The 57,671-nt window shown below is 56.7% G+C and carries 48 protein-coding genes (2 of these 48 cut by a window edge); 28 read left to right on the top strand and 20 right to left on the bottom strand.

The window, feature by feature from the left end; translation table 11 throughout:
* The 6 genes from DW56_RS20005 to ugpQ all read left to right on the top strand — a co-directional run.
* Positions 1–200: the 3' portion of a type II toxin-antitoxin system death-on-curing family toxin gene (locus tag DW56_RS20005; protein WP_024552069.1), read on the top strand. Its footprint begins 169 nt before the window's first position; only the last 200 of its 369 coding nucleotides appear in the window; its start codon lies beyond the left edge, outside the window; the stop codon is at positions 198–200.
* A gap of 175 nt (positions 201–375) precedes the next feature.
* Positions 376–1,695: a sn-glycerol-3-phosphate ABC transporter substrate-binding protein UgpB gene (gene ugpB, locus DW56_RS20000; RefSeq protein ID WP_024552068.1), complete on the top strand. Its 1,320-nt coding sequence runs from the start codon at positions 376–378 to the stop codon at positions 1,693–1,695.
* Positions 1,696–1,965: 270 nt separating this feature from the next.
* Positions 1,966–2,853: a sn-glycerol-3-phosphate ABC transporter permease UgpA gene (ugpA, locus tag DW56_RS19995; protein WP_024552067.1), complete on the top strand. Its 888-nt coding sequence runs from the start codon at positions 1,966–1,968 to the stop codon at positions 2,851–2,853.
* Positions 2,850–3,695, top strand: a complete 846-nt coding sequence (gene ugpE, locus DW56_RS19990) for a sn-glycerol-3-phosphate ABC transporter permease UgpE (RefSeq protein ID WP_024552066.1) — start codon at positions 2,850–2,852, stop codon at positions 3,693–3,695. Before ugpA ends, ugpE begins: the two co-directional genes overlap by 4 nt.
* Before the next feature lies 1 nt (position 3,696).
* Positions 3,697–4,770, top strand: coding sequence for a sn-glycerol-3-phosphate import ATP-binding protein UgpC (locus DW56_RS19985; RefSeq protein ID WP_024552065.1), 1,074 nt, complete (start codon positions 3,697–3,699; stop codon positions 4,768–4,770).
* Positions 4,767–5,507, top strand: coding sequence for a glycerophosphodiester phosphodiesterase (ugpQ, locus tag DW56_RS19980; protein ID WP_024552064.1), 741 nt, complete (start codon positions 4,767–4,769; stop codon positions 5,505–5,507). Before DW56_RS19985 ends, ugpQ begins: the two co-directional genes overlap by 4 nt.
* Here ugpQ and DW56_RS19975 read toward each other — a convergent pair.
* Positions 5,504–5,992 carry a DUF2756 family protein gene (locus tag DW56_RS19975; protein WP_024552063.1) on the bottom strand — a complete coding sequence of 163 codons (489 nt, stop codon included), beginning with the start codon at positions 5,990–5,992 and terminating at the stop codon, positions 5,504–5,506. The genes ugpQ and DW56_RS19975 overlap by 4 nt on opposite strands.
* 131 nt (positions 5,993–6,123) lie before the next feature.
* On the opposite strand from DW56_RS19975, the gene ggt reads away from it, so the two are divergent.
* Positions 6,124–7,878: a gamma-glutamyltransferase gene (gene ggt, locus DW56_RS19970; protein WP_024552062.1), complete on the top strand. Its 1,755-nt coding sequence runs from the start codon at positions 6,124–6,126 to the stop codon at positions 7,876–7,878.
* Between the two features lie 53 nt (positions 7,879–7,931).
* Here ggt and DW56_RS19965 read toward each other — a convergent pair whose 3' ends face one another.
* Positions 7,932–8,552, bottom strand: coding sequence for a trimeric intracellular cation channel family protein (locus tag DW56_RS19965; protein ID WP_024552061.1), 621 nt, complete (start codon positions 8,550–8,552; stop codon positions 7,932–7,934).
* 418 nt (positions 8,553–8,970) lie between these two features.
* Between DW56_RS19965 and DW56_RS19960 the strand changes: the two genes are divergently transcribed.
* Positions 8,971–9,357 carry a hypothetical protein gene (locus DW56_RS19960; protein WP_024552060.1) on the top strand — a complete coding sequence of 129 codons (387 nt, stop codon included), beginning with the start codon at positions 8,971–8,973 and terminating at the stop codon, positions 9,355–9,357.
* A gap of 26 nt (positions 9,358–9,383) precedes the next feature.
* Here the strand turns inward: DW56_RS19960 and DW56_RS19955 are convergent, their stop codons facing one another.
* The 5 genes from DW56_RS19955 to DW56_RS19935 form a co-directional block, all read right to left on the bottom strand.
* Positions 9,384–10,187, bottom strand: a complete 804-nt coding sequence (locus DW56_RS19955; protein ID WP_024552059.1) for a MetQ/NlpA family ABC transporter substrate-binding protein — start codon at positions 10,185–10,187, stop codon at positions 9,384–9,386.
* A 23-nt stretch (positions 10,188–10,210) separates the two neighbouring features.
* Positions 10,211–10,879 (bottom strand): methionine ABC transporter permease, encoded by a 669-nt coding sequence (locus DW56_RS19950; protein WP_024552058.1) that lies wholly within the window; start codon positions 10,877–10,879, stop codon positions 10,211–10,213.
* A complete protein-coding gene (locus DW56_RS19945; RefSeq protein WP_024552057.1) occupies positions 10,872–11,894 on the bottom strand; it encodes a methionine ABC transporter ATP-binding protein in 1,023 nt (340 codons plus the stop codon). Before DW56_RS19945 ends, DW56_RS19950 begins: the two co-directional genes overlap by 8 nt.
* Before the next feature lie 257 nt (positions 11,895–12,151).
* Positions 12,152–12,652: an N-acetyltransferase gene (gene yhhY / locus DW56_RS19940; RefSeq protein WP_024552056.1), complete on the bottom strand. Its 501-nt coding sequence runs from the start codon at positions 12,650–12,652 to the stop codon at positions 12,152–12,154.
* A 245-nt stretch (positions 12,653–12,897) separates the two neighbouring features.
* Positions 12,898–13,416 (bottom strand): bactofilin family protein, encoded by a 519-nt coding sequence (locus tag DW56_RS19935; RefSeq protein WP_161808558.1) that lies wholly within the window; start codon positions 13,414–13,416, stop codon positions 12,898–12,900.
* A 409-nt stretch (positions 13,417–13,825) separates the two neighbouring features.
* On the opposite strand from DW56_RS19935, the gene DW56_RS19930 reads away from it, so the two are divergent.
* The 5 genes from DW56_RS19930 (at position 13,826) to gntU (ending at position 18,812) form a co-directional block, all read left to right on the top strand.
* Positions 13,826–14,866, top strand: a complete 1,041-nt coding sequence (locus DW56_RS19930) for an oxidoreductase (protein ID WP_024552054.1) — start codon at positions 13,826–13,828, stop codon at positions 14,864–14,866.
* 118 nt (positions 14,867–14,984) lie between these two features.
* The gene (locus tag DW56_RS19925; protein WP_024552053.1) at positions 14,985–15,680 is read left to right on the top strand and encodes a pirin family protein; all 696 of its coding nucleotides are present in this window, start codon (positions 14,985–14,987) and stop codon (positions 15,678–15,680) included.
* Positions 15,681–15,780: 100 nt separating this feature from the next.
* Positions 15,781–16,776: a gluconate operon transcriptional repressor GntR gene (gntR, locus tag DW56_RS19920; protein ID WP_024552052.1), complete on the top strand. Its 996-nt coding sequence runs from the start codon at positions 15,781–15,783 to the stop codon at positions 16,774–16,776.
* 155 nt (positions 16,777–16,931) lie between these two features.
* Entirely contained in the window at positions 16,932–17,456 is a 525-nt protein-coding gene (gntK, locus tag DW56_RS19915) for a gluconokinase (protein WP_024552051.1), read from the top strand.
* Between the two features lie 15 nt (positions 17,457–17,471).
* Positions 17,472–18,812, top strand: coding sequence for a gluconate transporter (gntU, locus tag DW56_RS19910; protein ID WP_035890375.1), 1,341 nt, complete (start codon positions 17,472–17,474; stop codon positions 18,810–18,812).
* Between the two features lie 31 nt (positions 18,813–18,843).
* Here the strand turns inward: gntU and yhgN are convergent, their stop codons facing one another.
* Positions 18,844–19,437, bottom strand: a complete 594-nt coding sequence (gene yhgN / locus DW56_RS19905; RefSeq protein ID WP_024552049.1) for an NAAT family transporter YhgN — start codon at positions 19,435–19,437, stop codon at positions 18,844–18,846.
* A 177-nt stretch (positions 19,438–19,614) separates the two neighbouring features.
* On the opposite strand from yhgN, the gene asd reads away from it, so the two are divergent.
* The 6 genes from asd (at position 19,615) to glgP (ending at position 30,454) form a co-directional block, all read left to right on the top strand.
* The gene (gene asd, locus DW56_RS19900) at positions 19,615–20,721 is read left to right on the top strand and encodes an aspartate-semialdehyde dehydrogenase (protein WP_024552048.1); all 1,107 of its coding nucleotides are present in this window, start codon (positions 19,615–19,617) and stop codon (positions 20,719–20,721) included.
* A 266-nt stretch (positions 20,722–20,987) separates the two neighbouring features.
* On the top strand, positions 20,988–23,180 hold the full coding sequence (gene glgB, locus DW56_RS19895) for a 1,4-alpha-glucan branching enzyme (protein WP_024552047.1): 2,193 nt from the start codon (positions 20,988–20,990) through the stop codon (positions 23,178–23,180).
* Positions 23,177–25,159, top strand: coding sequence for a glycogen debranching protein GlgX (gene glgX / locus DW56_RS19890; RefSeq protein WP_024552046.1), 1,983 nt, complete (start codon positions 23,177–23,179; stop codon positions 25,157–25,159). The genes glgB and glgX overlap by 4 nt, the downstream gene beginning before the upstream one ends.
* A gap of 14 nt (positions 25,160–25,173) precedes the next feature.
* Positions 25,174–26,457, top strand: a complete 1,284-nt coding sequence (glgC, locus tag DW56_RS19885) for a glucose-1-phosphate adenylyltransferase (protein WP_024552045.1) — start codon at positions 25,174–25,176, stop codon at positions 26,455–26,457.
* 96 nt (positions 26,458–26,553) lie between these two features.
* On the top strand, positions 26,554–27,987 hold the full coding sequence (gene glgA / locus DW56_RS19880) for a glycogen synthase GlgA (protein ID WP_024552044.1): 1,434 nt from the start codon (positions 26,554–26,556) through the stop codon (positions 27,985–27,987).
* 19 nt (positions 27,988–28,006) lie between these two features.
* Complete coding sequence (gene glgP / locus DW56_RS19875) at positions 28,007–30,454, top strand: glycogen phosphorylase (RefSeq protein ID WP_024552043.1); 2,448 nt, start codon at positions 28,007–28,009, stop codon at positions 30,452–30,454.
* A gap of 55 nt (positions 30,455–30,509) precedes the next feature.
* On the opposite strand, the gene DW56_RS19870 is transcribed toward glgP, so the two are convergent.
* Together DW56_RS19870 and glpD are read right to left on the bottom strand one after the other, a co-directional pair.
* A complete protein-coding gene (locus tag DW56_RS19870; RefSeq protein WP_412093692.1) occupies positions 30,510–32,030 on the bottom strand; it encodes a sensor domain-containing diguanylate cyclase in 1,521 nt (506 codons plus the stop codon).
* Positions 32,031–32,203: 173 nt separating this feature from the next.
* Positions 32,204–33,718 carry a glycerol-3-phosphate dehydrogenase gene (gene glpD / locus DW56_RS19865; RefSeq protein WP_029590218.1) on the bottom strand — a complete coding sequence of 505 codons (1,515 nt, stop codon included), beginning with the start codon at positions 33,716–33,718 and terminating at the stop codon, positions 32,204–32,206.
* A gap of 187 nt (positions 33,719–33,905) precedes the next feature.
* On the opposite strand from glpD, the gene glpE reads away from it, so the two are divergent.
* From glpE to DW56_RS19850, 3 genes are all read left to right on the top strand, one after another.
* Positions 33,906–34,235, top strand: coding sequence for a thiosulfate sulfurtransferase GlpE (glpE, locus tag DW56_RS19860; RefSeq protein ID WP_024554008.1), 330 nt, complete (start codon positions 33,906–33,908; stop codon positions 34,233–34,235).
* Positions 34,236–34,299: 64 nt separating this feature from the next.
* Entirely contained in the window at positions 34,300–35,127 is an 828-nt protein-coding gene (gene glpG, locus DW56_RS19855) for a rhomboid family intramembrane serine protease GlpG (protein ID WP_024554009.1), read from the top strand.
* Between the two features lie 26 nt (positions 35,128–35,153).
* A complete protein-coding gene (locus DW56_RS19850) occupies positions 35,154–35,912 on the top strand; it encodes a DeoR/GlpR family transcriptional regulator (RefSeq protein ID WP_024554010.1) in 759 nt (252 codons plus the stop codon).
* An 81-nt stretch (positions 35,913–35,993) separates the two neighbouring features.
* Here DW56_RS19850 and malT read toward each other — a convergent pair whose 3' ends face one another.
* A complete protein-coding gene (gene malT / locus DW56_RS19845) occupies positions 35,994–38,699 on the bottom strand; it encodes an HTH-type transcriptional regulator MalT (protein WP_024554011.1) in 2,706 nt (901 codons plus the stop codon).
* Positions 38,700–39,373: 674 nt separating this feature from the next.
* Here malT and malP point away from each other — a divergent pair.
* The gene (gene malP / locus DW56_RS19835) at positions 39,374–41,776 is read left to right on the top strand and encodes a maltodextrin phosphorylase (RefSeq protein ID WP_024554013.1); all 2,403 of its coding nucleotides are present in this window, start codon (positions 39,374–39,376) and stop codon (positions 41,774–41,776) included.
* Positions 41,777–41,785: 9 nt separating this feature from the next.
* Positions 41,786–43,903: a 4-alpha-glucanotransferase gene (gene malQ, locus DW56_RS19830; protein ID WP_024554014.1), complete on the top strand. Its 2,118-nt coding sequence runs from the start codon at positions 41,786–41,788 to the stop codon at positions 43,901–43,903.
* 214 nt (positions 43,904–44,117) lie between these two features.
* Here malQ and nfuA read toward each other — a convergent pair whose 3' ends face one another.
* Both nfuA and gntX read right to left on the bottom strand, forming a co-directional pair.
* Positions 44,118–44,693 carry a Fe-S biogenesis protein NfuA gene (nfuA, locus tag DW56_RS19825; RefSeq protein WP_024554015.1) on the bottom strand — a complete coding sequence of 192 codons (576 nt, stop codon included), beginning with the start codon at positions 44,691–44,693 and terminating at the stop codon, positions 44,118–44,120.
* A 58-nt stretch (positions 44,694–44,751) separates the two neighbouring features.
* Positions 44,752–45,432 (bottom strand): DNA utilization protein GntX, encoded by a 681-nt coding sequence (gntX, locus tag DW56_RS19820; RefSeq protein ID WP_024554016.1) that lies wholly within the window; start codon positions 45,430–45,432, stop codon positions 44,752–44,754.
* A gap of 39 nt (positions 45,433–45,471) precedes the next feature.
* Between gntX and bioH the strand changes: the two genes are divergently transcribed.
* Both bioH and DW56_RS19810 read left to right on the top strand, forming a co-directional pair.
* Positions 45,472–46,245 (top strand): pimeloyl-ACP methyl ester esterase BioH, encoded by a 774-nt coding sequence (bioH, locus tag DW56_RS19815; RefSeq protein WP_024554017.1) that lies wholly within the window; start codon positions 45,472–45,474, stop codon positions 46,243–46,245.
* Positions 46,246–46,413: 168 nt separating this feature from the next.
* Positions 46,414–46,683 (top strand): YdgH/BhsA/McbA-like domain containing protein, encoded by a 270-nt coding sequence (locus DW56_RS19810; RefSeq protein WP_024554018.1) that lies wholly within the window; start codon positions 46,414–46,416, stop codon positions 46,681–46,683.
* A gap of 42 nt (positions 46,684–46,725) precedes the next feature.
* Here DW56_RS19810 and feoC read toward each other — a convergent pair whose 3' ends face one another.
* The 5 genes from feoC to greB all read right to left on the bottom strand — a co-directional run bounded on the left by feoC (position 46,726) and on the right by greB (position 52,981).
* Entirely contained in the window at positions 46,726–46,962 is a 237-nt protein-coding gene (feoC, locus tag DW56_RS19805; RefSeq protein ID WP_024554019.1) for a [Fe-S]-dependent transcriptional repressor FeoC, read from the bottom strand.
* 9 nt (positions 46,963–46,971) lie between these two features.
* Complete coding sequence (feoB, locus tag DW56_RS19800; RefSeq protein WP_024554020.1) at positions 46,972–49,290, bottom strand: Fe(2+) transporter permease subunit FeoB; 2,319 nt, start codon at positions 49,288–49,290, stop codon at positions 46,972–46,974.
* 29 nt (positions 49,291–49,319) lie between these two features.
* Positions 49,320–49,541 (bottom strand): ferrous iron transporter A, encoded by a 222-nt coding sequence (gene feoA, locus DW56_RS19795; protein WP_024554021.1) that lies wholly within the window; start codon positions 49,539–49,541, stop codon positions 49,320–49,322.
* 526 nt (positions 49,542–50,067) lie between these two features.
* Entirely contained in the window at positions 50,068–52,392 is a 2,325-nt protein-coding gene (locus DW56_RS19790; RefSeq protein ID WP_024554022.1) for a Tex family protein, read from the bottom strand.
* A 115-nt stretch (positions 52,393–52,507) separates the two neighbouring features.
* Complete coding sequence (greB, locus tag DW56_RS19785; protein WP_024554023.1) at positions 52,508–52,981, bottom strand: transcription elongation factor GreB; 474 nt, start codon at positions 52,979–52,981, stop codon at positions 52,508–52,510.
* A gap of 430 nt (positions 52,982–53,411) precedes the next feature.
* On the opposite strand from greB, the gene ompR reads away from it, so the two are divergent.
* Both ompR and envZ read left to right on the top strand, forming a co-directional pair.
* Complete coding sequence (gene ompR, locus DW56_RS19780) at positions 53,412–54,131, top strand: osmolarity response regulator transcription factor OmpR (protein ID WP_001157751.1); 720 nt, start codon at positions 53,412–53,414, stop codon at positions 54,129–54,131.
* Positions 54,128–55,489, top strand: coding sequence for a two-component system sensor histidine kinase EnvZ (gene envZ / locus DW56_RS19775; protein WP_024554024.1), 1,362 nt, complete (start codon positions 54,128–54,130; stop codon positions 55,487–55,489). The genes ompR and envZ overlap by 4 nt, the downstream gene beginning before the upstream one ends.
* Positions 55,490–55,572: 83 nt before the next feature.
* Here the strand turns inward: envZ and pckA are convergent, their stop codons facing one another.
* Positions 55,573–57,192 (bottom strand): phosphoenolpyruvate carboxykinase (ATP), encoded by a 1,620-nt coding sequence (gene pckA, locus DW56_RS19770; protein ID WP_024554025.1) that lies wholly within the window; start codon positions 57,190–57,192, stop codon positions 55,573–55,575.
* A gap of 413 nt (positions 57,193–57,605) precedes the next feature.
* A protein-coding gene (gene hslO / locus DW56_RS19765; RefSeq protein ID WP_029697386.1) for an Hsp33 family molecular chaperone HslO crosses the window boundary here: on the bottom strand, positions 57,606–57,671 show its 3' portion. Its footprint extends 813 nt past the window's final position; only the last 66 of its 879 coding nucleotides appear in the window; the start codon falls outside the window, past its right edge — the gene reads right to left on this strand; it ends in the stop codon at positions 57,606–57,608.

Here is a 57,671-nt window from a genome sequence, read left to right as displayed (position 1 = left end):
CTGCGATGCATCTGCTCGCTATTTCACGTGGCCATATCTTCAACGACGGCAATAAGCGTACGGCGCTGTTCATTACGTTGCTTTTTCTTAAGCGTAACGGCATAACGCTTCCCGCTAACCCCGCTTATGTTCAGATGACGGTTGACGCGGCCGCCGGACTTTTATCTCTTGAGGAAATTGCTCAACGCCTGCGCGGGTAGTCTTATTCCCGCCATATTACCTTCACGTTTCCATCATCCCGCCGCGTCCTTGTTGTCATTATTCTGTAAATAAAAAGTTATTTTTCTGTCATACGCGCATGTCATGTTACCTCGCGAGCATAAAGCGCGTGATTTCGCGCATCTCAAAAGACGCATAATCAGAGAGATAACAGACATGACAGCTTCGTTACGACGTACAGCAATTTGTGTGGCTCTGGGATGGGCGCTGAGCGGCCCGGCAATGGCCGCAACCACCATTCCATTCTGGCATTCCATGGAAGGCGAACTGGGTAAAGAAGTGGATTCGCTGGCGCAGCGTTTCAACCAGGCGCACCCGGAATACAAAATCGCGCCGGTTTACAAAGGCAACTATGAGCAGAGCCTGGCGGCGGGCATTGCGGCTTTCCGCACCGGCAACGCCCCGGCGATTTTACAGGTTTATGAGGTGGGCACCGCCACCATGATGGCGTCCAAAGCCATTAAGCCTGTGTACGAAGTCTTTAACGATGCTGGCATTAAGTTTGATGAAAGCCAGTTTGTGCCGACCGTAGCCGGTTATTACACCGACGCGAAAAGCGGGCACTTGCTTTCTCAGCCGTTCAACAGCTCCACTCCGGTGCTCTATTACAACAAAGACGCCTTTAAAAAAGCGGGCTTAGACCCGGAGCAACCGCCAAAAACCTGGCAGGATCTCGCCGCCTATACCGCGAAGCTGAAAGCGGCAGGCATGAAGTGCGGCTACGCCAGCGGCTGGCAGGGCTGGATCCAGATTGAAAACTTCAGCGCCTGGCATGGTCTGCCGGTCGCCACCAAAAACAACGGCTTTGACGGCGCTGACGCGGTGCTGGAGTTCAACAAGCCGGAGCAGGTGAAGCATATCGCCATGCTGGAAGCGCTGAACAAAAAAGGCGATTTCAGCTACTTCGGGCGCAAAGACGAGTCTACCGAAAAGTTCTATAACGGCGATTGCGCGATCACCACCGCCTCTTCCGGTTCGCTTGCCGATATCCGCCACTACGCCAAATTCAACTACGGCGTGGGCATGATGCCTTACGACGCCGAAGTGAAAGGCGCGCCGCAGAACGCCATTATCGGCGGTGCGAGCCTGTGGGTAATGCAGGGCAAAGACAAAGAGATGTACAAGGGCGTGGCGGAGTTCCTGAACTTCCTCGCACAGCCGGAAATCGCCGCCGAATGGCACCAGAAAACCGGCTACCTGCCCATCACTACGGCTGCTTACGACCTGACGCGCGAGCAGGGCTTCTATGACAAGAACCCGGGCGCGGATATCGCCACTCGCCAGATGCTGAACAAGCCGCCTCTGCCGTTCACTAAAGGGCTGCGCCTTGGCAACATGCCGCAGATCCGCACCATTGTTGACGAAGAGCTGGAGAGCGTGTGGACCGGTAAGAAAACGCCACAGCAGGCGCTGGATTCCGCCGTCGAGCGCGGCAACCAGCTGCTGCGCCGCTTCGAGCAGTCAACGAAATCCTGATAACGCGTCCCCTTCATCCTACCCTCTTCCCGCCGGGGGAGAGGGAACCGGCTGGCTTTAGCGTTATGAAAGCTCTGCGGAAATGAAAAAACCGCCGCTTAATAAAGATAAACGGTTTTCTTCCTCGCTCCGTCGGGAGAGGGCCGGGACGAGGGGATCAAGCGCAGGCGCGTCGTTGAATAAAGCGCGCCTGGCGGGTAGCGCCTTTTCCTTTTCATTTAAATCGCCGGGCGGCCTGTCCGCCGCCCGCTGCTGTTAACGAGTCACGCTATGTCTTCATCCCGTCCGGTGTTTCGCTCAGGCTGGCTGCCCTATGTGCTGCTGGCGCCGCAGCTTATCATCACCGTCATCTTTTTTATCTGGCCTGCCGGCGAGGCGCTCTGGTACTCCGTGCAGAGCGTTGATCCGTTCGGTCTGTCCAGCCAGTTTGTCGGGCTGGCGAATTTTACCCAGCTGTTCCATGACAGCTATTACCTGGATTCTTTCTGGACGACGATTAAATTCAGCACGCTGGTGACCGTCAGCGGCCTGCTGGTGTCGCTCTTTTTCGCCGCGCTGGTGGATTACGTAGTGCGCGGCAGCCGCTTCTACCAGACGCTGATGCTGCTGCCTTATGCCGTGGCGCCCGCCATCGCCGCCGTGCTGTGGATCTTCCTGTTTAACCCTGGGCGCGGGTTGATTACCCATGTGCTGGAGCATTTCGGTTATTACTGGAACCACGCGCAAAACAGCGGCCAGGCGATGTTTCTGGTGGTCTTTGCTTCGGTCTGGAAGCAAATCAGCTACAACTTCCTCTTTTTCTTCGCTGCGCTGCAATCTATCCCACGCTCGCTGGTGGAGGCCGCCGCCATTGACGGCGCAGGCCCTGTTCGCCGCTTCTTTAAGCTGGCGCTGCCGCTGATTGCGCCGGTGAGTTTTTTCCTGCTGGTGGTTAACCTCGTTTACGCCTTCTTTGACACCTTCCCGGTTATCGACGCCGCCACGGCGGGCGGGCCGGTGCAGGCGACCACCACGCTTATCTACAAAATTTATCGCGAAGGCTTCGCCGGGCTGGATCTCTCCGCTTCCGCCGCGCAGTCCGTCGTGCTGATGCTGCTGGTTATCGTGCTGACGGTTGTGCAGTTTCGCTATGTGGAAAAAAAGGTGCGCTACCAATGATTGAGAACCGTCGCGGGCTGGACATCTTTTGTCATGTGATGCTGATTATCGGCATCACCATCATCCTCTTCCCGCTCTACGTCGCCTTTGTGGCGGCCACGCTTGATAACCAGGCGGTGTTCGCCACGCCCATGACGCTGATCCCGGGCGGCCATCTGTGGGAGAACATGAGCAATATCTGGCGCAACGGCGTGGGCGCCAACAGCGCGCCCTTCTGGCTGATGCTGCTTAACAGCTTCATCATGGCCTTCAGCATTACGGTGGGCAAAATCGCGGTTTCTATTCTCTCCGCCTTCGCCATCGTCTGGTTCCGCTTTCCGTTGCGCAATCTTTTCTTCTGGATGATTTTCATCACCCTGATGCTGCCGGTAGAGGTGCGTATTTTCCCCACGGTCGAGGTGATTGCGAACCTGAAAATGCTCGACAGCTACACCGGGCTGACGCTGCCGCTGATGGCCTCGGCCACCGCCACCTTTCTGTTCCGTCAGTTCTTTATGACGCTGCCGGACGAACTGCTGGAAGCGGCGCGCATTGACGGCGCCTCGCCGATGCGCTTTTTCCGCGACATCGTGCTGCCGCTGTCAAAAACCAATCTGGCGGCGCTCTTCGTCATCACCTTTATCTACGGCTGGAACCAGTACCTCTGGCCGTTGCTTATCGTCAGCGACCCGGAGCTTGGCACCGCGGTGGCGGGCATTAAGGGGATGATTTCCCTTGGCGAGGGAAGCACCCAGTGGAACCAGGTGATGGCGGCGATGTTGCTGACCCTGATCCCGCCGGTGGTGATTGTTTTGGCAATGCAGCGCGCCTTTGTTCGCGGGCTGGTGGATAGCGAGAAATAAGATGGCAGGATTAAAACTACAGGCCGTGACCAAAAGCTGGGACAACGGCAAAACGCAGGTAATCCAGCCGCTGACGGTAGACGTGGCGGATGGCGAATTTATCGTGATGGTCGGCCCTTCCGGCTGCGGAAAATCGACGCTGTTGCGCATGGTGGCGGGGCTTGAGCGCGTCACCAGCGGTGATATCTGGATCGATCGCCAGCGCGTGACGGAGATGGAGCCGAAAGCGCGCGGCATTGCGATGGTGTTTCAAAACTATGCGCTCTATCCGCACATGAATGTGGAAGAGAACATGGCCTGGGGGCTAAAAATTCGCGGCATGGGTAAAAGCCACATCGCCGAGCGGGTAAAAGAGGCGGCGCGCATTCTGGAGCTTGACGGGTTGCTCAAACGCCGTCCGCGCGAGCTTTCCGGCGGCCAGCGCCAGCGCGTGGCGATGGGCCGCGCCATTGTGCGCGACCCGGCGGTGTTCCTGTTCGACGAGCCGCTTTCCAACCTCGACGCCAAACTGCGTGTACAGATGCGCCTTGAGTTGCAACAGCTGCATCGCCGCCTGAAAACCACCAGCCTGTACGTTACTCACGATCAGGTAGAAGCGATGACGCTCGCCCAGCGCGTGATGGTGATGAACAAAGGGGTGGCGGAGCAAATCGGCACGCCGGTAGAGGTTTACGAAAAGCCCGCCAGCCGCTTTGTGGCAAGCTTCATCGGCTCGCCAGCCATGAACCTGCTGGAAGGGCGGGTGAATGACGGCGGCACGCATTTTGACCTGAACGACGGCATGTCGCTGCCGCTCGGGCATCTGCATAAAACGCTCGCCGGACGTAAAGTGACGCTGGGTATCCGCCCGGAACATATTGCGCTAAGCTCACAAACCGCAGGCGGCGTGCCTTTGCCGCTCGATACGCTTGAGATGCTCGGCGCAGATAATCTGGCGCACGGGCGCTGGGGAGCGCAAAACGTGGTGGTGCGCCTGGCGCATCAGGAGCGCCCGCAGCCAGGCAGCACGCTGTGGCTGCGCCTGCCAGAGAATCATCTGCACTTTTTTGACGGTGAAACAGGACAACGACTATGAGCAACTGGCCTTACCCGAAAATCGTCGCCCATCGCGGCGGCGGCAAGCTGGCGCCGGAAAATACGCTGGCGGCGATGGATGTCGGGGCGCGCTTAGGTCACACCATGATTGAGTTCGACGCCAAACTCTCAGCCGACGGACATATCTTCCTGCTGCATGACGACACGCTTGAGCGCACCAGCAATGGCTGGGGCGTGGCGGGAAAATTAACCTGGGATGAACTGTTAAGGGTGGATGCGGGCGGCTGGTACAGCGGCGAGTTTAAAGGCGAGAGGCTGCCGCTGCTTTCCGAAGTGGCGCAGCGTTGCCGCCAGCACGCGATGATGGCGAATATTGAAATCAAGCCGACAACCGGCGTCGATGCCCGGACAGGAAAAGCAGTAGCGCTGGCTGCCCGCGAGCTGTGGCAGGGCATGACCGCGCCGCTGCTCTCTTCTTTTTCCATTGCCGCGCTGGAAGCGGCGCAGCAGGCGGCGCCTGAACTGCCTCGCGGTTTGCTGCTTGATGCCTGGCGCGATGACTGGCGCGCGCTGGCGGCAAGGCTCGACTGCGTCTCGCTGCATCTTAACCATAAGCTGCTGGACGAAGCGCGGGTGGCGCAGATTAAGTCCGCCGGGCTGCGCATTCTGGTCTATACCGTGAATGCGCCGGAGCGCGCCGCGCTGCTGCTTAGCTGGGGCGTAGACTGCATCTGCACCGACCGGATTGATGTTATCGGGCCGAACTTTGGCGCTTAAGGCCCGATAGTTTTCAGCGGCACGTTAGGCTGCGGCGTTATACCCGTGCTGTTAGTGTTCAGCGTGCCGTTATTTTCCTGCAACATATCGCCATTGCTTCTTTGCGGCAGCATATGGCTTTCCTGCGTCACTGTTGCGCTGTTGTTCAGCATTCTTTGCTCGCCGCCGCTGCTCAACATGCTGCCGCCGGTATTCGGCAAGACCTGTTGCGTTTGCGGGTTCAACTCGCCCGGCTGCGACTGCCGCATGCGCTGCGTGTTGTTGTTGATCTGCGCTTCAAGATGCTGTTGTTGCAGGCGGCTTTGCGATTGCACCTGTTGATTGAGCATGCTTTGCCGCTGGTTTTGATTTATCTGCATCTGCGTTTGCAGCCGCTGCTGGGCCGGGATCTGATAGCCTGGCAGGTTCGGGTTATTGGTGACATTCAGGGGCTGCGCCAGCGCGCAGCAGGGCAGCAAAGCCGCCATCAGCAATGTTCGTTTCATTCTCACTTCCTCCGTTTCGGGGGCATTCTTTTAGTGTATCTCCTTTATCGCACCACGATGATTTTTTAAGCATTGTGAACCAGGCTTAAGCGGGGGCTGGCCCCGTTCTGAGCAGGAGAGCAGCAATGACGATGAGGTGGAACATGGCACGCTGGGCCGTTATCCCGGCGCTGGTGGCAGGGTTATGTTTACCGGTGACGGCCGCGCCGCCGCCCACGGCGGCCCCTGCGCCGGTTTCCTACGGCGTTGAGCAGGATATTTTTCACCCGGTTCGCGCCCAGCACGGCATGGTGGCGTCCGTGGACGCGACTGCCACGCAAGTGGGGGTGGATATCCTGAAGCAGGGCGGCAATGCGGTGGATGCCGCCGTAGCGGTGGGCTTCGCGCTGGCGGTCACTCACCCGCAGGCGGGTAACCTGGGCGGCGGCGGTTTTATGATGCTGCGCACCAAAGAGGGCAAGGTCACCGCCATCGATTTCCGGGAAATGGCGCCTGCCAGAGCGACGCGGGATATGTTCCTTGACGAGCAGGGCAACGCCGACAGCAACAAATCGCTGACCTCGCATCTGGCGACCGGGACGCCGGGAAGCGTGGCGGGTTTCTCCATGGCGCTGGAAAAGTACGGCACCATGCCGCTTAACAAGGTGATCCAGCCTGCCATCCGGCTCGCGCGGGACGGGATAACCATCAACGAGGCGCTGGCGTCAGACCTGAAAACCTACGGCGCCGATATTCTGCCGCAACATGAAAACAGCAAAGCAATTTTCTGGAAGCCCGACGGCACGCCGCTGCAACAGGGTGAGAAGCTGGTGCAGACCAATCTGGCGAAAAGCCTGGAGATGATTGCCGAAACCGGCCCTGATGCTTTCTATAAAGGCCCGATTGCCGATCAGATAGCGCAGGAGATGGCGAACAACGGCGGGTTAATCACCAAAGAGGATCTGGCGAACTACAAAGCGGTTGAGCGTACGCCCATCAGCGGCGATTACCGCGGCTACCAAATCTTCTCTATGCCGCCGCCCTCGTCAGGCGGGATCCACATCGTGCAGATCCTCAATATTCTTGAAAACTTTGACCTGCATAAATACGGTTTCGGCAGCGCCGACAGCATGCAGCTGATGGCGGAAGCAGAAAAATACGCTTATGCCGATCGTTCGGAGTACCTTGGCGACCCTGACTTCGTGAAAGTGCCGTGGGAAGCGCTGACCAGTAAGGATTACGCAAAGTCGCTGGCCCAGCAGATAGACATCAATAAGGCGAAGCCGTCGAAGGAAATCAAGCCGGGCAATATCTCGCCTTATGAAAGCAACCAGACCACGCATTTCTCGGTTGTGGATAAAGACGGCAACGCGGTCGCGGTCACTTACACGCTTAACACCGATTTCGGCAGCGGCATTGTGGCGGGCAACACCGGCATTCTGCTGAATAACGAAATGGACGATTTCTCCGCCAAGCCGGGCGTACCGAACGTTTACGGGCTGGTGGGGGGCGATGCTAACGCCGTGGGGCCGAAGAAGCGTCCGCTTTCGTCTATGTCGCCGACCATCGTGGTGAAAGAGGGTAAAACCTGGCTTGTGACCGGAAGCCCGGGCGGCAGCCGCATTATCACCACCGTTTTGCAGATGATAGTCAACACGGTGGATTACGGGATGAACGTGGCGGAAGCGACCAGCGCGCCGCGTTTCCATCACCAGTGGCTGCCGGATGAGCTGTGGCTTGAGAAAGGGTTTAGCCCGGACACGCAGAGGCTGTTAAAAGAGAAAGGGCAGAACGTGGCGGTGAAAGAGGTCATGGGCAGCACCCAGAGCATTATGGTCGGCCCGGACGGCATGCTTTATGGCGCTTCGGATCCGCGCACGCTGGATGACCTGACCGCAGGGTATTAAGCCATGCCTGCATAGCGGACAAACGGGTAGCGGGGATAACGCTACCCGTTTTCTTAGCCGTGCGGGTTTTCCCGGTAGTGAAACGCAGGCAGCCCGAGCCTGAAACGCAGCGCCAGCAGCCGCGCCGTAAAGCCAAAAAGCAGCGTCGCCATCACCACCGCGTCGTGGCTGGCTACCACGTGTTGCAGCGCCAGGTAAAGCACGGCGGAAGCAAAAGAGACGCTGGCGTAAATCTCTTTTTGAAAGACCAGCGGTATGCGCTTGCAGAACAGGTCGCGAAGCACGCCGCCAAAAACGCCGGTAATAACGGCCGAAACCGACGCGATAACCGGGCTGTGTCCCATATCCAGCGCCACCTGCGCGCCGATTATCGAAAACACCACCAGGCCCAGCGCATCCAGCAGCAGAAACAGGCGGCGCAAATAGGGCATAACGGGAGCGACAAAGGTAGTAAGCACCGCCGCCGTGGAGACAATAATGAGATACTCCGGATGCGCCACCCAGCCCAGTGGATAATGGCCCAGCAGGATATCTCTGATAGAGCCGCCGCCAATCGCCGTTACCGCCGCGATGATAATAACGCCAAAGGTATCCATGCGGCGACGGCCAGCCGCCAGCGCGCCTGTCATGGCTTCGGCGGTAATGCCGATAAGATAAAGTACATGCAATAACATCGTTTCCTCCCGTCAGGCGCGCAGAGTAACGAGTTGTGATGAAGCTCACGACTGAGAATTTCTTAAGTGAAGCGAGAAGGATTAGTTTTTCCCGGGGTATTTTAAATTTTAATCGTTACTAAACATTATCTTAGATAAATTGACTTCTGTTTTATCTATTACTTATTTCTATCACTAAACGCCGGGTTCCTGCCCGTTTTGCTGTTAAACCAAGGGCGATATAGCGGGATCGCGTTGGCGTAACTTATACCGTTTTACCCTTTTGATAGTTTTACGCTATTAAAACAGGCAAATTTTCAGAATATGATCCGGATCATTGAAAAGGCGGCCCGGGGTTCTGACAGCCTTTATCTATTATAGAAACAACTGTATTTTAGAAAAATTATATAAATAACTTATTGTATTTACGCATTCTAAAATGAAACTGATAGCAATTTATCTTAGCGCGATAGCGGCGTCGGGCACCGCATTGCTGCTTTACAATTTGCATGCGCTCAACCCGGCGGAAAAACTCTCTGACCTGGCTTTATGCGAGGCGGAGGGACAGGCATATTTTATTAATCGCGATCCGCAGGCTTACCGGCATATTTTGCAGGAAATTGAAAAACGCAAGCGTGAACAGTTATTTACCATTAACACTCGCTCCTGCGGCCTGTTCGGGCTTGCCAGCGCGGTTAATAAACAGCAAAGCCGCACGCAGCAAATTGAACTGGCGTTAAATGGCATGCGGGAGTTGGCAAACGCCCTGAGTAAACAGCAGCAGAAGAGAGCAAATCAGGCCTACTATGGCGTAACCAACAAATAAAAAAGGAGCCGAGGCTCCCTTATTTTTTAGTTATTTACCGGAATAACCGCGCCTTTGTATTTGGTGCGGATCCAGTCCTGAATTTCTTTGGAATGCAGCACGTTCACCAGCGCGACGATATCTTTTTTCTTCTCGTCGCCGCGATGAACGGTAATGATGTTGGCGTACGGGTTATTTTCACCGCTTTCCACCGCAATCGGATCTTTTACCGGATCAAGACCCGCGTCGATGGCGTAGTTGGCGTTAATCACCACCGCGTCGCCTTCATCATTGGCGTACATTTGCGGCAGCAGCGAGCCTTCCACGTTCGGGAGGAATTGCAGTTTTTTCGGGTTTTCCACCACGTCGCTGATGCGCGCCGCCACTTTATCCACGCCCGGCTTCAGTTTAATGACGCCCTCTTTTTCAAAGATAGAGAGAATACGGCCTTCTTCCGCCACGGCGTCACGCATAATCACTTTGCCGCCCTGGGGCAGATCTTTCAGCGATTTGTATTTTTTTGAATAAATACCGATCGGCTCAATATGGATGGCGCCTGCGCTGACGAAATCATAGGTTTTATCGTCGGCGTGATCTTTAAGCACGCTGTTCAGGTACGGGATATGCTGGAAATAGTTGGCGTCGATATCATGGCTCGCCAGCGCGGTATTCGGCAGGATGTAATCCTGGAAAGGACGAATTTCGAGATCGATGCCCTGTTTTGCCAGAATAGGTTTGGCCTGCTCCAGAATTTCCGCATGCGGAACGTTAGACGCGCCGACGGTTAAGGTATCAGCCCAGGCGGAGAAACTTAATGTGGCGGCGGCAATCAGTGTCAGAACTTTTTTCATGGGATTTATTCTCTGTTGTGTGTTTAGCGTTTGTCTAAATACTTCGTCAGCGCGTCGCCTGCGAACTGAATAATAAAGACGATGACGAGGATAGTTACTGTTGCCACCAGAGTGACATCGTTGTGGTTACGCTGGAATCCTTCCAGATAAGCCAGGTTGCCTAAACCGCCTGCGCCAATGACCCCGGCCATCGCGCTGTAGCTCACCAGCGCGATAAGCGTAACGGTAATACCGGAGACCAGCGCCGGCGACGATTCAGGAATTAACACCCGGAAAATCAGCGTGCTCAGACGGGCGCCCATAGAGCGCGTGGCTTCAATAACGCCTTTGTCCACTTCACGCAGGGCGATTTCGACCAGGCGCGCATAGAAGGGCGCCGCGCCGACAATCAACGCCGGCAGCGCGGCATTCGCGCCTAAAATGGTGCCAATGATCGTTTTGGTAAACGGTATCAGCAGCACAATCAAAATAATAAAAGGAATAGAACGGAAGACGTTTACCACAATGGAAATAACGCTGTAGAGGGTGCGGTTCTGGAATAAACTGCCTTTCGCCGTTAAAAATAACGCTAGCCCCAGAATCAATCCGAGAATAAACGTCGCGATACCCGACAGCGCCGTCATATAAAGCGTTTCCTGCGTGGCCGCAAACAGCTGCTCCCATTTGAGATGGGGAAAAAATGAATCAGCCACGTTGAATTACCTCACTCTGAATTTCATGCTGGCGTAAGTCGTTGAGAATATTTTCAAGCTGCTCCTGGGTGGCGTTGACATGCAGCCAGAGCTGGCCGAACACGCCCTGGGCGGTTTGCGTCATCCGCCCGTGGAGAATATTAAACGGCACGCCGTAGCGCAGCGTCAGCTCGCCGACGACCGGCTGGTGCGTGCTGGTGCCAACAAAGGTGAGCTTAATAATGGTGCCGCTCAGGTTATCGGCCAGCTCCGGCTGGAAGGCGTCATCGTCGTCATGCTGGCTGATCTGGCGAACAAACTGCCGCGTGATTTCTTTTTGCGGATGGGTAAAGACCTGTAGCACGTCGCCTTCTTCCACCACTTTTCCGTTTTCCATCACTGCCACGCGGTCGCAAATTTTTCGCACCACATGCATTTCATGGGTGATAAGCACGATGGTCAGGTTGAAGCGCGTATTAATGTCTTTCAGCAGATCGAGAATTTGATCGGTGGTTTGCGGGTCGAGCGCTGACGTCGCTTCGTCGCACAGCAGGACATCGGGATTATTGGCCAGCGCCCGCGCAATGCCCACGCGCTGCTTCTGGCCGCCGCTCAGACGGGAGGGATAGGCGTTTTCACGGCCTTTCAGACCGACCAGCTCCACCAGTTCCGCCACGCGCTTTTTAATATCCGCTTTGGGCACGCCGGCAATCTGCATGGAAAAAGCGATGTTTTCGCTGACGGTTCTCGACCACAGCAGGTTGAAGTGCTGGAACACCATGCTGATTTTCAGGCGCGCGCGGCGCAGCGCTTCGCCTTTGGCTGCTGAAATATCGTGATCGGCGATGACCACGCTGCCGGAAGTCGGTTTCTCAAGGCCGTTGAGCAGGCGTATCAGCGTGCTTTTCCCCGCGCCGCTGTAGCCGATAATGCCGTAAATCTGACCGCGCGCGATGGTAAGGTTCACGTCGTCAACGGCGGTCAGGCTCTCTTTTCCCGTCTGAAAAATTTTGGATATGTTTTTTAGAACAATCATTAACTTTATTTATCCTGCAAACTGTCATGCACGCTGAAAGGGCAAAGAGGGCGGATGAAGTTTTTTGCCTGGGGTGTTTTTCAGACAAATATATAGAGAGGGTTTATAGCTTTAAAATGACCAAAAAATATTTCATATGAATTTTGGCTATATGAAAAACAGTCAGGGCATAACGCGGCAGAATAAAAAAGGAAACGAGCGCGACGCCTGGAACAAACGGCGCCGCGCAGGAGGAGAGCGGAAGATAAAAGGGGCTTTTAGCGCGCTTTCATTCGCGCCATAAAAAAGGCATCAATATACTCGCCGTTGCGCAGCGCATACTGCTTGCCAGTGCCTTCGGTTTCAAAACCAAACTTGCGGTAGACCGCCAGCGCCGGCGCGTTATCGACAAATACCGTGAGTTCAATGCGCTCGATGCGCAGCCAGTTGTCGCAGAGGTTCACCATCTCCGCCATCAGCGCAGAAGCGACGCCGCGGTTGCGGTACGCCGGATGCACGCTCATGCCGAACGTAGCTACATGACTGCGGCGCGGGTTTTGCTCCACGGTAAGCGCAAGGTGGCCCGCCACGACATCATCAATGCAGCCCACCAGCTGACGCCGCCCCGCAGGCGGCTGGCTCATGCGCGCCTGCCACATTTCAAAAGACGGATGAGGAATTTGCAGCGTATCGTGGTAGACCTCCGCCATGGCGTTGAGCTGGCGCAGAGATTCGGTATCCCGGGCTTCGGCGTGACGGACAACCACGTGTAATGACATGCTGTTTTCTCCCTCGGTTAAATGTACTTTCACCTTCCGCCGTTTCGCTTATGGGGTCAACTGCCATTTTTTGCTAAAAATCGCTGGACACATGCGAATGATAATGATTATTATTGTCATGCGTTCAGGGCGTTCCCCAACGGAGTCACCTGAAAGCACGACATTGCTCACATTGCTTCCAGTATTTCTTAGCCAGCCGGGTGCTGGCTTTTTTTTTGCCTGAGCGCCACGGGGTGGGTTAACGCTCAGGCCTGCTTTTTGCCCTTTGCAGGCTGCGGGCCGACCATCGCTTCGCTTTCCGCCGCGTCGGGTTGTTCTACAGAAAAATCAATAATATTGGTCAGCGTTTCAGCCGGGAGCTGGTGTTCAGCCTGGCCGACCAGCGCGCCGCCTTTTTTAACGGCAAGCGTGGCGTAAGTGATGGCGCCGTGAATCTTTCCGTGTTCGTAGATATCAATGGAATCGGACCAGCATTCGCCCTTGACGGTGCCATCGACAATCAGTTCCCTGCTCGTAATATTCCCTTCCACCAGCCCGCTGCGCATAATTTTAATGATGCCGTCGCGGGAATCGATATTGCCGCGTACCGTGCCGTAAATATATACCTGCCCGGCGGCAGTAATATTGCCCTCAAAGTGCACGTCGGCGGCGACCAGGGTGTTGTTCTGTTTTTCTTCGCGCAGCGGCTCTTTTTCAACCGGGTGCGGCGTTTTCACGATTGTATTTTGCGGCGCCTCTGCCGTCGTTTTCATTTTTCCAAACATGGTAAAAACCTGCTGTTGTAAAGGATGAAGCATAAAAGCCAGTAAGGTCACGCCGGCGAGCGGCAGCGCCCAGTTCAGGAGGTGACAGAACCAGGCCGCGAGCGCGAGCGACCAGAAGCAGATTCCTGCATTTAAAAAGAGAAAACGCCGATCCATGGTGGCTTGCCGCGGCTCCGTTGCCCGTCTGTAAAAAGAGACATGCCCGGACTTTCCGGGGCGCGCATACTACCACGCGCCCTTAATGCTTCAGGCCTAAACGAATTCCTGATTTAAGGCCTTCGCAGGCATTTCCTAATGGAATCAACGAACCAGGAATAGTGAGGTTTTTGCATTCGGAAAAGCGCGCTGACTGGCGGATGTCGGCCCTGGGGGTTAAGGTAAGTTGAGTGTCTGCAATAAGGAAAAGAGTATGACCCTCAACTGCGCTTTTATTGGCTTTGGCAAAAGCACTACCCGCTATCACCTGCCTTATGTGCTTATCCGCAAAGATAAATTTCACGTGGCCCATATTTTTCGCCGCCATGAAAAACCGGAACTGGAACAACAGCCGCAGTATCAGCACATTCACTTCACCAGCAACCTTGACGACGTGCTGGGCGATGAATCGGTGAAGCTGGTGATTGTCTGCACCCACGCGGACAGCCACTTTGACTACGCGAAGCGCGCGCTGGAGGCGGGCAAAAATGTGCTGGTGGAAAAACCTTTCACGCCGACGCTTGCCGAGGCGCGGGAGCTGTTCGAGCTGGCGCGAAGCAAAGGGCTGACCGTAACCCCTTACCAGAACCGCCGCTTCGACTCCTGCTTCCTCACCACGAAAAAAGTGATCGAGAGCGGCAAGCTCGGGCAGATTGTCGAAATCGAAAGCCACTTCGACTACTACCGCCCGACGGCGGAAACCAAACCGGGCCTGCCTCAGGACGGCATGTTTTATGGCCTTGGCGTCCACACCATGGACCAGATAATTTCGCTGTTTGGCCGCCCGGACCATGTCAGCTATGACATCCGCAGCCTGCGTAATAAAGCCAATCCGGATGATACTTTTGAAGCGCAGCTGTTTTACGGCGACCTGAAAGCCATCGTTAAAACCAGCCATTTCGTCAAAATTGATTACCCGAAGTTTATCGTGCACGGCACCCAGGGCTCTTTCCTGCGTTATGGCATCGACCAGCAGGAGACCAGCCTGAAAGCGGGCGTGATGCCGGGCGAAGCCGGTTTTGCCGCTAACGAAGGCGAAGGGGTGCTTGAGTATGTAAATGGTGCGGGCGAAACCGTGCGCGAACAGGTGCAGGCCGAGCCAGGCGACTATGGCCGCGTCTATGATTCCCTCTATGAAACGCTGGTAAACGGCGCGCCAAATTACGTCAGAGAATCTGAAGTGATGACCAACCTTGAAATCCTTGAACGCGGTTTCGAGCAGGCATCACCCTCGACCGTAACCCTTGCCAGATAAGGCTTTCTGGCTCCTCTGTACTTGTTCATATTTTTTGAACAGAGGAGTCAATTTTCACCCTCTATGATCGATGCCGTTTCCGGTCCACACTTAGCGCATCTGATGAGGAGGGCACAACATGATCTACTTACGTAACGCAAATGAACGCGGTCACGCTAACCACGGTTGGCTGGACTCCTGGCACACTTTTTCTTTCGCCAATTACTACGATCCGAACTTTATGGGCTTCTCCGCGCTGCGGGTGATTAACGATGACGTGGTGGCGCCTGGCCAGGGCTTCGGCACCCACCCGCACAAGGACATGGAGATCCTGACCTATGTGCTGGAAGGGGCGGTAGAGCACGAAGACAGCATGGGCAACAAAGAGCAGGTGCCGGCAGGCGAGTTTCAAATCATGAGCGCCGGGACCGGGGTACGTCACTCCGAGTACAACCCGAGCAGCACCGAGCGTCTGCGTTTGTACCAGATTTGGATCATCCCTGAAAAAACCGGTATTGAGCCGCGCTACGAACAGCGCCGCTTCGATGCCGCCCAGGGCCGCCAGCTGGTGCTTTCCCCGGATGCCCGCGACGGCTCGCTGAAAGTCTACCAGGATATGGAGCTTTCCCGCTGGGCGATGGCGAAAGATGAGCAGGCGGATTACTCGATTGCCGCCGGGCGCCGCGTCTGGATCCAGGTAGTGAAAGGCGAAGTGACGGTCAACGGCACCAAAGCGACCACCAGCGACGGCCTCGCTATCTGGGATGAGCAAACGCTCTCTCTGCATGCCGACAGCGAAAGCGAAATTCTGCTCTTCGATCTGCCGCCGGTTTAATAACTTAACGCACTTCTCAACCTTCCCTGAAACTGGGGAAGGTTGAGCGTCGTCCGTGCTAGACTGAGCGGCAATTTTCACCTCACGCTTATTCAGGACGATGAAAAAGAAAAGACCGGTTCTTCAGGACGTAGCCGATCGCGTCGGCGTTACCAAAATGACCATCAGCCGCTACCTGCGCAATCCTGAGCAGGTTTCGGTGGCGCTACGGGGAAAAATTGCCGCGGCGCTGGATGATCTTGGCTACATTCCCAACCGGGCGCCGGATATCCTTTCTAACGCCACCAGCCGGGCGGTGGGCGTCCTGCTTCCCTCTTTAACCAACCAGGTATTCGCAGAAGTGCTGCGCGGTATCGAAAGCGTGATTGATGCGCACGGCTACCAGACCATGCTTGCCCACTATGGCTATAAGCCAGAGCTGGAAGAGGAGCGGCTGGAGTCGATGCTCTCCTGGAATATCGACGGCCTTATCCTGACTGAGCGAACCCACACCCCGCGCACGCTAAAAATGATTGAAGTGGCCGGCATTCCGGTGGTTGAGCTGATGGACAGCGTATCGCCATGCCTGGATATCGCCGTGGGGTTTGATAACTTCGACGCGGCGCGGCAGATGACGGCGGCAATCATTGCCCGCGGCCACCGGCACGTTGCTTATCTCGGCGCCCGCCTTGATGAGCGCACCATCCTGAAGCAAAAAGGGTATGAGCAGGCGATGCGTGATGCGGGCCTCACGCCGTATAGCGTGATGGTGGAGCAATCCTCTTCTTATTCCACCGGTATTGAACTGCTGCGCCAGGCGCGCCGGGAGTACCCTCAGCTCGACAGTATTTTCTGCACCAATGACGACCTTGCCATCGGCGCGGCGTTCGAATGCCAGCGCATGGGGCTGCGCATCCCGCAAGATATGGCGATTGCCGGTTTTCACGGTCACGACATCGGCCAGGTGATGGAGCCGCGCCTTGCCAGCGTGCTGACGCCGCGCGAGCGGATGGGGCGCATCGGCGCCGAGCGTTTACTGGCGCGCATTCGCGGCGAAACGGTAACGCCAGCGCTGCTTGATCTGGGTTTTACCCTGTCCACAGGCGGATCGATTTGATCGCGCAAATTTGATGTAGTTCACACTTATCCGCTTTCAAAAGCTATGGTTATTGCTAATTAAAAGTGTGGGTCGGACAATGTTACCGATAACTGTTACCCGTAACAAATTGCCCGTAACGATTTGTGTAATGCTGTGCCACCAGGAGCGACGCAATGAGCACAACCAATAACGATCACCATATTTTTGTCCTGATGGGCGTATCCGGCAGCGGGAAATCCGCCGTCGCCGCAGAAGTGGCGCACCGTCTGAACGCCGCGTTTCTGGACGGCGATTTCCTGCACCCGCGCCGCAATATCATGAAAATGGCGGCGGGCGATCCGCTGAACGACGATGACCGTAAGCCGTGGTTGCAAGCGCTTAACGACGCCGCTTTCGCCATGCAACGCACAAACAAAGTGTCGCTGATTGTCTGCTCCGCGCTGAAAAAGCGCTATCGCGATATCCTGCGCGACGGCAATCCGAACCTCTCTTTCATTTATCTGAAAGGCGACTTTGACGTTATCGAAAGCCGCCTGCGCGCACGGAAAGGCCATTTCTTCAAACCCCAGATGCTGGTAACGCAGTTTGAAGCGCTGGAAGAGCCGCAAAATGACGAAAGCGATGTGCTTATCGTTGATATCGACCAGACGCTGGACGAGGTGGTGAAAAGCACCATTGCGGTAATCAATCAAAAATAAAAGGCTATAAAAGTTGTGAATACATTAACCCTCGTGTTAACGGCTGTAGGGTCGGTTCTCCTTTTGCTGTTTTTGGTCATGAAGGCAAGGATGCATGCGTTTGTGGCGTTAATGGTGGTTTCTATTGGCGCCGGGCTGTTCTCTGGCATGCCGCTCGATAAAATCGCGACGACGATGGAAAAAGGCATGGGCGGCACGCTCGGCTTTCTGGCGGTCGTTGTAGCGCTTGGCGCGATGTTCGGCAAAATCCTGCATGAAACCGGCGCCGTGGACCAGATTGCCCTGAAGATGCTGAAATCCTTCGGCCACAGCCGGGCGCATTACGCCATCGGCCTTGCCGGGCTGATTTGCGCATTGCCGCTTTTCTTTGAGGTGGCGATTGTGCTGCTTATCAGCATTGCGTTTTCAATGGCGCGCCACACCGGCGCAAACCTTGTACGGCTGGTTATCCCGCTTTTTGCTGGCGTGGCTGCCGCGGCGGCGTTTTTGCTGCCGGGGCCTGCGCCGATGCTGCTTGCTTCGCAAATGCATGCTGATTTTGGCTGGATGATTTTAATTGGCCTGTGCGCCGCCATTCCGGGCATGCTGATTGCCGGGCCGCTGTTCGGCAACTTCATTAGCCGCTATGTGGAACTGCACATCCCGGACGACATTAACGAGCCGCACTTTGGCGACAGTAAGCTGCCATCGTTCGGCTTCAGCCTGGCGCTGATCCTGCTGCCGCTGGTGCTGGTGGGCATGAAAACCATCGCCGCTCGCTTTACAGAACAAGGCTCCCGCCTGTACGAGTGGCTGGAATTTATCGGGCATCCTTTTACCGCCATTCTTGTGGCCTGCCTGGTGGCGATATACGGCCTGGCGATGCGTCGCGGCATGCCGAAAGATAAGGTGATGGAAATTTGCGGCCAGGCGTTGCAGCCAGCGGGCATTATTCTGCTGGTGATTGGCGCAGGCGGCGTCTTCAAACAGGTGCTGGTGGACTCCGGCGTCGGCCCGGCGTTGGGTTCAGCGTTAACCGGCATGGGGCTTCCCATCGCCATTACCTGCTTTGTGCTGGCGGCGGCGGTGCGCATTATTCAGGGCTCCGCGACAGTTGCCTGCCTGACGGCGGTGGGCCTGGTGATGCCGGTTATCGAGCACCTGAACTATTCCGGCGCGCAGCTTGCCGCGCTTTCCATCTGTATTGGCGGCGGTTCGATTGTGGTGAGCCACGTTAACGACGCCGGGTTCTGGCTCTTTGGCAAATTTACCGGCGCGACGGAAGGGCAGACGCTGAAAACCTGGACGATGATGGAAACCATCCTCGGCACGACGGGCGCGATAGTCGGTATGATTGCCTTTACGCTGCTGTCCTGAAAAAAAGGGCTTCCCTGCGGAAGCCCTTTTCTTATCCCTTCATCCACGCCCGGATGCCGTCCAGGAACATCTGGGTGGCGAGCATCACCAGCACCAGCCCCATCAACCGCTCCAGCGCGTTTACCCCTTTTTCGCCAAGCAGCCGTAAAAAGAGCGACGACTGCAATAAAATCACGAAGGTGCCGCCCCAGGCGAGCAGCAGGGCGATAACCAGATGCCCCATCTGGTTCGGGTACTGATGCGAAAGCAGCATTAAGGTCGCAAGCAGCGTCGGCCCGGCGACCAGCGGAATGGCGAGCGGCACGATAAAGGGTTCTTCGCCCGCCGGCAGACCGCTACTGTTGCCCTCATGGCTTGGGAAAATCATCTTAATCGCGATTAAGAAAAGAATAATGCCGCCGGAAATAGAGACGGTTTCCGCCCGCAGGTTCAAAAACGCCAGGATCTTCTCGCCCGCAAACAGAAAGATGAGCATCAGCAGCAGCGCGATAAACAACTCCCTGACCATAATAGCCCGTCGGCGTTTCGGCTCGGTGTGTTTGAGCACCGACATAAAAATCGGCAGATTGCCCAACGGATCCATAATCAGAATCAACAAAACGGCGGCGGAGATGATTTCATTCATGAACTATTTTCCTGATATGCCCTTGAGCAAGGCGCTCTAATAAGCGGCTTTTCTAATGGTCACGCGATCATTGATTAATTTCACTTGCGACTTTAGCTGCATTTTGTAAGGTGAAGCATGTTCCGGTGAGCTCACTGGATGCACAATACGCACACACCTCTGCAGGAATAACTCGCTATGAAAAATGTTGGTTTTATCGGCTGGCGCGGTATGGTCGGCTCCGTTCTCATGCAACGCATGGTTGAGGAGCGCGATTTCGACGCCATTCGCCCCGTCTTCTTTTCCACCTCCCAGCTTGGGCAGGCTGCGCCCTCGTTTGGCGGCAAGGCCGGTGGCACGCTCCAGGATGCTTATGACCTGGAAGCGCTGAAGGCGCTCGATATTATCGTTACCTGCCAGGGCGGCGATTATACCAACGAAATCTATCCAAAGCTTCGTGAAAGCGGCTGGCAGGGCTACTGGATTGACGCTGCCTCTTCGCTTCGCATGAAAGATGACGCGATCATTATTCTTGACCCGGTTAACCAGCACGTTATTACCGAAGGCTTAAACAAAGGGGTGAAAACCTTTGTCGGCGGCAACTGCACCGTCAGCCTGATGCTGATGTCGCTGGGCGGCCTGTTCGCCAACGACCTTATCGAGTGGGTTTCTGTCGCTACTTACCAGGCGGCGTCCGGCGGCGGCGCTCGCCATATGCGCGAACTGCTGACGCAGATGGGCCTGCTGCATAACTATGTCGCCGAAGAGCTGGCAAACCCGGCGTCCGCCATTCTGGATATCGAACGCAAAGTCACGCAGCTTACCCGCAGCGGCGACCTGCCGGTAGATAATTTCGGCGTGTCGCTGGCGGGCGGGCTTATTCCGTGGATCGACAAACAGCTCGACAACGGTCAGAGCCGCGAAGAGTGGAAAGGCCAGGCAGAGACTAACAAAATTCTCAACACCGCTAATGCGATTCCGGTGGATGGCCTTTGCGTACGCATCGGCGCGCTGCGCTGCCACAGCCAGGCATTTACCCTTAAATTGAAAAAGGATATTTCAATTGCAACGGTTGAAGAGATGCTCGCAGTGCATAATCCGTGGGCGAAAGTGGTGCCGAATGACCGTGAAATCACCATGCGCGAACTGACTCCGGCTGCCGTTACCGGCACCCTGACCACTCCGGTCGGACGCCTGCGCAAGCTCAATATGGGCCCGGAATACCTCTCTGCGTTCACGGTGGGCGACCAGCTTCTCTGGGGCGCTGCGGAGCCGCTGCGACGCATGCTGCGTCAGTTAGCGTAAAGGTTGTTGTTAAGGGAGCGATTAACGCTCCTTTTTTGTGCCTGTATGAAAAGGATTAACGCAGATGATCACCATTTTTAGCAGGAGTAAAATTAAGCGTTGGCTATGCTTAGGGTAAGGCGGAATTAACGCGCCAAACCTCAAGGTAGAACGGAGCAGAAAAGGGCCCTTTGTCTCTGTCCGTTCAGGTCAATAAAAAAGTGTCGCTACCGGACGCGAAGGCGTAAGGCTGGAGAGGTGCGGCACAAAAAAACAGGATGAATGCCATGTCTGATCGTGTAGATAGAGACGTGATTAATGCGCTTATTGCAGGCCACTTTGCGGATCCTTTTTCCGTACTCGGCATGCATAAAACTGAAGCCGGACTGGAAGTCCGCGCGCTCCTTCCCGACGCCACCGAAGTGTGGGTCATCGAACCTAAAACCGGGCGCAAAGTCGGCAAGCTTGAATGCCTTGATTCCCGTGGCTTTTTTAACGCCGTACTGCCGCGTCGCAAGAATCCGTTTCGCTACCAGCTGGCGGTTATCTGGCACGGCCAGCAAAACCTGATCGATGACCCTTATCGGTTTGGGCCGCTGTTGCAGGATTTAGATGTCTGGCTGCTTTCTGAAGGCACCCATCTTCGCCCTTACGAAACGCTGGGCGCGCATGCGGAAACGATGGACGGCGTCACCGGCACTCGCTTTTCTGTCTGGGCGCCGAACGCCCGTCGCGTGTCCGTGGTAGGGCAATTCAACTACTGGGACGGACGTCGCCACCCCATGCGCCTGCGCAAAGAGAGCGGCATTTGGGAGCTTTTCATCCCTGGCGCCCATAACGGCCAGCTTTATAAGTTCGAGCTTATCGATAAAGAAGGCAACCTGCGGATTAAAGCAGACCCGTATGCCTTTGAAGCGCAAATGCGTCCCGAAACCGCCTCGCTGATTTGCGGCCTGCCGGACAAAACCCCCATTACGCCCGCGCGCCAGAAAGCGAATCAGTTCGACGCGCCGATCTCCATTTATGAAGTGCACCTCGGCTCATGGCGTCGCCATCCTGAGAGCAATTTCTGGCTGAGCTACCGCGATCTGGCAGAACAGCTGGTGCCTTATGTAAAAGGCATGGGCTTTACCCATATCGAACTGCTGCCGGTTAACGAACACCCCTTTGACGGCAGCTGGGGCTATCAGCCCACCGGGCTTTATGCGCCAACCCGCCGCTTCGGCACCCGTGAAGACTTCAAATACTTTATTAACGCCGCGCATGCCGCTGGCCTGAACGTTATCCTCGACTGGGTGCCGGGCCATTTTCCTTCCGATGATTTCGCCCTTGCTAACTTCGACGGCACCGCGCTCTATGAGCACAGCGACCCGCGCGAAGGCTATCACCAGGACTGGAACACGCTGATTTACAACTATGGCCGCCGCGAGGTAAGCAATTTTCTGGTCGGCAACGCCCTTTACTGGATGGAGCGGTTCGGCATTGACGCGCTGCGCGTAGACGCGGTGGCCTCAATGATTTATCGCGACTACAGCCGCGCGCCGGGCGAGTGGATCCCCAACGAGCACGGCGGGCGCGAAAACCTTGAGGCGATTGAGTTCCTGCGCAGCACCAACCGCATTATCGGCGAACAGGTTCCCGGCGCGGTCTCTATGGCGGAAGAGTCCACGGATTTCGGCGGCGTTACGCGCCCGTCTTCTTCCGGCGGCCTGGGCTTCTGGTTTAAATGGAATATGGGCTGGATGCACGACACGCTCGACTACATGAAGCTCGACCCCATTTATCGCCAGTATCACCACGACAAAATGTCTTTCGGCATGGTCTACAACTACTCGGAAAACTTCGTGTTGCCGCTGTCGCACGATGAAGTGGTGCATGGCAAAAAATCCATTCTCGACCGCATGCCGGGCGACGCCTGGCAGAAGTTCGCCAACCTTCGCGCCTATTACGCCTGGATGTGGGCTTTCCCGGGCAAAAAACTGCTGTTTATGGGCAATGAATTCGCCCAGGGGCGCGAATGGAACCACGACACCAGCCTTGACTGGCACCTGCTGGAAGGGGGCGATAACTGGCACCACGGCGTACAGCGCCTGGTCCGCGATCTGAACTTTACCTATCGCCACCATAAAGCGCTGCATGAGCTCGACTTCGACCCGTATGGCTTCGAATGGCTGGTAGTGGAAGACAGCGCGAACTCGGTTTTTGTCTTTGTGCGCCGCGATAAACAGGGCAATGAAATCATCGTCGCCAGCAACTTTACGCCGGTAGTGCGCCACAATTACCGCTTCGGCGTTAACCAGCCAGGACGCTGGCGTGAAGAGCTGAACACGGACTCCATTCACTATCACGGCAGCAACGCCGGGAACGGCGGGGCGGTGCAAAGCGAGGCGATCCCAAGCCACGGACGCGAGCATTCCCTTTCTCTTACGCTGCCGCCGCTGGCCACTATCTGGCTGGTGCGGGAGGGAGAAGCTGAATGACGCAGCTCCAGGCCGGGAGCCCAACGCCGCCTGGCGCGCACTATGATGGAAGCGGAATAAATTTCACGCTTTTTTCCGCCCATGCGGAAAAGGTGGAGCTGTGCGTTTTCGACGACGAAGACAACGAGCAGCGCTACGATTTACCCGCGCGAAGCGGCGACATCTGGCACGGCTACCTGCCGAAAGGACGGCCCGGCCTGCGCTACGGTTTTCGCGTGCATGGCCCCTGGAGTCCGGCGCAGGGGCACCGCTTTAACCCGGCGAAGCTGTTGCTTGACCCCTGCGCGCACGCGGTGGCAGGCCCGGTTGTTGATAGCCCGTTGCTGCATGGCGGTTATCACGAACCCGATCGCCACGACAGCGCGGCGGTTATGCCCAAAGCGGTGGTGGTGCGCGACAGCTACGACTGGGCAGACGACGCCCCGCCGCAAACGCCCTGGGGCGAGACGGTTATCTATGAAGCGCATGTTCGCGGGCTGACGCTGCTGCACCCGGCTATTCCGCAGGAGATACGCGGCACGTACGCGGCGCTTGGCCACCCGGTAATGATTAATCATCTTAAACAGTTGGGCATTACCGCGCTGGAGCTGATGCCGGTTCAGCACTTTTGCAGCGAGCCGCGTTTGCAGCGTATGGGTCTTAGCAACTACTGGGGCTATAACCCGCTGGCGCTCTGGAGCGTTGAGCCTCATTACACGCAAAGCGGCGACCCGCAGGCCGCGCGCAATGAATTTCGTGATGCGGTGAAGGCGCTGCATCAGGCTGGCATTGAGGTCATTCTGGACATTGTGCTGAACCACAGCGCGGAGCTTGATCTCGACGGCCCCACCTTCTCCCTGCGCGGAATTGATAACCGTAGCTATTATTGGTTACAGGAGAACGGGGATTACCAGAACTGGACCGGCTGCGGCAACACGCTGAATCTCAGCCATCCGGGCGTGGTGGACTATGCGCTCGGCTGTCTGCGCTACTGGGTGGAAACCTTTCACGTCGACGGTTTTCGTTTTGATCTGGCCTCGGTCATGGGACGTACGCCTGAGTTTCGCCAGGATGCGCCGCTGTTTGCCGCCCTTAAAAACGATCCGCTGTTATCCCGCGTGAAGCTTATCGCCGAACCGTGGGATATCGGCCCTGGCGGTTATCAGGTGGGTAATTTTCCGGCGCCGTTCGCCGAGTGGAATGACAGCTTTCGCGACGCCATGCGCTGCTTCTGGCTGCACCGGGCGCTGTCGCTTGGCGATTTCGCCAACCGCTTCGCCGGCTCAAGCGATACGTTCCGGCGCGGCGAGCGCCTTCCCGGCGCCAGCATTAACCTTGTGACCGCGCATGACGGCTTTACGCTTCGCGACTGCGTCTGCTTTAACCAGAAGCATAACGAAGCGAACGGCGAAGAGAATCGCGACGGTACGAACCATAATCACAGCAATAACCACGGCCATGAAGGGCCGGGTGGCGGCCAGGATGTTATCGACAGAAGGCGTGCCAGCGTGCACGCCCTACTGACCTCTTTGCTGCTTTCTCAGGGAACGCCGATGCTGCTGGCGGGCGATGAATTCGGCCACAGCCAGCATGGCAACAATAACGCCTACTGCCAGGACAATGAACTGACCTGGCTTAACTGGAAAGAGGCGAACCAGGGGCTGATTACTTTTACGGCTGCGCTGACGCACCTGCGCCGTTCCATTCCGGCCCTGACCCGGAATGAATGGTGGGACGAAGGGGACGAAAACGTCCGCTGGTTGAACCACGCGGCGCAGCCTTTACAGGCCGACGCCTGGCAAAACGGGGTGTGCCGTATGCAAATCCTGCTTTCCGGACGCTGGCTTATTGCGATTAACGCCACCGAAGAAGTTGGCGAAATCACGTTACCCGAAGGGGAATGGCGTGCTATCCCCCCATTTGCCGGAGAGGATAATCCGGTTGTAATGGCTGTATGGCATGGGCCCGCGCACGGTGTGTGCGTATTCCAGAAGTCATAAATAAGGAGTCAGTCATGGTAAGGTTTGAGAAGAACGATCCTCTGATGTTGGCAAGACAGCTGCCCTTAAAATCTGTCGCACTGATCCTGGCTGGTGGGCGTGGCACACGTCTGAAAGACCTCACCACAACCCGCGCCAAGCCTGCCGTGCACTTTGGCGGCAAGTTTCGCATTATCGATTTCGCCTTATCTAACTGCATTAACTCAGGGATCCGGCGAATCGGGGTCATTACTCAGTATCAGTCTCATACCCTTGTGCAGCATATTCAGCGCGGCTGGTCTTTCTTTAGCGAAGAGATGAACGAGTTCGTCGATTTGCTGCCGGCCCAGCAGCGCGTGCACGGGGAAAACTGGTATCGCGGCACGGCGGATGCGGTGACGCAAAACCTCGATATTATCCGCCGCTACAAAGCGGAATATGTCGTTATCCTCGCGGGCGACCATATCTACAAGCAAGACTACTCGCGCATGCTTATCGACCATGTCGAGAAAGGCGCGCGCTGTACGGTGGCCTGCTTGCCGGTGCCGAAAGCGGAAGCGACCGCGTTTGGCGTAATGGCGGTGGATGAAAACGACAGGGTCATCGATTTTGTCGAGAAACCCGCCAACCCGCCAACCATGCCCGGCGATGACACGAAGTCGCTCGCCAGCATGGGGATTTATATTTTCAACGCCGATTATCTTTACGATCTGCTGGAAGAGGACGACAAGGACGAGAAGTCCAGCCATGACTTCGGTAAAGATATCATCCCGAAAGTGACCCGTTCGGGCGAGGCTTTCGCGCATCCGTTCCCGCTTTCGTGCGTGCAGTCTGACCCGGACGCCGAGCCGTACTGGCGCGATGTGGGGACGCTCGAAGCTTACTGGAAGGCGAACCTCGACCTTGCGTCGGTCACACCTGAACTGGACATGTACGATCAGAACTGGCCGATCCGCACCCATATGGAATCGCTGCCGCCAGCGAAGTTTGTGCAGGACCGCTCCGGCAGCCACGGTATGACGCTCAACTCGCTGGTTTCCGGCGGTTGCATTATTTCCGGCTCCGTTGTCGTGCAATCCGTGCTTTTCCCGAGAGTGCGCATAAACTCATTCTGTAACATCGACTCGGCGGTGCTGTTGCCCGATGTCTGGGTAGGCCGTTCCTGTCGCCTGCGTCGCTGTGTTATCGACCGGGCCTGTGTTATCCCTGAAGGCATGGTGATAGGTGAAAACGCTGAGGAAGACGCTCGCCGTTTCTACCGTTCCGAAGAGGGCATTGTGTTAGTGACGCGTGAAATGCTGGCCCGTTTAGCGGGTTGATTCGCGCAGGGAGGTAACCGCGCGCGGAAGGCTCCGCGCGTTGTGTTTTTCACGTTCGGCGCGCCTTTTGCGCTGAATCTTTGAACGGGAGCGATAATGCAGGTCTTACATGTATGTTCAGAAATATTCCCTCTGCTGAAAACCGGCGGACTGGCAGACGTTATCGGCGCATTACCTGCTGCGCAAATTGCCGGTGGGGTAGATACTCGCGTGCTGTTGCCCGCTTTTCCTGATATTCGCCGCGGCATCGTCGATGCCCGTATTGTGGCGCGCAGAGACACCTTTGCGGGTGAAATTACGCTTTTGTATGGACACTTCAACGGGGTCGGCATTTACCTGATTGATGCCCCGGAGCTTTACGATCGTCCCGGCAGCCCGTATCACGACACTAATCTTTACGCCTATACCGACAACGTGATTCGGTTCGCGCTGCTGGGCTGGGTAGGCAGCGAAATGGCCTGCGGGCTCGACCCGTACTGGCATCCTGACGTGGTGCATGCGCACGACTGGCACGCGGGCCTGGTGCCTGCTTACCTGGAGTTGCGCGGGCGTCCGGCGAAGTCGGTTTTCACCGTGCATAACCTGGCCTATCAGGGCATGTTTTACGCCCAGCATATGGACGATATTCAACTGCCGTGGTCTTTCTATGATGTGGAAGGGCTGGAATTCAACGGCCAGATCTCTTTCCTGAAAGCAGGACTGTATTACGCTGACCATATCACAGCGGTAAGCCCTACTTACGCGCGCGAAATCACCGAGCCGCAGTACGCTTACGGGCTGGAAGGGCTGTTGCGTCAGCGTCATCGCGAAGGACGGCTTTCAGGCATTCTTAACGGCGTGGATGAAAACATTTGGGACCCGGCGCACGATCTGCTGCTCGCTTCGCGCTATACCCGCGATACGCTGGAGGAGAAGGCGGAAAACAAACGCCAGTTGCAGATTGCGATGGGCCTGAAAGTGAACGACAAAGTGCCCCTGTTCGCCGTGGTCAGTCGCCTGACCAGCCAGAAAGGGCTGGATTTGGTGCTGGAGGCGCTGCCGGGGCTGCTGGAGCAGGGCGGTCAGTTGGCGCTGCTCGGCGCGGGCGATCCGGTGTTGCAGGAGGGCTTTCTCGCCGCCGCCGCGGAGCATCCGGGGCAGGTTGGCGTGCAAATCGGCTATCACGAGGCGTTCTCGCACCGCATTATGGGCGGCGCGGATGTCATTCTGGTGCCGAGCCGTTTCGAGCCGTGCGGTCTGACGCAGCTTTATGGCCTGAAGTATGGAACCCTGCCGCTCGTGCGGCGCACAGGCGGTCTGGCGGATACGGTTTCCGACAGCTCGCTTGAGAACTTAGCAGATGGAATTGCCAGTGGATTCGTGTTTGAGGACAGTAATGCCTGGTCGCTGTTGCGGGCGATTCGGCGTGCTTTCGTGTTGTGGTCCCGTCCGTCACTCTGGCGCTTCGTTCAGCGTCAGGCGATGGGCATGGATTTTAGCTGGCAGGTAGCGGCGCAGTCCTACCGCGATCTATATCAACGCTTGTTGTAATCATCCAGGAATCACGTAAATGAACGCACCCTTTAGCTATGCGTCGCCCACGCTGAGTGTTGAGGCGCTGAAACATTCCATCGCCTATAAGCTGATGTTCACCATCGGCAAAGATCCCGCCATCGCCAACAAACACGAATGGCTGAACGCCACACTGTTTGCGGTGCGCGACCGCATGGTTGAACGCTGGCTACGCTCTTACCGGGCGCAGCTGTCGCAGGAAGTGCGCCAGGTTTACTATCTGTCGATGGAGTTCCTGATTGGCCGCACCCTTTCTAACTCGCTGCTTTCGCTCGGCATTTATGAAGATGTGAAAAATGCGCTGGAAGAAATGGGCCTCGATCTGGAAGAGCTTATCGACGAAGAGAACGACCCGGGGCTTGGCAACGGCGGCCTGGGGCGCCTCGCCGCCTGCTTCCTCGACTCGCTGGCCACGCTTGGCCTGCCGGGCCGCGGCTACGGTATTCGCTATGACTATGGCATGTTCAAGCAGAACATCGTCAATGGCGAGCAAAAAGAGTCGCCCGACTACTGGCTGGAATATGGCAACCCGTGGGAGTTTGAGCGTCACAACACACGCTATAAGGTGCGCTTCGGCGGTCGTATCCAGCAGGAGGGTAAACGCACCCGCTGGGTAGAGACCGAAGAGATCCTGGCGGTCGCTTATGACCAGATTATTCCCGGCTACGATACCGACGCCACCAACACGCTGCGCCTGTGGAGCGCCCAGGCAAGTAGCGAAATCAACCTTGGTAAATTTAACCAGGGCGATTACTTCGCGGCGGTGGAAGACAAAAACCATTCGGAAAACGTATCGCGCGTGCTGTATCCGGACGACTCCACGTATTCCGGGCGCGAACTGCGCCTGCGCCAGGAATATTTCCTGGTGTCGGCCACGATTCAGGATATCCTGAGCCGCCATTACCAGCTGCACAAAACCTACGCCAACCTGGCGGAAAAAGTCGCCATTCACCTTAACGATACCCACCCCGTGCTCTCCATTCCGGAACTGATGCGGGTGCTGATTGACGAACATAAGTTTGGCTGGGACGAGGCGTTCGAGACAACCTGTCAGGTTTTCTCTTACACCAACCACACGCTGATGAGCGAAGCGCTGGAGACCTGGCCGGTCGACATGCTGGGTAAAATCCTGCCGCGCCATCTGCAAATCATTTTTGAGATCAACGACTACTTCCTGAAAACCTTGCAGGAACAATATCCGGCGGACACCAACCTGCTCAGCCGCGTGTCGATTATCGATGAGTCCAGCGGCCGTCGCGTGCGCATGGCCTGGCTTGCGGTGGTGGTGAGCCATAAAGTGAATGGCGTATCGGAGCTGCACTCTAACCTGATGGTGCAGTCGCTGTTCGCCGATTTCGCGAAAATCTTCCCGATGCGCTTTACCAATGTGACAAACGGCGTAACGCCGCGCCGCTGGCTGGCGCTGGCTAACCCGGCGTTGTCGGACGTGCTGGATAAAAACATCGGCCGCACCTGGCGCACCGATCTCAGCCAGCTAAACGAGCTGGAGCAGCATATCGATTTCCCGGCGGTGAACCAGCAGGTGCGTAACGCCAAGCTTGCCAACAAGCGGCGGCTCGCCGTCTGGATAGCGCAACAGCTTAATGTGGTCGTTAACCCGAAAGCGCTTTTCGACGTGCAGATTAAGCGTATTCACGAATACAAACGCCAGCTGATGAACGTGCTGCATGTCATCACTCGCTACAACCGCATTAAAGCGGACCCGGAAGCCAACTGGGTGCCGCGCGTGAATATCTTCGCCGGAAAAGCGGCGTCGGCCTATTACATGGCCAAACACATCATTCACCTGATTAACGATGTGGCGCAGGTCATTAATAACGATCCGCAGGTGAAGGACAGGCTGAAAGTAGTCTTTATTCCTAACTACAGCGTAAGCCTGGCGCAGCTGATTATTCCGGCGGCGGATCTCTCTGAGCAAATCTCGCTTGCCGGGACGGAGGCTTCCGGCACCAGCAACATGAAATTCGCCCTCAACGGCGCGCTGACTATCGGCACGCTGGATGGCGCCAATGTCGAGATGCTGGAGCACGTGGGCGAAGAGAATATCTTTATCTTCGGCAATACCGCCGATGAGGTGGAAGCGCTTCGCCGCCAGGGCTACAACCCGCGCGACTATTACGATAAAGACGAAGAGTTGCGCCAGGTGCTGACGCAAATCGGCACCGGCGTCTTCAGCCCTAACGATCCGGGCCGCTACCGCGATCTGGTGGATTCGCTGATTAACTTTGGCGATCACTACCAGGTGCTGGCGGACTATCGCAGCTATGTCGACTGCCAGGATAAAGTGGACGAGCTTTACAACCAGCCGGAAGAGTGGACCACGCGCGCAATGCATAACATTGCCAACATGGGCTATTTCTCTTCCGACCGCACCATTCAGGAGTACGCGGAAAATATCTGGAATATTAAACCCGTGCGCCTGTAAGCGCGCAAAATAAAGCGTGTCCGTGAATAAGCCAGAGCCTCCGCTCTGGCTTTTTTTATCCTTCCTGAGGCGAGGCGGGAAGGTCGCAGCGGCCGTTGATCGTCGCGATACAATCGCGGCCCGCGCGTTTCGCCTGATAAAGCGCTTCATCCGCCATGTTTTTTAGTTTGTCGACGCTGGCCGACTCCCCGGAGACGGTGCCCACCCCCGCGCTTATCGTCAAAAACTTCTTCTCAAGCTTCGTCGCCGGATGCGGCAGCGCCGCGTTGCGCACCGCCATCACCGCGCGCAGGGCGACCTGTTCCGCCGCGTATTCACTGGCGCCGGGCAGGATAATGGCGAACTCTTCGCCGCCGTAACGGGAAACGCGATCGGTATTACGCAGCGGCAAATAGCGCAGGATCTCGCCTACCGCCGCCAGGCACTGGTCGCCCGCTACATGGCCCAGGGTGTCGTTATAAGCCTTAAAGAAATCAATATCACAAAGAATGAGCGAAACCGGCACGCCGGTTCTGCTGGAGCGCGCTACGCATTGTTCAAGATAGATATCGAACTGGCGGCGGTTGCCAAGGCCGGTTAAGCCATCCACCAGCGCCAGATCCTGCAAAATATGGTTGGAGCGGGTCAGCTCGTCTCGCAGGACGATAAGCTCGCGCTGATAGCGCAGGCTGGCGCGGATCTGGCGCAGCACCAGTACGCCGAACACAAACACCGCGCACAGCAGTACGCCGTTAAGCGCCAGCACCGGCAGGTTATTGCGCCACCATACCGAGCGCAGCGAGCTTCGGTCATAGCCTGCGGAAACCACCAGCGGGTAGCGCGCAAGGCTTGCGTAGCCAAATATGCGCGTTACGCCGTCCAGCGCCGAGCGCCAGGTGCCGCCGCCCACCGGGCTTATCTTCAGCATGCGGGTAAAAAGCGGGCTGGAGGCCAGGGTTTTATTAATAAACGCGTCGGAAAAAGGGCGCACGTAAAGCACGGTGCTGTCGGCGAGCGTCAGCCCCAGCGTGTCGCTTGGCCCCATTTCGTAATAGCCGTAAAACTGACGAAAATAGTCGACCCGAATCGTGGCCAGCGCCACGCCGCGAAAACGTCCTTCGCTGTTATTGAGCCGTACGGAAACCGGAATAACCAAATCGCCCGTCGAGCGGCTGCGAATCACCCGGCCAATATGCAGCCTGTCGTCATTATGCCGGCTGTGCCAGATAAAATAATCGCGGTCAGCGTTGTTAGCCTGCGCCGGAACATAGCCGCTGGAGGTGGCGAGCCAGTTGCCCTGCGTATCGTAGACGAACAGGCCGTGCAGCTGCGGAAGCTGGCGCTGCTGCTGCGCCAGCAAGCCGCGAATGCCGCGCCAGGCGACGGGGTTATCGAAAATGTCGTCCGCCCGCCGCGATATCTCATCCAGCGTTAATTGCACCTGTAAAAAGGTATCTTCCGCCTGGCGCGCCAGCGAAACAGACTGATTTCTCGCCTGGCGTTCTGTCTCTTCGACGCTGTGCTGCCACGACTGCCAGAGTGACCAGCCGCTGATGATGGATACTGCAAGCGTAATCAGCAGCAGGAAGGTCAGCATCACTGTATCTGGCGAGCGTATAGTTTTCGACTGCAAAATCTTCTCCCTCTCTTTAAGCGGGAAAGTATAAGTGCAGGGGGCTTTTTTTATACATAATCGTCGCGATAAGCGAGAGCGGCAGCAGGCGATGAAGCGCCCGGACAGGCTGTCCGGACGCCGTTTTCAGATAAAACTCAGGAGGCGAGAGAGAGGGTTACGCGGTTTTTGCCCTGGTGCTGTTCAAGCCACTGCGCCACGCGGGATTGTTCTTCCGCTGTCAGCCACATGCCAAGCTTGGTGCGACGCCACAGCGCGTCGTCCAGACGGCGCACCCATTCGTGCTCGACCAGATAGCGCAGCTCGGCTTCGTACAGCTCATGACCGAAATGTTCGCCCAGCGCGTTGAGGTCGGTCGCGCCATTGAGGATAAGCTCACTATTGCTGCCGTAGGTACGCGCCAGACGGCGGGCCAGCGATTCGCTGATAAACCCATAGCGGCGGCGCAGCTGCGCCGCCCAAGCGTCGCGGTCACCATTTATTTCGCCGCCCGGCAATACGCAGCCCTTCGTCCAGGCTTCGCCCATGGACGGGTACCAGGGTTTGAGTTTCTCCAGCGCGTGCTCAGCAAGCTTACGGTAAGTGGTGAGCTTGCCGCCAAACACGGAAAGCAGCGGCGCCTTGCCGTTTTCATCGCGGATATCCAGCGTGTAGTCGCGGGTGATGGCCTGCGGCGAATCGGACTCGTCATCGCACAGCGGACGCACGCCGGAGTAAGTCCAGACCACATCGTCGCGCCCCAGCTGTTTTTTGAAGTGCGCGTTGTAAACCTTCAGCAGGTAACTGATTTCACTTTCATCAATAGCCACCTGTTTCGGGTCGCCTTTGTATTCCACGTCGGTGGTGCCGATGATAGAAAACTCATCCATCCAGGGGATCACAAAGACAATGCGCTTATCTTCGTTTTGCAGAATGTAGGCTTGTTTTTGAGTATGTACGCGCGGCACCACGATATGGCTGCCTTTGATCAGGCGAATGCCATAAGGGGAGGGCAGCTCCAGGCCATTATCGAAGAAGTTCTTCACCCACGGGCCGGTTGCGTTTACCAGGCCTTTGGCGCGCCAGGTAAAGGTTTCGCCCGTATCAATATCTTCGCCCTGCACAATCCACTCGCCGTTTTCACGTTTTGCAGACGTGGCGCGCGTGCGGGTCAGCACTTCGCCGCCTTTTTTCTGCACCATCTGCGCGTTTGCCAGCACCATGCGCGCATCATCCACCCAGCAGTCGGAATATTCGAATCCGCGCTTGATCTCAGGTTTTAAGACCGAATCCGCGCCAAAACGCAAACCGGCGGAGCCGGGCAGGCTGGTGCGCTTGCCCAGATGATCGTACATAAACAGGCCGACGCGGATCATCCACGCCGGGCGCAGATGCGGGCGATGCGGCAGGCGAAAGCGCATCGGGAAGGCGATGTGCGGGGCCATTTTCAGCAGCACTTCGCGCTCGGCGAGCGCTTCGCTCACCAGACGGAATTCGTAGTGTTCCAGGTAGCGCAGTCCGCCGTGAATAAGTTTGGAACTGGCTGAGGAGGTCGCACAGGCCAGATCCTGCGCTTCCAGCATCAGTACGGAAAGTCCGCGCCCGGCGGCGTCTGCCGCGATACCGGCACCGTTGATGCCCCCGCCTATCACAATCAGATCTTTGGTTTCCATACTGCCCTCATTCACTTTCGTTAAAGCTCAAAAATGTTCGATATCGCTCATAATAGCAAACGAACGCGCTTTTGGTAACAGTAAAAAAACAATTCAATGTGATGTGAATAACAATATGGCGTCCTGATGCGGATCCCACGTAAACTTAAGGTTCAGCCTTTGTCCCGAACCAACAATGAGAAGCACCATGGATCAATTTGAATGTATTAATGTGGAAGAAGCGCACCAGAAGCTGCATCAGGGAAGCGCGGTGCTGGTCGATATCCGCGATCCGCAGAGCTATGAACTCGGCCATACGCCGGGCGCGTTTCACCTGACCAACGCTACGCTGGTCAACTTTATGCAGAACACCGATTTCGACACGCCGGTCATGGTGATGTGCTACCACGGCAACAGCAGCAAAGGCGCCGCGCAATATTTGCTGCAACAGGGCTATGACCAGGTTTACAGCGTTGACGGCGGTTTCGACGCCTGGCACCGTCATTTTCCGGCAGAAGTGGCGCGCGGCGAGGAGTAATTGTCGGTCGTCGCCCTTTTACCCGGTATACTCATCGCTTCTTCCGATAACGAAAGAGTTTGCGATGTTAATTACCTCTTTTGCTAATCCGCGCATGGCGCAGGCGTTTGTTGATTACATGGCGACGCAGGGCGTCACGCTGACCGTGAAGCCGCAGCAGGAATATGAAGTCTGGCTTACCGACGAAAGCCAGGCGGAGCGAGTGCAGGCTGAACTGGCGCGCTTTCAGCAAAACCCCTACGACCCGCGCTATCTGGCCGCCAGCTGGCAGACCGGGCAGACGGGCAACCCGTTGCCGTATCGCCGTTTTCCTTTTTTCGCCACCGTGCGGCAGAACGCCGGGCCGCTAACTCTGCTGGTCATGGCGGCCTGCATCGTGGTTTATCTGCTGATGCAGGCGGCAGGAGACCAGACCATAATGGTGTGGCTGGCCTGGCCGTTCGATCCTTCGCTGAAATATGAGGCCTGGCGCTACTTTAGCCACGCTTTGCTGCATTTCTCTATCCTGCATATTACTTTCAACCTGCTATGGTGGTGGTATCTGGGCGGGCCGGTGGAAAAGCGCCTCGGCAGCGGTAAACTCTTTACGCTGTTTCTTATCGCGTCGTTGCTGAGCGGTTTTATCCAGCATCACTACAGCGGCGCGTGGTTTGGCGGCCTTTCCGGCGTGGTTTACGCACTGATGGGCTATGTCTGGCTGCGCGGCGAGCGCGACCCGCAAAGCGGGCTGCATATGCCGCGCGGGCTGCTTGCTTTTGCCCTGATCTGGCTGATTGCGGGCTGGTTTGATCTTTTCGGCCTGTCGATAGCCAACGCCGCCCACGTTACCGGGTTGCTGGTGGGGCTGGCGATGGCGCTGATGGATACCCTTCATGCGCGAAAACGAACATAAATCCGGGGATACTTCAGGAGAAGAGTGTGAAGCAAACACAACGTCATGATGCGATTATCGAACTGGTGAAAAAGCAGGGCTATGTCAGCACTGAGGAGCTGGTGGAGCAGTTTGCTGTCAGCCCGCAGACAATTCGCCGCGACTTAAACGATCTGGCCGATCAAAACATGATCCTGCGCCACCACGGCGGCGCGGCGCTGCCTTCCAGTTCGGTCAATACCCCCTGGCACGACCGCAAAGCGACGCAGACGGCGGAAAAAGAGCGTATCGCCCACCGTGTAGCGAGCCAAATACCCAACGGCGCCACGCTGTTTATTGATATTGGCACCACCCCTGAAGCGGTAGCCCATGCGCTGCTCGACCACAGCAACCTGCGGATTGTGACCAACAACCTTAACGTGGCGAACACGCTGATGGTGAAAGAGGACTTCCGTATTATCCTCGCAGGCGGCGAACTGCGCAGCCGCGACGGCGGCATTATTGGCGAAGCGACGCTCGACTTTATTTCTCAGTTCCGGCTCGACTTCGGCATTCTCGGCATCAGCGGCATCGACAGCGACGGCTCGCTGCTGGAGTTTGACTACCATGAGGTGCGCACCAAGCGCGCCATTATTGAAAACTCCCGCCACGTAATGCTGGTCGTCGATCACTCGAAATTCGGCCGTAACGCGATGGTCAACCTCGGCAGCATTAATCTTGTGGATGCGGTATACACCGACGTGATGCCGCCTGCGGGAGTCATGAAAGTGATTAGCGAGAACAATGTGCAACTGGAGTTGTGCTGAAGATGAAGTAAGCGCGCCGCGCTGATACAGAGTGGGTCAGCGCAGCGCCACCCGCCTTTTCGCTACGCCGCAGGGCTACCTTTAAACGCCATACCCCATCATCTTCAACAATTGCTGCGCATGCTGTACCGCGTCCTGACGGTGCGCTACGCCAAGCTTCTGATAAAGATTGCGGATATGCGTTTTGATGGTGGTGGCCGCCACCGCCAGCTCGCCGGCTATCTGGTCATTGCTGTAGCCCGAGTAAATCAGCCCCAGCACTTGCCATTCACGCTGGGTGAGCGGGCTGGTGCGGATAAGCTCCGGCACTTCCGGATGCGTAAGCAGCCGGTTCACGAAATTTTCGTCGAAATGGGCGAACTTGTGGCGATGGTGCTGGTTAATTTCGCGCAGAATGCGCTGCGCGCGATGCTGCTCCAGCTCCGGCAGCGTATTGAGCTGGATCAGCTGGCGAAGCTGCTGCGCCATCGCTTCGCCTTCAATCACAAAGTGGCTGATGAAGCCGGTGCGGTTAGCAAGCGTCAGCGCCTCCATCAGCACCCGCTGGGCGTCGCTCTTGCGTCCCGCCTGCCAGTAAAGCTGGTTAAGCAGCAGCAGGTTGCGGTTAGTGTCGCTCATCAGCCGCAGGCTGCGCGCGTTTTCGTTTAACTCCTCCAGCACCATTTCCGCCGGGTCGTAATCGCCCAGCAAAATTTGCACGCGGGCGATATTGCGCCACTGGCTTTGCAGGAAATGGTTATTCGCGAAAGCGGGTTTCGGCGTCTGGCGCAGCCAGTTAGCGGCGGATTTTTTATCGCCCGTCATTTGCCAGTAAATCACGCGGACTTTATCAGCATTGGAAACCCAGTCGGAGTGATAAGGCCCGTTGCCGAGCAGGTTTTCCAGACGGTTCAGGTGACTGCGGGCATTGTCCAGATCCCCGCGCGCCAGAGAGCACTGCACCAGTAACGCCAGACACTGCAACTGTTGCTGGGGCTGATAGCCTGAAAGCACTTCCATGCCCATGCGCGCTGACGCTTCGGCTTCATCAAGGCGCGACCAGGCCCACAGCAGCTGCGCGCGAATGCGCAGCAAAAATTCATGCAGCGGCAATTGCTCAAGGTGCTGTTCGCGGATAAGCGTGAACGCTTTGTCCTGCGTTTCCCATGCGGCCTGCAAAAAGCCCTGGGCGAAAAGGATTTCGCTTTGTTGAATAAGACTCCAGAGCGCGTAATGCCAGACATCGTGGCGGCGCGCCATCTGCTCTGTTTGCTGCATTGTGGAGAGCGACTTAGTCAGTTCGCCTTTGCAATGCAGCACTTCGCCATGCACCGAGGTTGCCACGATGCGGCTGTAAAAGCTTGCCAGCGGCAGAGTATCAAGGGCGATCATCGCGAGCCTTTCTGCCTCTTCCGGGTCGCCGTCGTTGATGGCCACCTGGGCGCGCAGAGCGTTAAATTCGCCATGCAGCGTCTCGTCCATCGCCTCCTGCATCTCTTGCTCAGCGCGCGCCAGCAAGGTGTTCACTTCGCTGTAGCGGTGCTGGCTTTGCATCAGCCAGGCTTGCAGCAGAACCAGTTTTGGATTGGCGAGCAGGCTCTCCCACGGCAGCGCTTTTAGCGACTCTTCCAGCAAGGCCAGCTCGCTGTGGTTAAACAACCCCCAGGCATGATTAAGCAGAATATCGCGCAGCATGCGGGAATCGCCGGCGGCCAGCGCGTGGTGGATCGCTTCGCTTGGAAAGCCCTGCGCCATCCAGCTTTCCGCCGCCGCGCGGTGGATATCCGGCAACTCTGTGGCCAGCTCCCACTGGCAGCGCTGGCGTAGAAAGCTGCCGAACAGCGGATGATAGCTGAACCATTCGCCGGAGTCGTCCATGCGCTGTAAAAACAGCCCCTGGCGTTCAATCTCTTCAAGCCGCATCTGGCCGTTTTCTTCACCCGTTACGCGCACTATCAGCGCGTCGTTCATAGAGCGCAACAAGGAGCTTTTAAGCAAAAACTGACGCGTATTAACGTCGACATTATCGAGAACTTCATCCACCAGGTAATCGGAAAGATGAGAGGCGTTAATGCCCGCCAGCCGACGCGCTGAATGGTGCGCGGAGCTGGCGCTCTGGCGCGCGGAAAGCGCAATAAGCTGCAAAGCGGTTGCCCAGCCCGCCACGTCATCGCACAGGCGGCTGCTTTCGGCAGGCTCGATAGGCGAGTTCAGACGACAGTCGAAAAACTGTTTTGCTTCCTGATGGGTAAAGGCGAGTTGCTGGCTGCCGATCTCCAGCAGTTGATCGCGCACCCGCAGGTTCGCAATGCCAAGCTGGGGCAGGTTGCGCGAAAGGACGACCAGCGTCAGGTTTTCCGGCTGATGGCGCAGGAAAAAGCGCATCGCTTCATGTATGACCGGGTTAGAAATGAGATGGTAATCATCAATGACCAGGTACAGCGGGCGATCCCATTGCGCCAGCTCGATAAAAAGCTGCGAGAAAAGCGATGAAAGGCTGGCGTACTGACGCTTTTGCGCCATGACCTCGCTGCTGACACAGTGTCCGCCTGTCGCCTGTTGCACGGCGGCGATAAGGTAGCTGGCGAAACGTTCTTGCTGATTATCGCCTTCATCAAGCGAATACCAGCCCAGCTCGTTTTTGCCTGCGGCCCATTGCGAAACCAGCGTCGTTTTACCGTACCCGGCCGGACTTGTTATCAGCGCCAGACGATAATTATTGGCGCCTGATAATTTCGCCAGCAGACGGTCGCGGACTACGGTGTGCTCCAGACGAACCGGGCGACTTAATTTAGACGGTATCAACATAGTGGTCACTTCACTGTGCAGGAATCAGGAGGAATAGGGATTTTTTTTGTGCCTCGTAATTAATGCTGATTATAAGGTCGTTCAGAACGCGGTTTATTGCAAGTTATGTCCGTATTCCGTGAGCCTAAAGTTGCTCTCTGTCACACTTCTATTTATTAAACGCGTCATTTTCATTCGCTGGCAGGAAAGCGGCGGCTGGCGCGGGCTGGCGCCCGATCGTGCGGCTGAAAAATCGCGAGCTGATAAAATGTTTACGCAGCTAAATTACTATTATTTGCGTATTTACTGATGCAAAAATAAGCAATAATCAGCCAGGTGAACGCAGACGCGTATTTATTTTAATTAATGAGTAATTATTTCCGATGATTAATTACTTTTCAGAACGTTATTTCATAAAAATAAAGATGACATTTTTTAGGTCTATTTTTGCCGTTTACAACCCTAAAAATGGGCGCGGGCGCCCGGTTAAAAAAGCGATTATTTCCGACATTACTGAAGTGATGGCGGGCACGCCTTTTCGCAGGAAACGCCCGCTTTGAGTGCCGTCGATCACACTTTTTGCTACTCCCCGCTACTCCTCCCCGTCTAATACCTGGCAGGATGAGGAAGTCAGCCAGGGGGCGCGGCACACTATTAAAAAATGATGTTTATTTTGCTACAGGATCCGATTCCCTATGTCACAGCCCACTTTTAATGAAGAACAATTTCAGGCAGCCCTGACGCGTCAATGGCAGCATTTTGGTTTAACCTGCGCAAAAGAAATGACCACGCGCCAGTGGTGGCACGCAGTCAGCGGCGCGCTGGCGGAAATGCTTGCCGCTCAGCCAGCAGTAAGCCATTCATCCGGGCAACGCCACGTTAACTATATCTCCATGGAGTTTCTGATTGGCCGGCTTACCGGCAACAATCTGCTCAACCTCGGCTGGTATCAGCCGGTAACGGAAATGCTTCAGCATCATGGCGTTAACCTGAGCGACTTGCTGGAAGAAGAGACAGACCCGGCGCTCGGCAACGGTGGCCTGGGGCGTCTTGCCGCCTGTTTCCTGGACTCCATGGCGACAGTCGGCCAGGCTGCTACAGGTTATGGCCTGAACTACCAGTACGGCCTGTTCCGCCAGTCTTTTGACGACGGTAAACAGATGGAAGCGCCGGACGACTGGCATCGCGGCAGCTATCCGTGGTTTCGCCACAACGAGCAGCTGGATGTGCGGGTGGGCATTGGCGGCAAGGTGGTGAAAGAGGGGAAAACGCTGCGCTGGGTGCCCGGTTTTACCATTACCGGACAAGCGTGGGATTTACCGGTCATCGGCTATCGTAACGGCGTGGCTCAGCCGCTGCGTCTGTGGCAGGCGACGCACGCGCAGCCGTTTGATCTTACCCGTTTTAACGACGGCGATTTCCTGAAAGCCGAGCAGCAGGGCATCGACGCCGACAAACTCACAAAAGTGCTTTATCCGAACGACAACCATCTGGCGGGTAAAAAGCTGCGCCTGATGCAGCAATATTTCCAGTGCGCCTGTTCGGTCGCGGATATCCTGCGCCGTCATCATCTGGCGGGACGCAAGCTGCACGAGCTTGCAGACTACGAAGTCATTCAACTTAACGATACTCACCCGACTATCGCTATCCCTGAATTGCTGCGCGTGTTGATAGACGAACACCAGCTGAGCTGGGACGACGCCTGGGCCATCACCAGCAAAACGTTCGCCTATACCAACCACACCCTGATGCCGGAAGCGCTGGAATGCTGGGATGAACGTCTGGTGCGCGCGCTGCTGCCGCGCCATATGCAGATAATCAAAGAGATTAACGCACGCTTTAAGAAGCAGGTGCAGCAAACCTGGCCGAATGACGACGCGGTATGGGGAAAACTGGCGGTGGTGCACCATAACCAGGTGCGCATGGCGAACCTGTGCGTGGTCAGCGGCTTTGCGGTTAACGGCGTGGCGGCGCTGCACTCTGAACTGGTGGTAAAAGATCTCTTCCCGGAATATCACCAGCTCTGGCCGAACAAATTCCACAACGTGACCAATGGCATCACCCCTCGCCGCTGGATCAAGCAGTGCAACCCGGCGCTGGCGGCGCTGATTGATAAGACGCTGAAAAAAGAGTGGGTGAACGACCTCGACGCGCTGTCGGACCTGGAAAAATATGCCGACGACGCAGCCTTTCGCAAGGCGTACCGCGCGATCAAGCAAGAAAACAAAGTTCGTCTGGCGGCGTTTGTTAAGGCCCGCACCGGCATTGAAATCAACCCGAACGCGCTGTTCGACGTGCAGATTAAGCGCCTGCATGAATACAAACGTCAGCACCTCAACCTGCTGCACATTCTTGCGCTTTATAAAGAGATCCGCGAAAACCCGCAGGCGGACCGCGTGCCGCGCGTTTTCCTGTTTGGCGCGAAAGCCGCGCCGGGGTATTACCTGGCGAAAAACATCATCTTCGCTATTAATAAAGTGGCGCAGGCGATCAACAACGACCCGCTCGTTGGCGATAAGCTGAAAGTGGTTTTCCTGCCAGACTATAACGTCTCGGTCGCTGAGATGATGATCCCGGCGGCGGATCTTTCCGAGCAGATTTCTACCGCCGGTAAAGAAGCTTCCGGCACCGGCAATATGAAGCTTGCGCTAAACGGCGCGCTGACGGTAGGCACGCTCGATGGCGCTAATGTGGAAATCGCCGAGCAGGTGGGCGCAGAGAATATCTTTATCTTCGGCCATACCGTGGATGAGGTAAAAGCCATTAAAGCCAAAGGCTATGACCCGGTGAAGTGGCGCAAGAAAGACAAGCTGCTGGATGCGGTGCTCAAAGAGCTGGAGAAGGGCATTTACAGCGGCGGCGACAAACAGGCTTTCGATCTGATGCTGCGAAGCCTCGATAAAAACGGCGGCGACCCGTATCTGGTGATGGCGGACTTTAACGCCTATGTTGAGGCGCAGCGGGCGGTGGATGTGCTTTATCGTGATGAGGAAGCCTGGACACGCGCGGCTATACTCAACACGGCGCGTTGCGGCATGTTCAGCTCGGACCGGTCGATTCGCGATTATCAACAACGTATCTGGCAGGCGAAACGCTAAGGATAATTCATGGAGAGCAAGCGCCTGAATAATGCCGCCCTGGAGGCGGGCATTGCAGCGAACTACATCAACGCGCACGGCAAGCCGCAGGCTATTGGCGCTGAAACCAAACAGCGTCTGCTGGACGCAATGAACCTGACCGCCGCTGGCGCGACAAAGCCGGCGGCGACGCCAGTGCCGAATGTGAAAGTCTTCACCCGCGGCAGCCGGATGCAGTTCTCTCTGGAAGGCAAAGGCGACTACCAGTGGCAGCTTGTCACCGAGACGGGGCAGCAACACAGCGGCGAGGCGAAAGGCGGCGAAACGCTTTCTCTGCCTGCGCGTTTGCCGCTGGGCTATCACACCCTGACGCTAACGCGGCAGAAGAAGCGCTGGGAATGTCGGGTCATCATCGCGCCTAAGCGCTGTTTTGAGCCGCAGCCGTTGCTGGAGGGGAAAAAACTCTGGGGCGCCTGCGTGCAGCTTTACACGCTGCGCTCGGAGAAAAACTGGGGCATCGGCGATTTCGGCGATCTGAAAAACATGCTGGCGGAAGTGGCCGATCGCGGCGGGGCGTTTATTGGCCTTAACCCGATCCATGCGCTTTATCCGGCGAACCCGGAAAGCGCCAGCCCCTATAGCCCTTCCTCGCGTCGCTGGCTGAATGTGATTTATATCGACGTGAACGCGGTGGAGGATTTCCACTTAAGCGAAGAGGCGCAGGCCTGGTGGCGGCTTGCTACCACGCAGCAAACGCTCAAGGCGGCGCGCGACGCGCAGTGGGTGGATTATTCCTCCGTTACGGCGCTGAAAATCACGGCGCTGCGCATGGCGTGGAAGCGTTTCTCCACCCGCAGCCTGGACGACGAGCAAGCCGCTGCGTTTCGCGGTTTCGTGGCGGAACAGGGCGAGAGCCTCTACTGGCAGGCAGCTTTTGACGCGCTGCATGAAGCCCAGGTCAAAGAAGATGAAATGCGCTGGGGCTGGCCGGTCTGGCCGGAAGCCTGTCGCGATATCAACAGCGCCGAAGTTAAAGCATTTTGCGAAACGCAGGCCGACGCGGTGGATTTTTACCTCTGGCTGCAATGGCTGGCTTACACGCAGTTCGCCGAATGCTGGCAGACCAGCCAGCAGCGCGAGATGCCGATTGGTCTCTACCGCGACCTGGCCGTCGGCGTGGCGGAAGGGGGGGCGGAAACCTGGCGCGACCGCGAGCTTTATTGCCTGAAAGCCTCTGTTGGCGCGCCGCCGGATATCCTCGGGCCGCTCGGACAAAACTGGGGCCTGCCGCCGATGGACCCGCATGTCATCGCCGCGCGCGCTTATCAGCCCTATATCGACCTGCTGCGGGCGAATATGACGAACTGCGGCGCGCTGCGTATCGACCACGTCATGTCGATGCTGCGGCTGTGGTGGATCCCGTATGGCGAAACGGCAGACAAAGGCGCCTACGTGCATTATCCGGTAGATGACCTGCTGGCTATCCTGGCGCTGGAAAGCCAGCGTCACCGCTGCATGGTTATCGGTGAAGATCTGGGCACCGTACCGGTGGAGATTGTCGGCAAGCTGCGCAGCACCGGGGTCTACTCCTATAAAGTGCTCTATTTCGAGAATGACCATGAGAAGCAGTTCCGCGCGCCGAAAGCCTGGCCCGTGCAGTCGATGGCAGTCGCCACCACGCACGACCTGCCGACGCTGCGGGGCTACTGGGAGAGCGGCGACCTGACGCTTGGCAAAACCCTGGGCCTTTACCCCGATGAAGAGGTGCTCAGCGGTCTGTATGAAGACCGGGAGCGCGCGAAACAGGGGCTGCTCGACAGCCTGCATAAATATGGCTGTTTACCGAAGCGGACCGGGCATAAAGCCTCGTTAATGGCGATGTCCGCCACGCTAAACCGGGGGTTGCAGCGCTATATCGCCGACAGCAATAGCGCACTGCTTGGTCTTCAGCCGGAGGACTGGCTGGGTATGGCAGAGCCGGTAAACGTGCCGGGAACGAGCTACCAGTATAAAAACTGGCGGCGTAAGCTCTCGACAAGCCTGGAGCAAATGTTCGCGGATGGCGACGTTAATCGACTGATTAAAGACCTCGATAATCGCCGGAAAAAAGCGGCGCTGGCGAATGCGCCGGCAAAGAAAAGCAAATAAAAAAAGCCCGCGCAACGCGGGCTTTTTTATTGCCAACTGAAAACCACGTCCTGTGGCGTGGTCATCAACTGGTTTTGGCTCTGCCTTATTGTCTTTGGATTTAAATCTCACAGAACTGGCAGAGACTTCTTTTTAAGGGTTTTGGTACGCCCTTCCTGGGCGTAATCAATGCCGCCTTCTATGAAGGCGGATTTTTATAACCGGACGCTGCCGGTTAGTAGTAAGAGTGTTCGCCGCGCTGGTGCTCGGTCAGGTCGCGCACGCCTTTCAGTTCCGGGAACTCATTCAGCAGTTGCTTCTCGATACCCTCTTTGAGCGTCACGTCTACCATGGAGCAACCGTTGCAACCGCCGCCGAATTGCAGGATGGCGTAGCCTTCGTCAGTGATTTCCATCAGCGTGACGCGCCCGCCGTGGCCTGCAAGCTGCGGGTTAATCTGCGATTGCAGCAGATACTCGACGCGCTCCATCAACGGGGCGTCGTCGGACACTTTGCGCATTTTGGCGTTAGGCGCTTTCAGCGTCAGCTGAGAACCGAGCTGGTCGGTCACGAAGTCGATTTCCGCATCTTCCAGATACGGCGCGCTCAGCTCATCGACATACGCGGTAAGCTGATCGAATTTCAAAGCAGTGTCCGTTGCTTCCACAGCGTCTGGCGGGCAATACGAAACGCCGCACTCGGCATTTGGCGTACCCGGATTAATAACAAAAACGCGAATTTGCGTCCCTTCTTCCTGATTTGCCAGCAGTTTGGCAAAGTGTGATTGGGCAGCATCGGAAATACGGATCATAACAATGGCCTAATAGTTGACTATTTTAGTCGGTTATAATACGCCCATCATCGAGGCTCTACAAGGTTCGACACAGGCACCATACCTGGACAGTCGCCGCGCCATGCTGCAAAAGCAGGCGTGCGATTTGGGCGACCGTACTGCCGGTCGTGACGACATCATCCACAATAACGATATGGAGTCCTCTGACCGGCAATTCAAGCCGGAAAGCGTTTTTGAGGTTCCGGCGCCGAAGCCTGGCGCTGAGGCGGTGCTGAACAGCCGTCTCGCGTATCCGGCTGATGGCGTGAGCCTCGTACCGGCAGCCAAGCCATCGCGCCAGCGGCTTTGCGAGCAGCGCGCTTTGGTTAAAGCCGCGCCGCCATGCGCGGCGGCGATGCAGCGGCACGCTGATGATGCTGTCTACCGGCGGCAGCCCGACGGTTCTTTTTTCCCGTAGCACGTTAATCAGCAACAGCCGCGCAAGCGACGCAGCAAGCGCGGTCTGGCGCTGAAACTTAAGCCGGTGAACCAGTCCGCTTAGCGGCGCGGCATAGTCGCTGACATACACCAGCCGCTGCCACGGCGGCGGCTTTTGCAGGCAGCGCCCGCACGGCAAACGGCTATGCGCGGCCGGCAAACCGCATTGCGGGCAATGCGGCGAGGGTTGCAGATGCTTTGCGCAGCGCGAGCACACTCCCCAGCCCGGGCGGGCGAGCGGCATCCGGCATAGCCAACATGTCCCCGGTATTGTTAGCATGACGACCTCCTTGTACATCAATCATGAGAAGCATAACGGATGAACGACATCTGGTGGCAGACCAAAGGAAAGGGAAATTGTCATCTTGTGCTGCTGCACGGATGGGGGCTGAACGCTGAAGTATGGCATTGCATTTCTGCGGAATTAAGCGCGCATTTCACGCTGCATCTGGTGGATCTGCCGGGCTTCGGCAGAAGCCAGGGCTTTGGCGCGCTTTCGCTTGAAGAGATGGCGGAAATCGTGCTGCGCCAGGCGCCTGAGCGTGCGGTCTGGCTTGGCTGGAGCCTGGGCGGGCTGGTGGCGAGCCAGATAGCACTGACGCACCCGGCGCGCGTGCAGGCGTTAATTACGGTGGCCTCGTCGCCCTGTTTCAGCGCGCGCGACGAGTGGCCCGGCATTAAGCCCGACGTGCTGGCGGGCTTTCAGCAGCAGCTTCGCGAAGATTTCCAGCGCACGGTGGAGCGTTTCCTGGCGCTGCAAACGCTGGGCACCGAAACGGCGCGCCAGGACGCCCGCGCGCTGAAGGCCGTAGTGCTGGACCAGCCGATGCCGACGGCGCAGGTGCTGGACGGCGGGCTTGAGATCCTGAAAACCGTGGACTTACGCGAGCCGCTCAGCGCGCTTTCGCTGCCGTTTTTACGCCTCTACGGCAGGCTGGATGGGCTGGTGCCGCGCAAAGTCGCGGCGCTGTTAGACGAAGTCTGGCCGCAAAGCGCGTCGCTGATTTTCCCGAAAGCGGCGCACGCGCCCTTTATTTCTCACCCGGCGGAATTTTGCCAGGTATTGCAGGCATTCGTTGCGGAACATTCCTGAAAATCGTCGCGGAGTGGATATTTTCTCATCAGCGGCAATACTTTAACCGTAGCGGGTCGGCATGTTTTCAGAAAAGGGCCTTTTGCAGGAGCCTGAAAGCGCTTTTCCGGGCCGACGCCTCTTACTTCAACCTTCAACGAGCAACCGTTTCTAAGGAGAGTTATGGCTATGAAAATCGTTACCGGTTTAGTGACTGCCCTGTTTGTCGGCTCTGTTTCTTTCGGCGCGCTGGCGGCGGAAGAGATTCAGAAAGACAAAATTAAAGAGATGAACGTGACGAAAATCGGCACCATCGTGTCTGATGACGCGACCGCGCCGATGGATGCGCGTGAAGAGCTGTCGAAAAAAGCGGATGAGCTGGGCGGCAAATATTATGTGGTGACCAGCGGTGAGAAAACCGGCAAGGATATCCACGCTACGGCGGATGTCTACAAATAAAAAAAGGCGGGGCGACCCGCCTTTTTCAAAGAGTTAACTCCGTTACTTTACCATCCACAGCTCCCGCAGACAGGCTTTCCCTTCCGGGCAATTTTTACAGCTGCCGCTCAGGCAGGCGCCTGGCTCTTCCTGAACTCTTCGCGCTTTGCCCATCACTTCCAGCTGCTCAAGCATGGCCGCGACGCGTGCTAACGGCAGAGACAGCATTTCGCTGATACGCCGCGCTTCCATTCGCCCCTGTAGCGCCAGCAGATCGCGTACGGTTATCAGGCTCGCCATTGCGCCTCCTTAATGACATTCGCTCGCCGGGCTTTCGCAGCAGGCGGCGGCGGTGCGGCGGCGGGCCAGCAAAGCGATATCCACGCGGCTGCGGGCGCGGCGCAGGCCCGTTAATAGCAGGGCGTTGAACAATACCACCGCCAGCAGGCAAATCAGGCTGTATTGCGGATGCTGGTGGAAGGTGACGCTTTGGTAGAAGAGCGTGGCAAGGGAATAAGCCACATTCAGCCCCCACAGGATGGAAAAGCCCATCCAGCCGCGGCTCGATTCACGTGCTATCGCCCCCATGACGGAAATGCAGGGGATATAGAGCAGGACAAAAATGAGATAGCTGTAAGCCGCGGCCTCGCTGCCGAATTTGCTGTTCATCACGCCCATGGCGCCTGTCGCCATTTCGCCGTCGCCTTTGCTGGCTTCGATAGGGTTGGCGAGCACGCTCAGGCTGAACGTCTCTTTCAGGCTCTGCCAGGTCTCCTGCGCCGCGCCTTGTAATTCTTCCGGCAGATTGAAGTTCGCCGCGTCGAACGCATCTTCATGGATATTTTCTGCGGTATAGAGCGTATTCAGCGTGCCGACGACCACCTCTTTCGCCATCGCGCCGGTGAACAAACCGACGGTCGCTTGCCAGTTATCGCTTCGTACGCCAATAGGATGCAGCAGCGGCGTCAGCGTCTGGCTAACCGAGGCCAGCGCGGAGTCGTTGATGTTATTCACCGGTTTGCCGCTGAAAGAGAAACTGTTCAGCGCGCCAATGAATACGCTGACGATCACAATGACTTTCCCCGCTCGTAAGACAAAGGCTTTTAGCCGTTGCCAGGTTTGCAGCAGCAGGCTTTTCAGGTGCGGGACATGATAGACCGGCAGTTCCATCACAAACGGTGTCGCTTCGCCGCGCATCAGGGTGTGCTTAAGCATCAGGCCGGTAAGAATAGCCATGACGATGCCGAGCAGGTAAAGCGAAAAGACCACCAGCGCGCCTTCCTGGCCAAAAAAGGCAGCGGCGAAAACGGCAAAAATCGCCAGCCGCGCGCCGCAGGACATGAACGGCGCCATCATGACGGTCATTAACCTTTCGCGTGGCGCATCGAGCGTGCGCGCGCCCATGACAGAAGGCACGTTGCAGCCAAAACCGACGATCAGCGGCACAAAAGATTTGCCCGGCAGACCCAGCGACTGCATCAGACGGTCCATCACAAAAGCCGCGCGGGCCATGTAGCCGGAGTCCTCCAGAAAAGAGAGAAACAGATACATCATGCCAATCTGCGGCACCAGAGGCAGGACGGTGTTGATGCCCCCGCCAATGCCCTGGGCAAGGAAAATGGTGAGCCAGCCGGGGAAATGAAAGGTATAGCCTACCCATTGCAGGCCGTGGATAAACAAGGCGACGGAACCCGCATCGAATAGGGGTTGCAGCGCGCCGCCAATGTTAATCGCCAGCAAAAACATCAGGTACATCACCAGTAAAAAAACCGGCAGGCCGAGAAAGCGGTTAAGAATAATTTTATCCATCGCGACCGTCAGCCGGTGCGGTTCGGCGGTGAGGCTGTTGCTGACGGCGTCGCAGATAGCGGCGATGCTCTGGTAGCGGGCGTCGGCGATAACCAGCGCCGGGTCGTCCAGCGCTTCAGCAAGACGCGCCTGCGCGGCGGGCAGTTTCTTCCGGGCTTCGCCTGCAAACTCGCGGCTGTAAATATCGCCTTCAAGCATTTGCAGGCCCAGCCAGCGGCGCTGCTGTGGCGAGAGTTCGCCCGGCATTTCCGCCGCCAGCACGTCGGCTTCACGCAGCAGCGCGGCAGGGTAACGCACCCGTTCGATCGGCAAGTTTTGCTGCTGGCGATCGACCGCCAGGCGCAGGCTTTCGATTCCGCGCGCGCGGGTAGAGACGAGCGGCACTACCGGGCAACCCAGACGGGCGGCGAGGGCGTCAATATCAATACGGATATTTTGCTTTTCGGCGATATCCAGCATGTTGAGCGCCACCACGCACGGAATGCCAAGCTCCAGCAGTTGTAGCGTCAGATAAAGATTGCGCTCAAGGTTGGAGGCATCCACCACGTTGATGAGCATATCCGCTTCGCCGCCGAGTATGTAATGGCAGGCTATTTGCTCATCCAGCGAGGTTTGAGACGAGATGGTGGTCAGGGAGTAGGTGCCCGGTAAATCCACCAGCGTAACGTTATGTTCAAGCGTGGAGAATGACCCTTCTTTACGCTCGACCGTCACGCCAGCCCAGTTGCCCACGCGCTGACGCGAGCCGGTCAACTGGTTAAACAGGGTCGTTTTACCGGAATTGGGGTTGCCAATTAAGCCAATAGTTAATTTTTTCATCATAACGTGAACTCAATAACGGGTCGCCCTCAGGCGGCTTCTACCTGCAACAGCGCCAGATCTTTTTTTCTCAGCACCAGGTTTACGCGGCGGGTTTCAATATGAACAGGGTCGCCAAGGGGCGCCACGCGCACCACATTAAAGGAGGAGCCGGGCAGCATGCCAAGGGAGAGCAATTTTTGACGGTAAGCCGGGCTAATGGCCGGCGCAAAGCCAGTAATCTTCCACGTGCTGTTAAGAGTGAATCGCATAAAGCCTACTTGTCATTCAGTTGCGGACGGGCTTTTCGGCATGACCAGTCGCCGACAATAAAGCCGGAAATCACGCAGGAGAGGAAATCGTTTCGTATGGCAGGATGATAATGATAATGGTTTTTATCTTCAACGCATCGATAAAGCGAAAAAGCGCTTATTTACGGTTTATTTGTTCTGGCGCAAAAAAGGCAAGGTATGTCGTTGAGGTTATTGATCTTTATTTTTAATGCTTGCATTTCAATAAGATAAAAATAAAGAGGGTATTGTAGAGTGACACGATCCGTTTAATTGTTATTTTTTCGTACCCGGTGTTATTTGAATGGGAAAATCAGTGCTGAAATGTAATTCAACCATTTTTAGCAAAGGTGGAGCCGATATTTTACCTGTGCCGCAGCACAGCAAGTTAATTTGGCTGGCTGTAAAGGTCTGGTTATACCCGGCGGGTCAGTGCAGTGGCCCGTTAACGCCAGCATAACGCGCTTATTATAAAAAAGGCCGGTTGCCCGGCCTTGTTGGTTTGCTTTTATCGCTTCTTGCCAAACGCGGCGGCGAGCGCGTCGCTCATTGCGCTGTTGCCGCTGCTGGCGCTTTCGCGCGCCGGCTTGCGGTTTTGCGCCGGACGGCCATTTTGCTCACGGCTGTTGCCGCCGCCGCGCCGGGCATTGCCTTCGCCCGGCTGTTCATCCAGACGCATGGTCAGCGCGATGCGTTTACGTTGCAGGTCTACTTCCAGCACTTTCACCTTCACGATATCGCCTGCTTTCACCACTTTATGCGGATCGTCCACAAACTTGTCGGAAAGCGAAGAGATATGCACTAGTCCATCCTGATGCACGCCGATATCGACAAACGCACCGAAGTTAGTCACGTTGGTAACCGCGCCTTCCAGCACCATGCCGGGCTGAAGATCGTTCATTGTCTCCACGCCTTCTGCAAACTGCGCGGTTTTGAATTCCGGGCGCGGGTCGCGGCCCGGTTTTTCCAGCTCTTTGATGATGTCGGTCACGGTCGGCACGCCGAAACGCTCGTCGGTGAAATCCACCGCTTTCACGTTTCGCAGCGCGCTGCTGTTGCCCATCAGGTCGCGAAGCGACTGCTCGGTCGCCGCCAGAATACGCTCCACAACCGGGTAGGCTTCAGGGTGAACGGTGGAGGCGTCCAGCGGGTTATCGCCGTGGTTGATGCGCAGGAACCCGGCGCACTGCTCAAAGGCTTTCGGCCCCAGACGGCTCACTTTCAGCAACTGCTGACGGTTACGGAACTGGCCATTTTCATCGCGCCAGGCGACGATATTTTGCGCCATCATGCGCGTCAGCCCCGCCACGCGGGTCAGCAGCGGCACCGAAGCGGTGTTGAGATCCACGCCAACGGCGTTAACGCAGTCTTCCACAACCGCGTCGAGCTTGCGGGCAAGCTGGCTCTGGCTCACATCATGCTGGTACTGGCCCACGCCGATAGATTTCGGGTCGATCTTCACCAGCTCCGCCAGGGGGTCTTGCAGACGGCGGGCGATGGAGACCGCGCCGCGCAGCGAGACATCCAGATCCGGAAACTCCAGCGCCGCCAGTTCAGAAGCGGAGTAAACCGACGCGCCCGCTTCGCTGACAATCACTTTTTGCGCGGTGACTTTCGGGAACTGTTTTTGCACGTCCAGGAAAAAGCGTTCCGTTTCACGCGAGGCGGTGCCGTTGCCGATGGCGACCAGCTCCACGTTGTGCTTTTCACACAGCGCCGCAACCACCACGGCGGCTTTTGCGGCCTGACCGGTATGCGGGTAGATGGTATCGGTGGCGACCAGCTTGCCGGTTGCGTCCACCACTGCGACTTTCACGCCGGTGCGCAGGCCCGGGTCAAGGCCCATCGTGGCGCGCAAGCCCGCCGGAGCGGCCATCAACAGATCGTGCAGGTTGCGGGCGAAAACGTTAATCGCCTCCTCTTCGGCGCGCTCGCGCACGGTGCTCATCAGCTCCGTTTCGAGGTGCATCAGCACCTTGATGCGCCAGGTCCAGCTCACCACGCCTTTGCGCCAGCTGTCCGCCGGGGCGTTGTTCAGGCGCAGCCCCAGGTGGTTGATAATAATCTGCTCGCAGTGGCTTTCACGCGGCGGCTCGTCAAACTGCGGGTCGGCGTTTAACGAAAGCTGTAAAACCCCTTCGTTACGCCCACGGAACATGGCCAGCGCGCGGTGCGAAGGCACCGTGGAAACAGGCTCATGATGAGAGAAATAATCGCGGAACTTCGCGCCTTCTTCCTCTTTGCCTGGCACCACGGTGGCGACCAGATGCGCGTTTTTCCAGAGGTAATCACGCACTTTCGCCAGCAGCGCCGCATCTTCTGCAAAACGCTCCATCAGGATATAGCGCGCGCCGTCCAGCGCGGCTTTGGTATCGGCAACGCCTTTATCCGCGTCGATAAATTTCGCCGCTTCCGCTTCCGGCTCATGGGACGGCGTATTCCACAGCAGATCCGCAAGCGGCTCCAGGCCCGCCTCGATAGCGATTTGCCCGCGGGTGCGGCGCTTAGGCTTGTACGGCAGATAGAGATCTTCAAGCTCGGTCTTGCTGAGCGTGCCGTTAATGGCGGCAGAGAGGTCGTCGGTGAGCTTGCCCTGTTCGGCAATCGATTTCAGAATCGCCTGGCGGCGCTCTTCCAGTTCACGCAGGTAGCCCAGGCGCGTTTCGAGCTGGCGGAGCTGCGTATCGTCCAGGCCGCCCGTCACTTCCTTACGATAACGTGCGATAAACGGCACGGTGTTCCCTTCATCAAGCAGGCGAACGGCAGCGTCTACCTGTTCCGTCCTGGCCTGAAGTTCGCCGGCGATAATGCGGCTGAGCGAATCATTCATCATGGCAATGTCATCTGTTGAGTACGAAAAGTCAGGGCACAGTTATACGGATTGAACGGAGAAAATGCCAGCCACAGCCGCGCCGGGGGGAGGAATCGGACACATCTGTGGCGATAAGCTATTTAACGTATTCGATCTCGTTCACATACCATGTCGCTTCGCCTGCTGGCGTCTGCACGGTGGCTACATCGCCTGGCGCTTTTTTCAATAAAGCGCGGGCCATGGGGGAGTCGATAGAAATGTAATCTTTGCGGCCAAAGATTTCGTCATAGCCAACGATACGAAAGCGTTTCACGTCGCCGTCGTCGTTTTCCACTTCCACCCAGGCGCCGAAAAAGACTTTTCCCTCCTGCTGCGGCGAGTAATCAACGATTTTTAGCTGCTCGAGGCATTTGGTGAGATAGCGAACCCGGCGGTCGATTTCCCGCAGCCGCTTTTTGTTGTACTGGTAGTCGGCGTTTTCGCTCCGGTCGCCCAGGCTTGCCGCCCAGGTCACTTTTTTGGTCACCTCCGGGCGCTCTTCGCGCCAGAGGTAATCGAGCTCTTTCTTCAGCTTTTCATAGCCTTCGCGGGTGATTAAGGGCGTTTTCATCAGCGGATTTTCCAGAATAACCTTGCATCGGCGTACCTTAACGAGCGTTTCCGGCAAAGGGAAGCGTCGTCATTAATAAATGCGCGACGGCTGCAAGAGAACCCTGGAAACGCGGCAAAGCATGGAAATTTCCTGCGAAGCCGGCCGCGCTCTGCCGTTTTTAAGAATCGCGCGATGCCTTCGCCTGTTTTTACCTCTTAAGCTGATGCTCGCTATAAATAACAGTGATTTAACGTAACAAATGCTGGCGCAAAACCGGTTTCGTTTCCTGATCCGCCCTGCACAAGTGTGATGGTGAGTGTAGATAAGCTGCTGTTAAATATGCTTTGTAACAATTTAGGCTAGAATATATACCAGATTTAATTCACCCCGTGGACGCTCAGTTTCTTAGAATACGCCCACCACTGTTTGAGCCTTTGGGAGTAAACACATGCAAGAAAATTATAAGATTCTGGTTGTCGATGACGATATGCGCCTGCGCGCGCTGCTGGAACGTTATCTCACCGAACAAGGCTTCCAGGTTCGCAGCGTGGCTAACGCCGAACAGATGGATCGTCTGCTGACCCGCGAATCGTTCCACCTGATGGTGCTTGACCTGATGCTGCCGGGCGAAGATGGGCTTTCTATCTGCCGTCGGCTGCGCAGCCAGAGCAACCCAATGCCGATAATCATGGTCACCGCAAAAGGCGAAGAGGTGGATCGCATCGTGGGGCTGGAAATCGGCGCTGACGACTATATTCCAAAACCCTTTAACCCGCGTGAACTGCTGGCCCGTATCCGCGCCGTGCTGCGCCGCCAGGCGAACGAACTGCCGGGCGCGCCGTCGCAGGAAGAGGCCGTTATCGCCTTCGGCAAATTCAAGCTTAATCTCGGCACCCGCGAAATGTTCCGCGAAGATGAGCCGATGCCGCTCACCAGCGGCGAATTCGCCGTGCTGAAAGCGCTGGTAAGCCATCCACGCGAGCCGCTGTCGCGCGATAAGCTGATGAACCTGGCGCGTGGTCGTGAATACAGCGCCATGGAGCGCTCTATCGACGTGCAAATCTCCCGCCTGCGCCGCATGGTGGAAGAGGATCCGGCGCATCCGCGCTATATCCAGACTGTCTGGGGCCTGGGCTACGTATTTGTACCGGACGGCTCTAAAGCATGAGGCGAGTGCGCTTCTCGCCGCGTAGCTCGTTCGCCCGCACGCTGCTGCTTATCATTACCCTGCTGTTCGTCAGCCTGGTAACGACCTATCTGGTGGTGTTGAACTTCGCTATTCTGCCGAGCCTTCAGCAGTTTAATAAGGTTCTCGCTTATGAAGTGCGTATGCTGATGACCGATAAGCTGCAACTGGAGGATGGCACGCAGCTGGTCGTGCCGCCGGCGTTTCGCCGGGAGATCTACCGGGAACTGGGCATTTCGCTCTATTCCAACGAAGCGGCGGAAGAAGCGGGTTTACGTTGGGCGCAGCACTATGAGTTTTTAAGCCAGCAGATGGCGCAGCAGCTTGGCGGCCCAACGGAAGTACGCGTAGAAGTGAACAAAAGCTCGCCGGTGGTGTGGCTGAAAACCTGGCTCTCACCCAATATCTGGGTGCGCGTGCCGCTGACGGAAATCCATCAGGGCGATTTTTCGCCGCTTTTCCGCTATACGCTCGCTATTATGCTGATGGCGATAGGCGGCGCCTGGCTTTTTATTCGTATCCAGAACCGGCCGCTTGTCGATCTTGAGCATGCCGCTTTGCAGGTGGGCCGGGGAAATATTCCGCCGCCGCTGCGCGAATACGGGGCGTCTGAGGTGCGCTCGGTTACCCGGGCCTTCAACCATATGGCGGCAGGGGTGAAGCAGCTGGCCGATGACCGCACGCTGTTGATGGCAGGCGTAAGCCACGATCTGCGCACGCCGCTGACGCGTATTCGCCTCGCCACTGAGATGATGAGCGAAGGCGACGGTTATCTTGCCGAGTCCATCAACAAGGATATCGAAGAGTGCAACGCCATTATCGAGCAGTTCATCGACTACCTGCGCACCGGGCAGGAGATGCCGCTGGAGATGGCCGACCTCAACGCGGTGCTGGGCGAAGTGATAGCCGCCGAGAGCGGGTATGAGCGTGAAATTGAAACGGCGCTGGAGAGCGGTGAAATTATGGTGCGCATTCATCCGCTTTCTATTAAACGCGCGGTTGCTAACATGGTGGTCAACGCTGCCCGTTACGGCAACGGCTGGATCAAGGTAAGCAGCGGCACCGAGCTTAATCGCGCCTGGTTCCAGGTGGAAGACGACGGCCCGGGCATTAAGCCCGAGCAGCTTAAGCATCTGTTGCAGCCGTTTGTTCGCGGCGACAGCGCCCGCAGCACCAGCGGCACCGGTCTGGGACTCGCCATCGTTCAGCGTATCGTCGATAACCACAACGGCGCGCTGGATATCGATACCAGCGAGCGGGGCGGTTTACGCATCCGCGCCTGGCTGCCAGTGCCGGTAACGAAACACCCGCCTGCCGGCAAAAACAGCGCCACGGCATAAACATAAAAAAACCACCCTCGGGTGGTTTTTTGTTTTGTGTCGTTACGCTGGCCGCGAGGCGTAAATTTCGCCTCGCGTCGCGCTTACAGTTGCGGACCTGCGCTGACCAGCGCCGCGCCCGCTGGCGTGTCGGTGTATTTCTCGAAGTTGGCGATGAAAAGCTTCGCCAGCTGCTGCGCTTTTTCCTGCCACTGTTCAGGGGAGGCATAGGTGCTGCGCGGGTCAAGAATACGTTCGTCCACGCCCGGCAGGCTGGTGGGGATGGCCAGATTAAACAGCGGCAGCGTGAAGGTTTCCGCGTCGTCCAGCGAACCGTCCAGAATCGCGTCGATAATAGCGCGGGTATCCTTAATGGAGATACGCTTGCCGGCGCCGTTCCAGCCTGTGTTAACCAGGTACGCCTGCGCCCCTGCCGCCTGCATCCGCTTCACCAGCACTTCAGAGTACTGAGTCGGATGCAGCGATAAAAACGCGGCCCCGAAGCAGGCGGAGAACGTCGGCGTGGGCTCGGTTACCCCCCGTTCGGTACCGGCGAGCTTGGCGGTAAAGCCGGAGAGAAAGTGATACTGCGTCTGGCTGGCGGTGAGACGCGAAACCGGCGGCAGCACACCAAAGGCATCGGCGGTAAGGAAAATCACTTTTGTGGCGTGGCCCGCTTTCGACACCGGCTTTACGATATTGTCGATGTGATAGATGGGGTAGGAGACGCGGGTGTTTTCCGTTTTCGACGCATCGTCGAAATCAATGCTTCCGTCGTCGCGCACGGTGACGTTTTCCAGCAGCGCGTCGCGGCGAATAGCGTGATAAATGTCCGGCTCCGCCTCTTCAGAAAGGCGAATAGTTTTGGCGTAGCAGCCGCCTTCGAAATTAAAGACGCCGTCATCATCCCATCCATGCTCGTCATCGCCAATCAGGCGGCGTTTCGGATCGGTGGAAAGGGTGGTTTTACCGGTGCCGGAAAGGCCGAAAAAGACCGCCACATCGCCTTTTTCGCCCACGTTCGCCGAGCAGTGCATAGAGGCGATGCCTCTTAGCGGCAGCAGGTAGTTCATCACCGAGAACATCCCTTTTTTCATCTCGCCGCCGTACCAGGTGCCGCCAATCAACTGTATGCGCTCGGTCAGGTTGAAAGCGATAAAGTTTTCGGAGTTCAGCCCCTGTTGCTGCCAGTCCGGGTTAGTGCATTTCGCGCCGTTCATGACCACGAAGTCCGGGGTAAAGTTTTCCAGCTCTTCTTCATCAGGGCGGATAAACATGTTTTTGACGAAATGCGCCTGCCAGGCGACTTCGGTAATAAAGCGCACCGAAAGGCGGGTATCGGCGTTTGCGCCGCAGAAGGCGTCGATGATAAAGAGGCGCTTGCCGGAGAGTTGGCGGGTCACGAGATGCTTTAACTGTTGCCAGGTTTCAGGCGAAAGGGGCTTGTTATCGTTTTTGCCCTTGCCGTTATCTGCCCACCAGAGCGTATCTCGGGTAGTTTCGTCACGGACGATATATTTATCTTTTGGCGAACGGCCCGTGAAGATGCCTGTGTCGACGGCAACGGCGCCGAGATTCGTCAGGATGCCGCGCTCATAGCCTTCCAGGCCAGGCGCCAGCTCTTCCTTATACAGCGTATCGTAATCGGGGTTATAGACCACGTCGTGGGCGTCACAGATACCATAAGCTTCGAGATCCTGGGGAGTTATACCTTTAACACGCATATCACTGCTCCTTAGCCATATTTTACTGCCATAAATTGTAGGGTTGTTCAGAGTGGGTTAACCGCGACAGGCTTCATATATTTACTTTCTCAATGAATCGCCGCAGTGGAAAATAGTGTCAGACCGGTCACGACGCGAAACAGAGTATGGCAGGAGTGTATCCCGTAAAGTGGGTATTGTTCCGAATATGTTAAAAAAGGTGGGCGGTAAACGAACAGAGTGTGAATGTAACCGCTTTCTCAGGAAAACGTTGCGCGAGGCGCGTGGGAAAACTTTGAAAAGATCGCACTCGCCCGACCCCGGCAGGTTTAAAGATGCTCCGCAACGGCGAGGGTGTTTGATGAAAAGCTGAAGCGTGACGGGATAAAAAAACGCCTCTCGGGCGGGAGGCGTTTGCATCTGACGAAGCGAGATTAATGGACTTGCGGGTCTGCCGGCGAGGCGTTGTTGCGAATCGCGGCAATATCCATGGAGTCAAA

Source organism: Franconibacter helveticus LMG 23732, assembly GCF_000463115.2.
GTDB classification, from domain to species: domain Bacteria; phylum Pseudomonadota; class Gammaproteobacteria; order Enterobacterales; family Enterobacteriaceae; genus Franconibacter; species Franconibacter helveticus.
Note: the sequence above shows the minus strand (reverse complement) of the source record. Positions and strands in the feature narration are given on the sequence as shown.

Bases quoted from the DNA above. Each gene is read 5' to 3' on its own strand.
- DW56_RS19960 (WP_024552060.1), top strand. From the start codon at position 8,971: ATGAAACTGATAGCAATTTATCTTAGCGCGATAGCGGCGTCGGGCACC.
- gntR (WP_024552052.1), top strand. From the start codon at position 15,781: ATGAAAAAGAAAAGACCGGTTCTTCAGGACGTAGCCGATCGCGTCGGC.
- glgP (WP_024552043.1), top strand. From the start codon at position 28,007: ATGAACGCACCCTTTAGCTATGCGTCGCCCACGCTGAGTGTTGAGGCG.
- yhgN (WP_024552049.1), bottom strand. From the start codon at position 19,437: ATGAATGAAATCATCTCCGCCGCCGTTTTGTTGATTCTGATTATGGAT.
- glgA (WP_024552044.1), top strand. From the start codon at position 26,554: ATGCAGGTCTTACATGTATGTTCAGAAATATTCCCTCTGCTGAAAACC.
- DW56_RS19945 (WP_024552057.1), bottom strand. From the start codon at position 11,894: ATGATTGTTCTAAAAAACATATCCAAAATTTTTCAGACGGGAAAAGAG.
- DW56_RS19985 (WP_024552065.1), top strand. From the start codon at position 3,697: ATGGCAGGATTAAAACTACAGGCCGTGACCAAAAGCTGGGACAACGGC.
- ugpB (WP_024552068.1), top strand. From the start codon at position 376: ATGACAGCTTCGTTACGACGTACAGCAATTTGTGTGGCTCTGGGATGG.
- DW56_RS19810 (WP_024554018.1), top strand. From the start codon at position 46,414: ATGAAAATCGTTACCGGTTTAGTGACTGCCCTGTTTGTCGGCTCTGTT.
- ugpE (WP_024552066.1), top strand. From the start codon at position 2,850: ATGATTGAGAACCGTCGCGGGCTGGACATCTTTTGTCATGTGATGCTG.
- malQ (WP_024554014.1), top strand. From the start codon at position 41,786: ATGGAGAGCAAGCGCCTGAATAATGCCGCCCTGGAGGCGGGCATTGCA.
- DW56_RS19975 (WP_024552063.1), bottom strand. From the start codon at position 5,992: ATGAAACGAACATTGCTGATGGCGGCTTTGCTGCCCTGCTGCGCGCTG.
- DW56_RS19925 (WP_024552053.1), top strand. From the start codon at position 14,985: ATGATCTACTTACGTAACGCAAATGAACGCGGTCACGCTAACCACGGT.
- ompR (WP_001157751.1), top strand. From the start codon at position 53,412: ATGCAAGAAAATTATAAGATTCTGGTTGTCGATGACGATATGCGCCTG.
- DW56_RS19790 (WP_024554022.1), bottom strand. From the start codon at position 52,392: ATGATGAATGATTCGCTCAGCCGCATTATCGCCGGCGAACTTCAGGCC.
- glpE (WP_024554008.1), top strand. From the start codon at position 33,906: ATGGATCAATTTGAATGTATTAATGTGGAAGAAGCGCACCAGAAGCTG.
- ugpQ (WP_024552064.1), top strand. From the start codon at position 4,767: ATGAGCAACTGGCCTTACCCGAAAATCGTCGCCCATCGCGGCGGCGGC.
- bioH (WP_024554017.1), top strand. From the start codon at position 45,472: ATGAACGACATCTGGTGGCAGACCAAAGGAAAGGGAAATTGTCATCTT.
- glpD (WP_029590218.1), bottom strand. From the start codon at position 33,718: ATGGAAACCAAAGATCTGATTGTGATAGGCGGGGGCATCAACGGTGCC.
- feoB (WP_024554020.1), bottom strand. From the start codon at position 49,290: ATGAAAAAATTAACTATTGGCTTAATTGGCAACCCCAATTCCGGTAAA.
- pckA (WP_024554025.1), bottom strand. From the start codon at position 57,192: ATGCGTGTTAAAGGTATAACTCCCCAGGATCTCGAAGCTTATGGTATC.
- DW56_RS19870 (WP_412093692.1), bottom strand. From the start codon at position 32,030: ATGCTGACCTTCCTGCTGCTGATTACGCTTGCAGTATCCATCATCAGC.
- ggt (WP_024552062.1), top strand. From the start codon at position 6,124: ATGAGGTGGAACATGGCACGCTGGGCCGTTATCCCGGCGCTGGTGGCA.
- asd (WP_024552048.1), top strand. From the start codon at position 19,615: ATGAAAAATGTTGGTTTTATCGGCTGGCGCGGTATGGTCGGCTCCGTT.
- yhhY (WP_024552056.1), bottom strand. From the start codon at position 12,652: ATGTCATTACACGTGGTTGTCCGTCACGCCGAAGCCCGGGATACCGAA.
- gntK (WP_024552051.1), top strand. From the start codon at position 16,932: ATGAGCACAACCAATAACGATCACCATATTTTTGTCCTGATGGGCGTA.
- DW56_RS19930 (WP_024552054.1), top strand. From the start codon at position 13,826: ATGACCCTCAACTGCGCTTTTATTGGCTTTGGCAAAAGCACTACCCGC.
- glpG (WP_024554009.1), top strand. From the start codon at position 34,300: ATGTTAATTACCTCTTTTGCTAATCCGCGCATGGCGCAGGCGTTTGTT.
- DW56_RS19965 (WP_024552061.1), bottom strand. From the start codon at position 8,552: ATGTTATTGCATGTACTTTATCTTATCGGCATTACCGCCGAAGCCATG.
- malP (WP_024554013.1), top strand. From the start codon at position 39,374: ATGTCACAGCCCACTTTTAATGAAGAACAATTTCAGGCAGCCCTGACG.
- malT (WP_024554011.1), bottom strand. From the start codon at position 38,699: ATGTTGATACCGTCTAAATTAAGTCGCCCGGTTCGTCTGGAGCACACC.
- glgC (WP_024552045.1), top strand. From the start codon at position 25,174: ATGGTAAGGTTTGAGAAGAACGATCCTCTGATGTTGGCAAGACAGCTG.
- DW56_RS19955 (WP_024552059.1), bottom strand. From the start codon at position 10,187: ATGAAAAAAGTTCTGACACTGATTGCCGCCGCCACATTAAGTTTCTCC.
- greB (WP_024554023.1), bottom strand. From the start codon at position 52,981: ATGAAAACGCCCTTAATCACCCGCGAAGGCTATGAAAAGCTGAAGAAA.
- gntX (WP_024554016.1), bottom strand. From the start codon at position 45,432: ATGCTAACAATACCGGGGACATGTTGGCTATGCCGGATGCCGCTCGCC.
- glgX (WP_024552046.1), top strand. From the start codon at position 23,177: ATGACGCAGCTCCAGGCCGGGAGCCCAACGCCGCCTGGCGCGCACTAT.
- nfuA (WP_024554015.1), bottom strand. From the start codon at position 44,693: ATGATCCGTATTTCCGATGCTGCCCAATCACACTTTGCCAAACTGCTG.
- feoA (WP_024554021.1), bottom strand. From the start codon at position 49,541: ATGCGATTCACTCTTAACAGCACGTGGAAGATTACTGGCTTTGCGCCG.
- feoC (WP_024554019.1), bottom strand. From the start codon at position 46,962: ATGGCGAGCCTGATAACCGTACGCGATCTGCTGGCGCTACAGGGGCGA.
- ugpA (WP_024552067.1), top strand. From the start codon at position 1,966: ATGTCTTCATCCCGTCCGGTGTTTCGCTCAGGCTGGCTGCCCTATGTG.
- DW56_RS19935 (WP_161808558.1), bottom strand. From the start codon at position 13,416: ATGTTTGGAAAAATGAAAACGACGGCAGAGGCGCCGCAAAATACAATC.
- glgB (WP_024552047.1), top strand. From the start codon at position 20,988: ATGTCTGATCGTGTAGATAGAGACGTGATTAATGCGCTTATTGCAGGC.
- envZ (WP_024554024.1), top strand. From the start codon at position 54,128: ATGAGGCGAGTGCGCTTCTCGCCGCGTAGCTCGTTCGCCCGCACGCTG.